Raw genomic sequence first — 57671 nt, 5'->3', positions numbered from 1 at the left:
ATCCCCCGTGGCTTCGCGCAGTTCTGCCCGATCGCTCAACGCAAGCTCCGAAAACGGATCGACCGCGATCGCCCGATTTAAATCTTGCATTGCCGCTGCCATTTGTTTTGTTTGTTGATAGGCTTGGGCACGATCGATTAACGCCAGGGAAAAATTCGGATCAACGTCCAAAACTTGGTTGAAATCCGCGATCGCGCTATCAAACTTTTGCTGCTTTAAATAAGCAGATCCCCTCGCTTGATAGGCCAAAGAAAACTTGGGATTGAGTTGAATAGCTTTGTCAAAATCCGCGATCGCCCCATCCACCCGTCCCGCTTTGAGCCGCTGGCTACCCCGATGATAGTAGGCAGGCGCATAGTTAGGATCCTTAGTAACCGCTGCCTCCAAGAAATCACTCTCTTGATTGCGTACCCATAAATCCAAACCCACCCGAATCAATTCGGGGGCTGTTTCAGCCAGCTTCATCGTAGGAATTTCAACTTGGACGCCCGTTTTGGGTAGAGGAAAGTTCGCAGAAACTTGTGCCAACGGCTTGCCTTGGGTCAGATACCACTCAGCTTGTCGAGCGTCGGCTTTGGCTTGGGACACATCCCCTAACGCAACGTGCAACTTACAGCGCTGCTTATAAATATCAGACTTTTCGAAGCGTGAAGAGGTACTGTTGAGCGCCCGATCGTAGTCCGCTAAAGCCTGCGATCGTTGATTGGCTAAGGCATACAAATTCCCCCGATCCATATAAAGCTTATGGAGATCCGTATTGACCCAACCTAGCAAAAACGCCCAATTTTTGTCATTGCTTTGTTTTTTGCCCACCAATTTAATGGCTTGGGTGTAGTCCTGAATCGCGCTTTGCCAATTTTGGAGTTGCTGGTAAGCATAGGCGCGGTGGAGCCGATATTCAAAACCGTTGGGACGTTTAGCAACGAGGCGATCGTACTCCGCGATCGCGCCTTTCCAGTTTCCTAATCCTTCCAGACTCTGCACCAGACGCACCTGAACTTCCTCATGCTCCGGCTCCAGTTCCAACACCCGGCGGTAGTCCGCGATCGCACTCGCAAAATCTCTAAAATCTCGCTGCCTCAGCCAGCCCCGCTGCTGGTACGCATCGACATAGTTGGGAGCCAGTTCGATCGCGCGACTGATCGCAGCTAGCCGGATATCTGAATCATAGGAGTTCTGGGCTATTTCATAGAAGGCGGCAGGCGTTTTTGGCAAGTCAAATAACTGTACCGACGGGTCGTATTTCGGCCAAGCATCCGCCGCCAAAGGATTCACTTCCAGCAACAAGGGACTCGCTGCACAAATGGCTTTCGCTTGGGATGCATTCGGAAGTTGCGGTCGCCGGGAAGTTGCGATCGCGGCATCTACACCAATGCTGCTGAAGCATCCACCCAGTAGACAAATGAGGCCAACAGTGCGCCCACGCCCCACTTGTCCCACGGCTACCTGACCAACCGTCAACCCATTCCCAAAAAGTCGTCTAACCCATTTGAGTGAGTAAAACGAAACTGTCTGCGATCGTGTTCTGGCCATACCTGGTTCACTGCTTGAATTACGACTTGAATTACGACTTGAATTACGACACGGATGTGCAATCTTTCTGCCACCATTTTAGAAATTTATTTTCTCAAAACGTGATAAATCACTCTACAGGGGGAATTCTAAAACTGACCTTTTAGGAGACCCTTTGCATGCGACGTCCCCCCCATGCCATCCATTCCAAAATCAGCACTATGCCCCGTCCCAAAACCGAGGCGAGTCAATACCTGGATCTGTACAAAATGGCGATCGAAAAAAGCCGCCTAGAAAACGAACTGGCCACGATCGAACAGCGTCGCCTCCAGATCGAGCAGCGGCTGGAACAGTTGGCCCAGAAAGCCGTGGAATTGGAGCAGTCAGCCTTGTCTACCGCCTTGTCTGCCAGTGCGGTGACCAGTCCTGAGTCCACCCGTACAGAGTCCAAGCCCGCTTTACACCTCCCTGTCCTGAATCGATCGGATTACCAGACCTTCGTGCTGGAATATTAATTCGTATTGAAGTATTAATTAGAATCCATTGACGAGGCGATCCAGCCTAAGCAGAGAACAGAGTCCTTTCGCACACCCGCTACACTCAACAATCTATGAAACGTCCTACGAAAAAGGGTTCACGATCGTGAACCCTTTTACCCTATCTAGCGGAAACAAACGTTAAACCGTAAGCGACCACCCAATGTCCTATTGATCAGCCTCCGGATCAAAATCATCCTCTTCATCCTCCGGCTCGGCATGACCCACCGTATTCGCCGATACCTGTGCGCCCATCTCCAGTTTTTCCCGTACCAGCTTTTCAATTTCCTGGGCTAGTTCAGGCTTTTCTTCTAGGTATTTAATCGCATTGTCACGGCCTTGGCTGATGTTGTCGCCGTTGTAGCTGTACCAAGCACCCTTGCGGGAAATGACGTTGGTTTCTTCCGCCAGATCCACCAAGCAACCCAGCGTGGAAATTCCCTTCCCGAAAATCACATCAAACTCGGCAATTCGGAAGGGTGGCGCAACTTTATTCTTGGCAACCTTTACCTTCGCCCGAATCCCAAATTCTTCGTTGCCCTTCTTCAGGGTTTGAATCCGGCGAATGTCTAACCGCACCGAAGCGTAGTATTTCAGCGCTTGGCCGCCCGTCGTGGTTTCTGGGCTACCGTAGGTGACCCCGATTTTTTGGCGCAATTGGTTCAGGAAGACAACCGTACAGCCGGACTTCCCAATGTTCCCCGTAATTTTCCGTAGCGCTTGGCTCATCAACCGCGCTTGCAGACCTACGTGGGAGTCACCCATTTCCCCTTCAATTTCTGCCCGGGGTACCAAGGCCGCCACCGAGTCGATGACGACAATATCCACCGCCGCCGATCGCACCAGTTGATCGACAATTTCCAAGGCGGCTTCCCCGGTATCGGGCTGGGAAACGAGCAGGTTATCAATGTCTACGCCCAGATTGGCGGCATAGGTCGGATCAAGGGCGTGCTCTGCATCCACAAAGGCTGCGATGCCTCCCTGTTTCTGCACTTCCGCAACGGCATGGAGCGCCACCGTTGTCTTACCGGAACTTTCTGGCCCGTAAATTTCAATTACTCGACCCTTGGGCATTCCGCCCCCCAGGGCCAAATCCAGGGTCAGCGCCCCACTGGGGATGGTTTCCACTTTCATGCGGGTGGCATCACCGAGGCGCATGATGCTGCCCTTACCAAAGTTGCGTTCAATTTGCCCCAGGACTAAATTGAGGGCTTTTTGCTTATCAGCATTTGCCTTATCGGCGGCGTTATCCGAGGAGGATGCTTTGGGCGGCATTCGTGAACTATCCTTTGAACGTGTAGGATTTTTGGAGCTTGGCGCGTCTGCCAATGGCATATCCCAGTCTAGCGATTCTTTAGCCAAGGTTCTCACCCACCTCTTATAACACAGAAGTTTACTGATAGAACAAATATATCATAAAAACCGGATTGAGTAGAACAAATTTATTATTTTGCTGGCGGCGATCGCGGATTTCCGTCCCGAAGCGTTTTACAATGCTGTCTACGGGCAAGGTTCTCCTTAGAAACGCTCTACAATCAGCGGTGCGCCTGTCTCAAGTTCTGTAAATTCGTTTGTTGCCTCAGTCTTGTTCTGTAAGGGCTTGTCTATGTTGGATGACCTACGATCGCACCTAGATTCCCTCGACGAGGCGGACTCCGGATTTCCCCAGGGGACGCTGACGGTAGCAGGCGTGGCGACTTATATTAAGGAGTCCCTGGAACTGGATCCGAATTTACGGCAAATTTGGGTGCTGGGGGAAGTCTCTAGCGTTAGTCAAAGTGCGAAGGGCATTCACTTCACCTTGCAGGATCCCGTTGGCAAGCAATCGCTGCTTTGTGTGGCTTGGAACAGCTATGCCCATCGCCTGAAAACCCTGCCTAGTGCGGGGGAACAGGTGATCGCCCTCGGTGAAGTTAAAACCTATATTCAGCAGAGCCGCTATCAACTTCAGGTCTATCAAATTTTGCCAGCAGGGGCGGGACTGCAAGCACTGCGCTTCCGGCAACTCTACGATCGCCTCGCAGCGGAGGGCCTCTTTGATCCCGATCGGAAACGCCCCCTGCCCAGCCATCCCCAAACGATCGCCGTGGTCACCTCTCCCAACGCAGCCGCCTGGGGCGATATCCAAAAAACGTTGCGGCATCGGTATCCTGGTTTGCAGGTGTTGCTCTCTCCGGCGATCGTGCAGGGGGAAACGGCTCCCGCGTCGATCGCCGCCGCGATCGATCGGGTGGAAACCGATGGGCGGGCGGAGGTGGTGATTTTGGCGCGGGGGGGCGGTGCAGCGGAGGATTTGGCTTGCTTTAATGATGAGTGGGTGGTGCGGGCCGTGGCGCTGTGCAAGATCCCGGTAATTTCTGGGATTGGCCATGAACGGGATGAGTCGCTGGCGGATTTGGCAGCGGATTATTTTGCCCACACGCCCACGGCAGCGGCGGAAGTGGCGGTACCCTGTTTAGCGGATTTGGCGATCGCCCATCTCGATCGGGTACAGGCGTTACGGGATGCCATGGAAGCCGCGATCGCCGATCAACAGATTCGTTTAATGCGCTTGCGCGATCGCTTAACCCGCGTCCGACCCGATCGGCAATTGCACCAGGAACAACAGCGCCTCCATTGGCTCAAAAAGCAGTTGATGCAATCTATCCAGCAGCAATTACAACAGGCTCAACAGCACCAGAAATTGTTAAAAGAAAAGTTAATCACCCTAGATCCCAATGCGGTTCTCAAACGTGGTTATGCCGTGGTGCGATCAGAAGGCCAAATTGTCCGATCGAGTCAACAGGTACAGGTGGGCCAATCGATCGCAATCAAATTAGCCCAGGGTTCCATGGTTGCCCAAATTACCGAAATCCCATCGGACGCAGTAACAGAGCATTCAACAGAATGATTCAACCAATCATTAACCAGAAGTGTTAACCAAACATTCAACCTGAGTCAACGTTCAAATCAGTGATTGCGGAGGACAGCATGGTAACCAAGCGGAAGAGCAAAACGGAAACGCTCCCAAACAATTGGAACTACGAAGCAACGGTCAGCCAAGTTGAAGAAATTTTAGCGCTGATCGAATCGGGGGATTTGGACTTGGCAGAGGTCTTCGATCAGTTTACCGTCGCAGTCGAACGTTTGAAGGAATGCGATCGCTTTTTAGCCGATCGGCAAGGTCAAGTAGACTTACTGATCGAAAGTTTATCCGATGAACCAGACTTTTAATCGCACTGTCCCTGCTGTCATAGCATCGCAAAGAAAAACGATCGCGCTTTCCCAAGGAGAAAACTGCGATCGTCACAAACTTCAAGAATCACACTTCCACGGACAAACTTGTCTTCCCAACTTCTAGGGCTATACCAAATTGATTTACTACTGCTACAGATCCGATCCCCCCTAACCCCCCTTAATAAGGGGGGGATTTGACTAAATTTTCTCAAAGTCCCCCTTATTAAGGGGGATTTAGGGGGATCGTTATGTGTGGCAATCACAAATTAATTGGGTATTAAATGGGTAACGCCCCCCTACACCCGAGCTAGGGTCACTTGCTGCAACTGATCCTGGTACTTCCCATTGCGAGTTTGATAACTCACCGCACAGGGCGCACCCTCAAAGAACAACAACTGCACAATTCCCTCACTGGCATAAATCCGGCAATCCGCGCTAGAAGAATTGGAAAATTCCAACGTCAAATGCCCACGCCAACCAGCCTCAGCAGGCGTTAAGTTAGCAATTAAGCCAATGCGAGCATAAGTAGATTTACCAATGCAAATCACAGTTACATTATCAGGAACCGCAATGCGCTCCAAGGCAACGCCTAAACCATAGGAATGGGCAGGTAAGATGAAAAATTCACCCTGCTCATCTTTGTGTAGCTTGGCTGGCTCAAGATTTTCAGGATTAAAATTTTTCGGATCGACAACAGTACCCGGAACATGGCGGAAAATACGAAACTCATTGGGCGAGAGACGCAAATCATAACCGTAACTGCTCAAGCCGTAGGAAATGACAGGATTCCCTTCAACACGGCGCACCAACTGCGGCTCAAACGGCTCAATCATGCCCTCTGCCGCCATTTCCTGAATCCAAGTGTCGTTCTTAATCATGTTCTGTAGACAAGGTCGAATGTAGATAAGGTCGATCGGTTAACACTGGAGTAACCCAGCAAATAGTAAACGATTTAGTAGCGCACTCTGGACGAAATGATTCCCCTCAAGCCCAAACCCTAGGGTTGATGACTGCGACGGAGTTCCGTAATTTGATCCGCCACATCCAAAATCACCTCCGGCATATCTGGCCCCGTTAGAATCACATCCACATGCTTAGGCCGCTTGCGAATGAAATCCAACACTTCCATCGGCGGAATCAGGCCAAACTGCATCGCCACACTCAGCTCGTCCAACACCACCAGGTCATACTGCTCGTCATAGACCATGCGTTTGGTGTATTGCCACAGGTCAATCAATGCGCGGGCTTCCTCTTCGCTGACTTGGGGCGTATCCAGGCAACGGGTAATGCCACACCGCACCCAGTCAAGATGCTGCCCCAGTTGCATCGGTCGATCGTAGCCCTGGCCGATGCCCCCTTTCATAAACTGCACCACTAGCACAGGCGTTCCCTGACCTGCAATGCGCAACGCCTGCGCCATCACACTAGTAAAAAAGCTGCGGTGGGGACAGGTAAAGACTTGAACTAATCCCTCGATCGACAGATTGAGCGATCGGGAGGTACCAACGGCAGGACGCTGTAGTTGAGAAACCATAGGACAAGGGTGAACAGAACGAGGGGGCTGAACTGAAAGAACTGAAAAAGTTGGTAGGACAGATACAAGCTTAAGGATGACTTCAAGTCCATGTTTGGATCCTGAGTAGGTTTAACCTCATACTTTCTGATGTCTAGAAAGCCGCTAGATTAAGACTCACTGTGAGACACATATAGTGCGAGAGTCACCCTATTGGCGATATAAAACACTATATACAGAGGAGTGTCAATAGAACTCTTGTACTTATTATTCTAGCGGCCTTGTCAAGAGCGGGATGGGCCAAATCTTTCGCAGAATCACGGCGGATCATCTGGAAGGGGACTGAATAAAATAGTCATGCAACCCCTAACCTATGTCCAGTAGTCAGAGGAGCGATCGCCATGCGCCTAATTATTCTGGGAGGCCCCGGTTCCGGTCGCAGTACCCAAGCCCAACGCCTTGCCGAACAGCTTGCTGTCACCGTCGTTTCCACCGGCGAAGTCCTCCGGGATGCGATCGCGGCGGAAACTGAAATTGGCAAAAACGTCAGCACCTATGTGGAAAAGGGCGAATTGGTGCCCGATGAGTTGATGATTGAATATATCAAAATGCGGTTGCTTCGTCCCGATGTGGCTCAGGGGTGGATCTTAGAAGGCTATCCCCGCACAGCGTTTCAGGCAGAAGAACTCGACTTTTTACTGGATAGTTTGAATCAATGCCTCACCTTTGCCGTTTCCTTGGAGGTTGCCCCAGATCTCTTGCTGCATCGATCGCTCAGTCGCGCCCGCGAAGACGATAACCACGAAGCGATCGAGCGGCGGATTGCCCTGCACCAAGAAATCACCCTGCCGATGCTGGATTATTACGAATGGCGCGGTAAGCTACTCCGGGTGGATGGGCAGCACTCCATTGAAGCCGTCACCCAAGCGATCGTGGATAAGCTGCCTACCTAACGCCCCCCTTCCAAGACGCAGGATTTTTTATGTCTCCTTTACGGCAGGTCGAGGAGTTCCCCTGCTATCCTATTGCCAGCGTTTTGAGGAATGGGGCATGGTTTGGCAGCGTCCTGACGGTCGGCAACCCGATCAACTTCGTCCGGTGAGTTTTGAGCGAGGCTTTACGAAACATGCAGCGGGATCCGTCCTAGCGAAGTGTGGAGATACCCACGTGCTGTGCACCGTTTGCATTCAGGAGAAAGTTCCTCGGTTTTTAGAAGGCAAAGGTCAAGGGTGGCTGACAGCAGAATATCGGATGCTCCCCGGAGCCACCCACGATCGCTGCGATCGGGAATTTATGAAACTATCGGGCCGCACCCAGGAAATCCAACGCCTGATCGGTCGCAGTTTGCGATCGACCTTGGACATGGAAAAACTGGGGGAACGGACGTTAATTGTCGATGCGGATGTGTTGCAGGCCGATGGAGGCACCCGCACAACGGCCATTACGGGGGCATTCGTGGCGCTCCAGGACGCGATCGACTCCTTGCTAACCCGTGACATCCTAGAGACCTCTCCCTTAATCCATCAAGTGGCAGCTGTTTCTGTGGGATTGATTGATGACGAAGCCTTTCTGGATCTAAATTACTTGGAAGATGTGCGCGCTGATATTGATTCCAACATTGTTATGAACGAAGAAGGCGGGATCATTGAGGTACAAGGCACCGCAGAAGCGGGCAGCTTTAGCCGTCGCCAACTCAATCAAATTTTGGATCTGGCTGATCAAGGCATTCAAGAACTCTTCCTCCTGCAACGGAAAGTGAAACAACCCCTCTACGCCCTCAGTTGCTAGAGGGGTTTATTTAAGGGGCTGCCTCACCCCAATCAAGTTAGGGCTGCCCCACCCCGATGAGAGTTTTGCCCCCGCGATCGGTTACAGAACACTAAGAATCGTTTCGTCTCGTGTCACAACAATTGAGTCGGTCAAACATCGCAAGGTATAAGAGAGGAACAGGCCGTGCAGAGTGACGGGTTTCCGCTTCATTGCGTCTAACGTTACTGCGCTCAACTTCGCTCCGTTCAACTTCGCTATATTCAACTTCACATTCAACTCCACTCCATTCAACTTCACTGCATTGTTCCCATTGCGTTGAATTCTGGGTTGAATCTTGGGTTAAATCTTGGGTTGAATTCCCGTTGCCAAGTTGCGCCGCTGCACCTCCCGTTCGATCCGAAGCATCACTGCGCTTAGTTTGGAGAGACTCTATGAAATTGGCCTACTGGATGTATGCAGGCCCCGCGCACATCGGCACCTTGCGGGTGGCAAGTTCGTTTAACAATGTCCATGCAATTATGCATGCGCCCTTAGGCGATGATTATTTCAACGTGATGCGATCGATGCTGGAACGCGATCGCAATTTCACCCCAGTGACCGCCAGTGTGGTCGATCGTAATGTGTTGGCGCGGGGATCCCAGGAAAAAGTGGTGGACAACATCACCCGTAAGGATCGCGAAGAACATCCCGATCTGATCGTTCTGACCCCAACCTGTACTTCCAGCATCCTACAAGAAGATTTGCAGAACTTTGTGGAGCGGGCGAGCCTCGATGCCAAGAGCGATGTGCTGCTAGCGGATGTGAACCACTATCGGGTCAACGAACTGCAAGCCGCCGATCGTACCTTGCACCAAATTGTTGAGTTCTACACGGAAAAGGCCCGCAAAAAAGGCGAACTCCCAACGGACAAAACCCCAGAACCGTCGGTGAATATTTTGGGAATTTCCACCCTCGCCTTTCACAACAACCACGACTGTACAGAACTCAAACGCTTGATGAAAGACCTTGGGATCACGGTCAATGCGGTGATCCCCGATGGGGCTTCCGTCCATGAATTGAAAAATCTCTCCCGTGCCTGGTTCAATATCGCGCCCTACCGTGAATTGGGGCCGATGACCGCCCAGTATTTAGAGCAAACCTTTGGCATGCCCTGTATCGACATTACGCCGATGGGGGTAGTGGAAACGGCTCGCTTTATCCGGGCTGTGCAAAAGCTACTCAACGATCGCGGTGTGGCTGTGGATTACGAAGAATTCATCGATGAGCAAACCCGCTTTGTTTCCCAAGCTGCTTGGTTTTCTCGATCGATCGACTGCCAAAACCTGACGGGCAAAAAAGCGGTGGTCTACGGTGATGCCACCCACGCAGCAGCGATTACCAAAATTCTGGCGCGGGAAATGGGCATTCACGTCGTCTGGGCGGGCACCTTCTGCAAATACGATGAAGCGTGGTTCCGCAATGAAGTGTCGGAATACTGCGACGAAATTCTCATCACCGATGACCATACCGTCGTGGGCGATGCCGTGGCTCGGGTGGAACCGGCAGCCATTTTTGGTACCCAAATGGAACGCCATGTGGGGAAACGCTTAAATATTCCCTGCGGCGTCATTTCAGCACCGATCCATGTGCAGAACTTCCCGATCGGTTACAAGCCGATGTTGGGCTACGAAGGAACGAACCAATTGGTGGATTTAATCTACAATTCCTTCACCCTAGGCATGGAAGATCACCTGTTGGAGATCTTTGGTGGCCACGACACCAAGGAAGTCATTACCAAAGGCTTATCCAGTGATACCGAGATGAACTGGAGTAAGGATGGCTTGGCAGAACTGAACAAAATTCCCGGCTTTGTGCGGGGCAAGGTCAAACGCAATACGGAGAAATTTGCCCGCGATCGGGGTCTTTCAGAAATCACCGCTGAGGTGCTTTACGCTGCCAAGGAAGCAGTTGGGGCCTAGTCCGCTAGTCCGGTATTACCGCATACCTATTGCCGCATAGCCATCGCTGCATAATCTGAAGCCTCCTGGGGAAATCCCCAGGAGGCTTCATTCACTCGAACTGTTTTTCGTCAGTTAACCCTAAAAAGGAGCCTATACCCACTCAACAAATCGAATGACAAAAAGTCGATGCCATCCGTCATGCTTCTGATATCTCGCATCTGACTCAGAAACGATTCTCAGTAAATCTCATTACGTGACTACTCAACCATTGATTTCAGATATTTGTATAGAGTTTCCCTTGGTATCACCCTCAATGTAAGCTAGTGTTTCTCTATAGGATTACTCTACAGGATTACTCTACAGGATGAATCCATAGCGTAACTCTACGGTTTAACCCTATGGTTTAACTCTACGGTTTAACTCTACAGCTAACCTTGCACTGTCACCCTCTGCCCAGAAGCCATATCCAGACTCCATGCTGAACTCAGTTCGGATTTTTAACTCCATTCTGTCCTAGGTTTGCTCCTGCAACAGGCTGCAACATTGCGACAGGTGGGTAAGATCTCTAACTTAAGATCTCTAACTCAGACCTCTAATTAAGATCTCTAACTGAGATAGCTAGCGAAGATGTCTGGCTAGCGACTCCTTCCTACCTGTATGGCTGGAAGGTTGTTTGTTCAGGACAGTGCACTGTGCAGCGATCGGGTGTGCAGCGATCGGGATTGACTACAGCAATGCCACGAGCAAAAGAAAGAGGATCATAGCGATCGCCGATTGGGCAAAAACGGAGCGTTCGGTATTATCTTGCAGAACAACTGGCTTAAACATAAGGGCACCTCTGGAGCGCGTTAGTGGATGAGGCTGTGAACTAGGAAATCAAGGTTGCAGAGTAAGACGTTGTGATCATTACTTGACTCCTTCTAACCGGGATCTTCCCTTGGGGTCAATCACTTTCCGGACAACTCTATCTTAAAGAAAATAGAGCGAATTATTTGTGATAACTGTCTTAAGTTCTAGTGATTTTTAGGTAAATCTAAGTTGATCACTGGGGGTATCGCCTGGGGTTAGTATGCCCCAAATTCGCGCTGAATCAACCTACTGATGCTTTTCTCAAGCCGAGAGCCTTAAGAAAATATGTAATGAGTGATGCCTAAGATTTTTTTTGTCGTCATCGTTTGATGGCAATTCTGCCCAAGAAATGGCCATTGTCTAAAAGCTACGTCGCTTTCTCAGCAGGAGTTCTAAGCAGATCGTGAATGTCTGAGTAGACCCATGGGTAGAACAGCCTAAAAATTACCAAAGGGACACCAATAACGAATTGGTATCCCCGAGTAAAAATGCCTAGAACAAACAATTAGAACAAGCGCCTAGAACAAGTGCCGAAAAATGCCTTTAGAACCGTTGAGGGATGACATTCGACGTTGGGTTCGGCGTTGGGTTTGGTGTTGGGTTCGGCATGGGTGAAGGCATGATGACTGGCGCAGGGGTGCTGGGTGTAGGGATGACTGTTGTTGATTGGTTAGGGCCTAGAACAGAGTCCAAAGGAACCAGTTGTAAATCCTTAGGCCGATCGCTGGCATTAATGCAGACATCCAGTCCTTCTCGGGTTGCAAGCTTGAGGGGATCCCGACCTAGCCCAGTCACACATTCTCCAAACCGAACGGGCAATAAACTCTTACGGCAATATTCCAGCACATCAGCCATGGGAGCTTGCTTATCCTGAAAATGAATGTCCGTCACACATTCTGCCAAGTCCAAGGGCCGACGGACTCGCCGACAGGCAGAGAGCGCTGCGTCGGCCCCCAACGTCGCTTTGGTGACGCGCTCTACACAGTGGCCTAGGTGCTCGGGATGGAGATCTTGGGCACAGGCCAATCCGGCGACGTTGCCCTCCACCCCCGCTTTCACCACCGTTTTGGCACAGGTTTCATAGGTGTTGGCCATTGCAGGTCGCCCAGTCCCCATGCCAACGCCCAAGCCGGAAATAACCAATAGGCCCAGGCTAAGCCGGGATAGACTAAGCCGGAATAAACGGGGCCGGGATAAACCAGGATTGAAGATTTGAAGCTTCAGCATAGATAAAATGCGATCGCACAATAACAAGACATAGCTAGAAATCACGGTGACCCAACTTAAAACTTCCCCAATTTTTCAGGTTTGACCGCTAAGAATGGCTCTAAACGCACACTGGTAACACCGGGAAAGAATCATCCTTCGTTGGGGGAATTTTTCAGTTCCCTGAACAAAAACTGGGCACGATGGCCGTAACTCTTTCGCCATCTTTGCACATCTTCATCAAATTGACTCAAACCGTTGCGAAATGCATCAGAGAAAGCTGAATGCGACCATTTGATGAACTACAGTGAAAAAAGCTAAAGTTACACCTTTGACTTGTAGCGATCGAGTAGCGATCGATCCCTGCCTTGTACTCTGCGGACAAACCTAACCTGTAGCTGAGACAATGGATCCCGCGATCGCTATAAGCTGAATGCTATACAGACACCTGTGAATGATACAGCTACCTGTTAAATCGCCAATCCACTTAGCGTACAACCGAAGGATACCCCATGCATCTGAGTGAAATAACCCACCCTAACCAGTTGCACGGTCTGTCAATTAAGGAGCTCCAGGACATTGCTCGTCAGATTCGTGAAAAGCACCTCCAGACAGTCGCTGCTAGTGGGGGCCACCTCGGACCCGGCCTTGGTGTTGTTGAATTGACTCTGGCTCTCTACCAAACGCTCGATCTGGATAAGGATAAGGTGGTTTGGGATGTTGGCCACCAAGCCTACCCCCACAAATTGATCACGGGTCGTTACCACGACTTCCATACCCTGCGCCAAAAGGATGGCATTGCGGGTTATCTCAAGCTGGGTGAAAGTAAGTTTGACCATTTTGGAGCAGGTCACGCTTCCACCAGTATTTCCGCTGCCCTGGGGATGGCCCTAGCCCGGGATGCCAAAGGGGAAAATTTCAAATGCGTAGCCGTGATTGGCGACGGATCCTTGACTGGCGGGATGGCACTGGAAGCGATCAACCACGCGGGACACTTGCCCAAGACCAAGTTGCTGGTGGTCTTGAATGACAATGAAATGTCCATCTCCCCCAACGTGGGTGCCATTCCCCGCTACCTCAACAAGATTCGCCTCAGCCCGCCCATGCAGTTCCTCAGTGACAACCTAGAGGAGCAAATTCGCAATCTGCCCTTCTCGCCGGAGTTAAACCGAGTGAAGGAAGGGATGAAGCGGTTGGCGGTGTCCAAGGTGGGCGCTGTATTTGAAGAGTTGGGCTTTACCTACATTGGCCCGGTGGATGGACATAACCTGGAAGAGCTGATTAAGACCTTCCGCGAAGCCCACAAGCATCCTGGCCCGGTACTGGTGCATGTGTCCACCGTCAAGGGCAAGGGGTACGAAATTGCTGAGAAGGATCAGGTGGGTTACCACGCCCAGAATCCCTTTAACCTGGCTACTGGGAAAGCGATTCCTTCTAGCAAACCCAAGCCCCCCAGCTACTCCAAAGTATTCGGCGAGACTCTTTCTACGTTGGCAGAAAATGATCCTCGGATTATCGGGATTACCGCTGCGATGGCCACGGGGACGGGGTTGGATATTTTCCAAAAACGGGTGCCCAAGCAGTACATCGACGTGGGGATTGCAGAACAGCACGCTGTGACCCTGGCAGCAGGCTTGGCTTGTGAGGGGATGCGCCCGATCGCGACGATCTATTCCACCTTCCTCCAGCGGGCCTTCGACCAGATCATCCATGATGTCTGCATTCAGAATCTGCCGGTCTTTTTCTGCATGGATCGGGCGGGGATTGTGGGTTCCGATGGCCCGACGCACCAAGGGATGTACGACATTGCTTACCTGCGTTGCATTCCCAACATGGTCATGATGGCTCCCAAGGATGAAGCGGAGTTACAGCGGATGCTCGTGACGGGGATTAACTACACCGATGGCCCGATCGCCATGCGCTATCCACGGGGCAATGGCTACGGGGTGCCCCTGATGGAAGAGGGTTGGGAACCCTTGGAAATCGGTAAGGGTGAAATTCTGCGCCATGGCGATGATATTTTGCTACTGGCCTATGGGTCTATGGTTTACCCCAGCTTGCAAACGGCGGAAATCCTGCATGAGCACGGCATCGAAGCAACGGTGGTGAATGCTCGGTTTGCCAAGCCGTTGGATACGGAGTTGATTCTGCCGCTGGCGCAGAAGATCGGTCGCGTGGTGACCTTTGAGGAAGGTTGCTTGCCCGGTGGATTTGGCTCTGCGGTGGTGGAAGCGCTGATGGATGCTGAGATTACGGTTCCGGTGACGCGCATTGGGGTTCCCGATCTGTTAGTGGAACATGCGACGCCAGAGCAATCCAAAGCGGAGTTAGGGTTGACGCCGCCGCAGATGGCCGATCGTATTCTCAAGATTGTGCAACCTGCCCTGTCTAAAGTTGGCGTGTAAGCCCAATCCAATTATTTTCAATCCAATCACTTAAGTGGAAGGAGGGCCGATCGCTCTCCTTTTTTCTTTTTGCCTGGATGTCCCCCCTGGCCAGGGTGAGGGGGCCTCTGCCAGTTTATTGGGCCGTGAATGGAAAACTAGTGGAGTAGTCTCGACGCGCTGAAATGAAATTGCCATAATTAGCCTATATCCCATCAGGGATAGTTAATTCACCTGATTTTGCTATGGCAATTCCAAAGATCTCGAAGTTTCTTGTGTTGGTAGCATTACTCACTGGGTCGATCGGAACAGAGGCCATGCTGCTTGCGCTTTCCAGTCCAGTCCAAGCCCAGGAAGCCCCCCCTCAAAAGCCGCCGATCGGGGTAATTGGCCAAGACGATCGCGTGACGCCTTCCTACAGTTGGATGAAGCGTAATAAGCGAAAAGCGGTAGGGCAATTGGAAATTCAAAAAGCGGACGGAAAATTCTATAGCTGCACCTTTACGGTCGTGGGGACTAATCTTGGGTTAACCAATACCCATTGCCTTTTGGATGATGAGGGGAATGGGCCACTGCAAGTAAAAGCCTATGCAATATCCCACGGTAGTCGCTATTACAAAGCTGCCAATGTGGATGTGATTTGGACAGGACTCGATTTTTCTCCCAGAACGGTCGGCGATTATCGTCGCGATTGGGCGATCGTGCGATTTAACCGTAGTCTGGGCAAATCCACGGGATGGTTCGGCCAAACAAATTGGTCTACTGATATCAATCAAGCAGGATTAACGGCTGTTGGCAAAAAAGTAAACCTCATCGGCTACTCAGGGGATTGGCCGACGGCGGAAAAAGCGCAACCTGGTGACATCCGAGGTCAAACTCCTGGCGCTCATTTTAATTGCAATTTTCTGTCTGTAGAAATTGGTCTTATTATCCATGACTGCGATGGAACCCCAGGATCTTCGGGTACTGGAATTCATACCCGCAATCGTAAACTTCAAGGGCTACAAGTCGCGACCGTCTTTGATCCAAAAACTAAAATTACCGCTTTTAGTGTGGCGGTGCCGATCGATCGCTTCATGCCTGCCCTGGTAGCCTTGCGGAAAACTAAAGGTGCAGGGTCAACGATCGTCCCTCGGATCTAACGCAGAAACACTTCAACCGCAAAACTTCAACCGCGCAGTCAGCGAATCAATTGATCCAAACCTAAAGCGCTTCAAGGATAGAAGAATAGTTATGCATCAGAAACAGATTGTCTTAGGTACTGTCGCGATCGTGTTGCTGGGAGCAGCCGTGTCTTGGGGCATTGCCAGCCGCGCTAACCCACAGCCGCAACAGGATTCTCTATGCGAAATGGAAAACTCATCTGGGCAAACGGTGGATCTTTCCCACATTTGCGGCAAGTCTTCCAGTCCAGCACCACGCTATAAGCTGGATCCCAATGCACCAGCCCAAATCATTATGATTGGCAAAGATAAACCCTCCGAACTCTGGAATACGGTACCGGATTTGCCCACTTCGCCCAAAATGGGTAAGACCTATGAGCAAGGCGCAACCAGCCAACCCAAGATGATGCCAGAAACACCGGAAGTGGACGGCGAAGATTTAGCTGAATAGAGGCTCTAAATTAAGCAGTAGCTAGCCCTGAACTTTGCTCCAACCGGTATCCGATTGCCGTCCGGTGTGATCTAGGTTACTGAAATCACTGGTCAGGGCTAGCGTTTATGCCGCACCGCTAATTGCCATGGGATGGACTCAATAGGTGGCAGACTCAATGCTGTCCCCATGATGCCCTCCAGTCTATTCTGCATTAAGGCGGTTGCAGGGTAGGGGCAGTCCTGTATCGGAAACCCGCACTCGACTCCACAACGCCACGCCGATCGTGATTTGGTAAACTTAAGCAGAATTCATCCACGTAGGCTTCGAGATTAGTAATGTCAGCAGAATTTCGCCAACGCACCGATCTCCTGGGCACCCAAGTCATCACCCGCGACACGGGGAAAAAGCTAGGTGTCGTGAGTCAACTTTGGGTCGATATTGATAGCCAGGAAGTGGTTGCGCTGAGTCTGCGACCCAGTTTGTTCTACGGAACCCCCCAACCCATGATGCTGAGTAGCATTCGGCAAATTGGGGATGTCATCCTGGTGGATGACGAAAATGTGATTGAAGACATTGATGTTGAACAGTTCAATAGCCTGATCAACTGTGAAGTCATTACCGAAACCGGAGAAGTCCTAGGCAAGGTGCGGGGCTACAAGTTCGATATTGACAATGGCAAGCTGGAGTCCCTCACGATCGCGTCCCTGGGGTTTCCGCTCATTCCCGATCAAGTCGTTAGTACCTTTGAATTGGGGGTGACGGAAATTGTTAGCAGCGGCCCCGATCGCCTGATTGTCTATGAAGGAGCGGAAGAACGGCTAAATCAGATGACCGTCGGGGTCTTAGAACGCCTCGGTCTGGGTAAAGCGCCCTGGGAGAAGGATGAACTCTACGCCCCCCCCAGTCCTGTACGCATTGAAAATCAATTGCCCTCAGGTCAGCGGGTTCCCTTAGAAGCCCCGCCCCTGCGTCGTCCCCAGGTGGAAAGCGTAGAGGAAACCTGGGATGAAGATAACTGGGAACGCCAGCCAGAACCGCTGGAGCTACGGCAACCCCCCCAAGCCCGCCAGCAAGCGCGGTATTTAGAGAACGAACCTGCGGACAACTGGACGAACGCGACCACCCGCGATCGCTACGATGAACCCTACAACGAAGATGATGATGCCGACGACTACGAAGATGTTGAGTTCGCGGAAGTCGTCGAGGAAGTCGTAGATGTCACTCCTGTGGTGGAGGTTCAACCTACTGATGCAGCCAAGGCTGCGATCGTTGAACCCGAGGCCACGATCGCCGATGCCTCTACACCGGAGGAAGCCTCAGCGGAAGATCCTTGGACGGATCCCGAAGCGACAGAATACAAGCCACAAGCGCTGAATATTCCTGACAAAGTGAAGCAACCTGAATACGAAGAGTAATTGGGAGGAAGTGACTCGGGCGAAGTCTCGGAAATACTGCATCCATTCATTCATCTACGAGAAAGGGGAGATCCGCTAGCGGATCTCCCCTTTTGAATCAATTAACTTTTCTCAAGTCGTTAGGCGGCTAGACAGAAATCATAACTTCTTCAGTTTTCGCCTGATACTCCTCAACCACTTGGCGGAACTCATCTCCCTCTAGCATTTCCTTTTCTAGGAGCAGATCTACTAGCCGATCCATCAGCGATCGATTCTCCAACAGAATCCGTTTTGCTTCCTCTAGACATTGCTGGGCAATTTCTCGAACCTTGTGATCGATTTGGGTGGCCACTTCTTCCGAGTAGTCAGTTCGGGTTAAATTCCCGCCCCGAGTGGCATAGACATCGCCCGCACCTTCCAGTGCCACCAATCCCATTTCCGTCATGCCATAGCGCGTCACCATTTCCCGTGCGGCACTGGCCACGTAACGGATATCGCTGCTGGCTCCCGCAGTGACTTCATCGTGACCGAAGACAATCTCCTCCGCTGCCCGCCCGCCCAGGGTCAGGATAATCTGATCCATCATCCAAGCTTTGGTATACAAGCCGCTGTCTACCATGTCTTCGTTAAAGGCTTGCTGGGCAAACCCACCAATCCCCCCCGATCGGGGAATAATCGTCACCTTGTTTAACGGATCAGAACGCTTTAGCAGAGTCATCAGCAAGGCATGGCCCACTTCATGGTAGGCAATCAGCCGTTTTTTCTTACTGTCAAGTAGCGGGGTCAGCGTTAGCCCAATCGTCAGGCGATCGATCGCATCTTCCACCTCTTCCATGGTCATAGCTTCCTTGCGTCGCCGGGCCGTCAAAATGGCAGCCTCATTCAGCAAGTTGGCCAAATCCGCACCGGAGAAACCGGGTGTCCGACGGGCGATCGCCTCTAGGGAAACCTCTTCTTCAATCTTTTTGTTACGGGCGTGAACTTCCAAAATGCCCAAGCGCCCCTTAAAGGTGGGCAAATCCACCGTCACCTGGCGATCAAATCGGCCTGGACGCAGGAGGGCTTGATCCAAGACATCGGCTCGGTTGGTGGCAGCGATGATAATCACACCGGAATTGCCCTCAAACCCGTCCATTTCTGTCAGTAACTGGTTCAGCGTCTGTTCCCGCTCATCGTTGCCGCCACCATAGCCAATACTGCGCTGACGACCGACCGCATCAATTTCATCGATGAACACGATGCAGGGGGCATTTTCCTTGGCTTTTTTGAACAGATCCCGCACCCGGGAGGCCCCAACCCCGACAAACATTTCCACAAATTCCGACCCCGACATGCTGAAGAAAGGCACGCCCGCTTCTCCCGCGATCGCCTTGGCCAGCAAGGTTTTCCCGGTTCCCGGCGGCCCAACCAGTAACACACCCTTGGGAATACGGGCACCCACAGCGGTAAACTTCTCAGGCTTCCGCAGGAAAGTCACGACTTCTTGAAGTTCTTCCTTGGCTTCTTCAATCCCGGCTACGTCGTCAAACACCACGCCGGTTTTTGCCTCCATTTGGAAGCGGGCACGGGACTTACCAAAACTCATAGCTTGACCAGGGCCACCGGGGCCATTGGCCGATCGCCGGATGACAAACATGACGGCGGAAATCAGCAAGAGAAACGCAAGCAACTGGATCATGATGCTGATCAGGGCGCTGTTATCTGCCGATCGCTCCACACTCCAAGCCACTTTTTGGTCATTCAGCAGATTGATCAGTTCATCATTCCGCTCCAGCAACTGCACTTCAACAGGCTGATCCTTCTTCGGCGCATCCTTTAAATAAACCTTGGCCACTTGCTGAGTGGGATCAATTTTGACCTGCTCCACTTTGTCCTTGCGGATGCGATCGAACAAGTCCCCATAACTCAAGGGGCTTTGACGTTGCTGGGCAAGGACAGGGCTAGCTAGCAGAACGGTCTGGGAAATGGCCAGACCCATTAAAAATTTCACAATACCCGCCGATCGAAAGGGCGATCGAGCGCGGGACTTTGTTTGCTGGTGGGGCTTCCCTAAAGAACGTTTCATGCCTTGTCTCATGCCTAGCCTATCGAAATCAGGTGCTATGGGAATTCAGAACAGTCTTCAGAACAGAATGCTGAGCCGTATATTCTCTCTAGTCTACCCTCCCAAAATTCAGATCGGGGGTGACTTTTGTGCTTTTACCTTTTGGACTTCTACCTTTTGTGTTTTTACACCGGATGTCGCCCCTCGACCGGATGTTCAAATGGTGATCAAGGAAAATTGAGCCAAAAAATAATCGTCTGAATAACCCTAGCGGCTATCCAGACGATTGAATTTAATCAAACTAGATTAGGTTTCCCTTGAAAAAAGGATTTCAGAGATTGATATCACTGAGATACGACTTCTAAGGATAACCAATCCTTACAGACCCGGCAATTACAGACCTAAGGTCAGCGCCTTGTCCACAGGGAAGATTGCGCCAGCACCTAAGTACATCGAAACAGCCGTCCCAAACAGGAAGACAGCCATAGCGACGGGGCGACGGAAGGGATTTTGAAACTTGTTCACATTTTCAATGAAAGGAACCGTAATCATTCCTAGGGGGACAGACGACATCAACACAACGCCTAGGAGCTTGTTAGGAACAAGGCGCAGAATGTTGAAGACAGGGTACAAGTACCACTCGGGCAAAATTTCCAAGGGGGTTGCAAAGGGGTTAGCAGGCTCACCCACCAGTGCAGGATCTAGAACGGCTAACCCGACACACAGGGCGATCGTGCCCAAAATTACAACGGGGAAGATGTAAAGCAGGTCGTTGGGCCATGCGGGTTCACCATAGTAGTTGTGACCCATACCCTTCGCTAGCTTCGCACGCAATACGGGATCGGTTAGATCCGGTTTTTTTAAAGTTGCCATTGCGAAAAGGCTCTCCTCAAAATCTGGAAGTCGGCAAACAGATAATTGTGAATTGTCTTGATCGATCTTTGGGCCGGATTGAAGAATGGTATGCTCCAGCACGCAGAAAGTTTTTTCTTTGGATACGACCATACCAGGTCATTCCAAGCCCTGTAAAGCAGACTAACCAGCGATTTATAGAGGGCCGGAAATGCCTTGCTTCCGAATCATCAAGAAGTGAATCAGCATGAAGACGGCGATCAGCCAAGGCAGCACAAATGTGTGAGCACTGTAGTAGCGAGTCAGGGTTGCTTGACCAACACTAGCACCACCCCGTAGCAGGTCGGCAATCAGCGTCCCAACGACAGGAATCGCTTCGGGCACACCGGATACGATCTTGACCGCCCAGTAGCCAACCTGATCCCAAGGGAGGGAGTAACCGGTCACACCAAAGGAGACGGTGATGACAGAAAGAATCACGCCACTGACCCAAGTCAACTCACGGGGTTTCTTGAAACCACCCGTCAGGTAAACCCGGAAAACGTGCAGAATCATCATCAGCACCATCATGCTGGCAGACCAACGATGGATGGAGCGAATCAACCAGCCAAAGTTGACTTCGTTCATGATGTACTGAACGGAGCTAAACGCTTCAGCTACGGTGGGCTTGTAATAGAAAGTCATTGCAAATCCAGTGGCGAACTGGATTAAAAAGCAAGTCAGCGTGATTCCACCCAGGCAGTAGAAAATATTCACGTGGGGCGGCACGTACTTGCTGGTTACGTCGTCAGCGAGCGCCTGGATCTCTAAGCGCTCCTCGAACCAGTCGTACACGTTTGCCATAGTCGAGAGCGTTCCTAAAAATGATTGCTGTTCATAAAAAATGTAACACACCTTAACCCCTCAAGGATCCCTCATAGCCGGGATCAGCTGCCGCTTGAGCGATCAGGTGCGGACTTGGCAAGGGAAAGCGGATAGGTTAGTTTATGAAGAAGTATGAAGTTTCTCAGAAATTGTCAACCCATCGACGCTTCTTCAAGGGGGCCTTTTGCGGGGTACTGCGGAGCCGTGATGGTGCGATGACTCGACGATCACATGTTCGTTTATTCCGTGAGTGGGTCAATCTAGAGCGTACTGCGATCGGTCTGAAGCCTCTCACCCGTGGAGTCCAATTGCTCAGTTGTTAGATGAGGTTTTTGCCCCAGTTCCTTGCCAGTTCTTCGATCACGGGACAGGGTAGGCAGAACGTTCGGTTACCGTTTACTATCAAAAGCTATGGGAAAATATGTTGCCTGGTCTCGATCGCTGATTGTTTCGCTGCTAGCTGTTGTGATTTCCGTGCTGGCCTTTGCAGGGTCAGCCCAAGCGCTCACGGAGGAACAACGGTTTGTTAATGAAGTGTGGCGCATCATCGATCGGGCCTATGTGGACGCGAGTTTTAACCATCAGAATTGGTGGGCGGTACGGGAAAAGTTCTTGAAGAAAGCACCTGAACATCGCGAACAAACCTATGTCCTCATGCAGGAAATGCTGGGGCTGCTCGGGGATCCCTTCACCCGCATTATGCAGCCAGAGCAATACCGCAGCCTGCAAACCAGTACTTCCGGTGAATTGACTGGGGTGGGGTTGCAGATTTCCCTAGATACCGATACTCAACGACTGAAGGTGATTGCGCCGATCAGTGGGTCTCCTGCCGCGAAGGCTGGCATTCAACCAGCGGACGCGATCCTAGAAATTGATGGGCTATCGACACAGGGGCTGAGCCTCGATGAAGCCGCAGGGCGGATGCGCGGCAATATTGGCAGCATCGTGAGCCTCAAGGTGCAGCATGGCAATGAGCCGATCAAGGAATACAACATTGTCCGCGATCGCATTGAGTTAAATCCGGTCATTGCAGACCTGCGCACCCAGCCCAATGGACAAAAGAGTGGCTACATTCGTCTAACGCAGTTCAATGCCAATGCAGCCACGGAAGTAGCACAGGCCATCAAGCAACTGGAGCGCCAAGGAGCCAGCAGCTACATTCTGGATCTACGCAATAATCCGGGGGGGCTGTTGCAGGCCGGGATTGAGATTGCCAAGCAGTGGATCGACAATGGCACGATCGTCTATACCGTCAACCGCCAAGGAACCCTAGGTAGCTTTGAAGCGGCGGGTAAGGCGCTGACTCAAGCCCCGTTGGTTGTGTTAGTCAATCAAGGCACGGCCAGTGCTAGCGAAATTTTAGCGGGGGCTTTGCAGGACAATGGCCGCGCCATCATTCTGGGCGAGAAAACCTTCGGCAAGGGGTTGATTCAATCTCTGTTCAACCTATCCGATGGATCGGGGCTAGCGGTCACCGTAGCGAAGTACGAAACGCCGAACCATCGCGACATTAACAAGCTGGGGATTACCCCCGATCGCGTTGTGCCCTTGCAGGCGATCGCGCCGGAGCAATTGGGCACCGATGGCGATCCGCAATACCGAGCCGCATTGGATACCTTGCAATCCCAGTCGTTGCTAGCGGGAATTTCCTAGCTCGGTCTGATTCGATTATCCCAACAGATGCCTGGGCAAATGGCCTAACCTGCCTAGGCAAATGCCTAACCAATCACCGGAAGTTGCACCGATCGCCACAGTTCGTCTAGGCGGTGGGCCGGTACTGTCAGGTACAGGATATCGCCTACACTCAGGGATGCATCCAGCAGGGGCCACCCATGGATAGTTTGGTGAGAGGTTTCCAAGTAGAGCGGGACTAAATCACCCTGGATCGCAATCTCTTTGACCGGTTGACCGCAAAAGGGGTGATTCTCAGTTATCAGTGCTGCGAGGGCCACCCACAAATGGTTGCCCGTTAAGCCATTACCCAAAATCCGTCCCCCAAAGGCCACCGCTGCGAAGGAAGGAGCGGCTAGCTCCGTGGGACTGAGCACTGCTTCAAATTCGAAGACCTGCTGAGCCATGTGGGAAAAGCTGGGATCTTGATTGCGGACAATCACAGCCAACCGAGGGGATAATCCCTTTGCCGTTAGGGCAATTTCTAGATTCGCGGTGTCGTCACTGGTGACTGCGAGCAGAGCTTGGGCTGCATCAATGTGGGCTGACTGGAGGACATCAGCGAGATTGGCGTCCCCTTGAATTACAGGTAATTTGAGTTGGTGGGCGGTGCTCAAGAACCGACAATGGGGATCTCGCTCAATAATCACCACCTCATGGCCGCGATCGCGCAATTGTTTGGCAATCTGCATCCCAACGCCCCCCAACCCACAGACGATGTAATGCCCCGCCTGGGGAACTTGGGCCGCATCCCACAATTGATGGAAGCGGGTTCCCAGCACAAAGTCATTGAGTAAGGCGTAACCCACGCCAATGACTCCAGCTCCGACGAGCATCATGATGGCGGTGAACACTTTAATGCTGGGTGGGGCTTGTTCGGCAATGCGTTCGTTGCCCCCTGCGCCCGTAATCATGCCCACGGAGAAATAGAGCGCATCCTCCACCGATGTATTGAAGTTGATGCAAATGTAGGTCAGGGTAGCGATAAAAATGGTGCAAAACAGCAGCAGCAAGACCACGATCGCCGATCGGCCATGGGAGTGCAATCGTTTGAGAGAGGCGAGAAACTTGAGAACGGTTGCCTTGAGCGATCGCTGGGTCAGCCGTACACTGGGCTGGGTTGCCACAATTAAGCGATCTCCCACTTGTAACCGTTCCCCCCGTAGCATTGCTGACACCAGGTCTGTCGTATGATCCGCCGGGAGATAATAAATCAGCATACGAGCGCGATCGTCCCACAGTTCCTGTAAAAGCCGCCCCCGCCAAGGATGATCTGCCTCAATATGCTCTTCATGCATCGGCCAAGTTTGGTTAAACAATTTGAGCTGACCGATCGCCAAGTTGCCCAGCGCGGCGAAGGCAAAGACGGGAGCCGCTAACGCCGAGACACTCATGCTGGTGTGGTGCGCCAAGGTTTGATCGAGGCGATCGCCCAAACTGGTGTTGTAGAGTCGATTGACAATGCGAATGTGGGGATTGAGCACCCTGGCCTGCACCAAAACCGCTAGATTCAAGGCATCATCACTGGTAGCCAGTACCAACGTTTGGGCGTCTCGGATCCCGGCTGCCAGCAATGTGGACGCCGATCGTAAATCACCAACGATAATGTCGGGAATATTAATGTCGGGAATACTGGTGGAAATGGCGTCGGATCGAAGATTAGGTCTAGGGTTGGGGCTAGATTCCACTGCTCCTCCCACGACAGGATGGGTACTAATGCCGACAACGCCCAGCCCCTGTTGTTTCAGGAGCGTGTAAATCTTGTATCCTGTCTGACCCAAACCACAAACAATGATGCGCGGCTTCATGGCGGGGGGCTCCTTATCAGGGTCGCCCTTGGCCAACCCTAAGCTTAGGATTGATTGTCCTGTAGTCAGGGCCGAATCGTTGTAGCTCAAAGCACGGTTAGGTCTAAAACGCCCCCTTCCCGCCCATTCCCCCACCATGAGGTTGATCCAGTTGTGCTGACTGAACGGACTTACCACGATGCCCTCCATGGGGCCATTACCCTAAACGGGGCAGATTCCACGGAAGGGTTGCTGATTCGCTTAATTGATACCCCGGCCTTTCAGCGCCTGAGGCGTATCCGACAGTTAGGCCCAGCCAGCTTAACGTTCCATGGGGCAGAAGGATCGCGCTTTACCCATTCCCTGGGGGTGTTGGCCGTGGCTCGCCGTGCCTTCGATCGCCTCGCAGGGATGCATCCTCAATTGGAGCCGTTTCGATCGGTGGTTCTCTGTGCTGCGCTGTTACATGATATTGGGCATAGTGCCTTGAGTCATACCGGGGAAGAAATTTTTGGTACGCACCATGAACTGTGGACTGGCCGCATTTTGCAAGAGTCCCTCCCGATTCGCCAATTGCTCGATCGGTTCAACCCAGAACTGCTGCCCCAACTGGAAGCGGTCTATCACAAAAAACATCCCATTCCGCTAGTTTGGCAACTGGTCAGCAGTCAACTGGATTGCGATCGCTTGGACTACCTGATGCGAGATAGTTACTTCACAGGTGCCTCCTACGGTCATATTGACTTGGATCGGATTTTGCTAGCCCTGCGCTATGACCCCGTGACCCAACAACTCACGGTGGCGCAAAAGGGGATGGCCGCGATCGAACACTATTTGGTCGTGCGATCGTTCATGTATGCCCAGGTCTATAACCATCCGAAAAATTTAGCTGCAACTTGGACATTGGAGCGTCTATTTGTCCGGGCTCGGGATTGTTGGAGGCGGGGCGAACTCTGGGCTGATGAGGTGATGGCAGCTTGGTTAGAGGCGCGCGGGGATCAACTTTCGCTGGATAACTACCTGGCCTTGGATGACTATCGACTGCTCTATCACATTCAACGCTGGCAAGGGGAAGCGGATTCGGTATTAGCTGAGCTGTGCCGCCAGGTCTACGATCGGGACTTGCCCAAGGCGATCGAAGTGACGTCCATGGCCCCCGAACAGCAGCAGTCACTGCTGGCCCAAGCCCATCGTCTTGCCCTGCAACAGGGCCACCCTCCAGACGATGCGATCGGCATGCGGGTGGCCTGTAGTCGAGGCTATACCCTCTATCAGCGCGGCATTAACCTACAAACCACGCAGGGCTTGCAGGAAATCAGTGAACGATCGGCCCTCGTTCGCACGCTCATTCAACCGATTGAGCGAACCTACTTGATTTGCCCTCGGACGATCGTGCCACTTCTACAATTTGACCCTCCCTATTGACCCTCCATAAAAGAGACCCTCCATCGTTTCCCTCGAATCCCTGACCCCCATGACTGAGCAAAACTGCACCGCTCTGCTTCGGGTGAAGGCTTGAGAAAAACCTGGAAGGTCAAAATGTAGTTGAAGAGGGCTGGCTCTATTGAGCTAATAACCCACGGGTTGCAGGCCCTTGACCGAGATTTTGGTTGCTACTCTTGCTATTGGCAATTTGATCTAAGGCCGCGATCGCTCGAATGTACTGCGGATCCTCTAAAGTACCCAGTAACTTAGGATTGGTGTAGAGCTTGCGTTGTTGATCCGTGGACAAATCCAGAACAACATTCGGCTCGATGCCCTTATGGCTAATATCAGTCCCATTGGGTGTGTAGTAATGGGCGATCGTGACCGCTAGCCCTGCACCGCCAGAAAGGGGATGCACCGATTGCACAAGGGCTTTGCCAAAGGTCTGACTGCCCACCACTGTGGCTCGTTTGTTATCCTTCAGCGCGCCGGTCAAGATTTCGCTGGAGCTGGCGGAATTCTTATCGACTAAGACGGCAAGGGGCAAATTCGTTAAGGCTGTACGATTGGCAGCAATTTCTTCGCTGCCGCCTTTGCGATCGACGGTTTTGACAATGCTGCCTTGATCCATCCACATGCGGCTAATTTCAATGCTAGCTTGCAGCAGGCCACCGGGATTGCCCCGCAGATCCAGGACAAAGCTATCAACTTTTTCGGCCAGCAGCGATCGAATCGCTTGCCGCATCTGATCCGCTGCGTGGCTACTGAATTCACTTAAGCGAATATAGCCAATCCGGCGTTTCCCTTCCTGCTTGACGTTGTAGCGAACGGTTTGTAGCTCAATCCGAGCCCGAGTCAATGGCACATCAAACTCACTGGCTCCCGATCGGCCAATGCGCAGAACCACCTTAGTCCCTTCTTGCCCACGGATCAGACTAGAAGCATCATCCACTGTCATGCCCTTCGTGGATTTGCCATTCACCGCCAGAACCCGATCGCCGGTCTTCAAGCCTTCCTTCGCCGCCGGTGAGTTCGGTAAGGGTTCAACAATAGTCAAAGTCTTCGTTTGGCTATCCAGTTCCAATCGAATCCCAACGCCGGATAACTCGCCGGAGGTTTGACTGTTCAGCACCTCAAATTGCTTAGGATCCATAAAGCGAGTGTAGGGATCATCCAATTGCTTGAGGGCCAAGCGCAGGGCATCATAGGCCTGCTCTTTGGATGAATAGTCTCGACTTAATAAATCCTGACGAATGGCTTGCCAATCCTTCTGGTTAAAGGTCGGATCAACATACTCACGATTGACGAGCTGCCATGCCTCATCAATCACCACCTTAGGACTGTCTTGGAAGGATGCTTGGGCGGGGCGATTGAGGAGACCGGGCGTAAGAGTGGCACCAGCGAAGAGAGTTGTGCTGAGAAGCAACTGTGACAAGAAGGAACGTGGGATAAGGTGGTTCATTGGCTGCGATCGCAATAGTTAGGAACGGAATGGAAAACCGGACAATCCGTAGCAGCGCTGATAGCCCTCAGGTTTCAAGGTTAAGATTCATTAAGTTTGATACTTCTGCTCGATATCCAAAGCTTGATATCCAACTCCAGAACCCTGCATTGATGCTTGGGGACTTACACGAAAAGGAGACCAGTCAGCAATTTGTTTTCACCGACTTTTTACCATCACTCAAAAAGGTGAGAGCAATCCGGAGAAAATAACCTGTCCAAGAGTATTAGACATTCTGACGTCAGCAAGAAAAGCTGTGTGACGGTTTGACAAGTGTCTTGAATCAGTGTCTTGAATGAGTGACGATGTATCACGAAGAACATCTACCACCAATCCTACTTCAGTCAAAACCGGGCTGGGAAAATAAAAATAAGCTGCCTAGGATAAAAAATAAAATTACGGAAGTATGGCTAGTGTAGCAGTAACTTTTGGCAAAATGGAGGGCGCAGAAGCCGAAAGCTAATCAAAAGCCCTAAAGGGATTTCCTGTCTTTCATTTTCCTGCAAAGTTGCCTTGCATGATGTTGCCTGCATTACCACTGGAGTTCTATGGTTGGCAGTTACCGGGTTGGAAATCGCTGGAAAAATTTATGCTTCAGTCTAGCTAAGCTGGCGATCTCGGCAGGGGCACTGACGGGGCTAGTTGCCATGCAGCGCAGTCAGTTGCAACAGGGGGCCATGTTTACATTTTCGCCCGAGCAACTGAATCAGCAAGAGCGCTGGAAGTTAGAGGTTTTACAGCGATCGCCCACCTTTGGCTTTGACAACCTAATGGCGGACTGGGTTTTTCTGAACTTCCTTCAGTACGACGGGGATGAGGAAGCCCGCACCAAATTAGGCTATGAGTTAGCCCCCCAGTTTTTTGACTTAGTGACCCGCTGGGATCCGCGTTTTGTCGAGAGCTACCTCTTTTTATCGGGAACCCTGTCCTACCGGTTGGGAAAACCTGAGTTGGCCGTGGACTATATGACCCGAGGGACAGATGCCCTACAGCCCGATCAACACCCTCAAGCCTTCCTCCCCTGGCGGTTTAAGGCGTTAGATCAACTCCTGCTCCTAGGGGATGTTCCGGGGTCGATCGTGTCCCATGACAGGGCTGGTGATTGGGCTCTGCAATCCACCGATCCGGAAATCCGTAAAGTCGGGCCGTTGATGAAGCAGACCGCCGCGTTTCTCCAAACAGATCCCGATAGCCGGATGGTCAGACTTTGGGGTTGGAGTTCCGTCTTTGAACAAGCGGAAGCCACCCGCGATCGATCGACCCAGGAACGAGCCCGCCAGGATCTGTTGAAAATTGGTGCAGAAGAACGGAAGGATCCCGAAGGCAGAACCTATTTTGTTCTACCTTCAGCGAATAAACCCGCCGCGACAACCCAACCAGAAACCCCCGCCAGCCCGGATTCCCCACCGCCGTCAGAACCGGATTCTAGCAATCCCACAGAATCGCCTACGCCAGACGGGGCACAGCCATCCCCCCAGCCATCCCCAGCAGATTCCCCAGCGACGCCATCTACGCCCTAAACTCCTGAGCGCAACTCCAAGCTAATGGTTCTGTGGGCCAGGGTTTGCAGCAAGCTGAGCGGAACAGTCGCAAAATACTGGCGGCGAAAGGACTCTTCCTGCAAGGCTTGGAGAAAGGGCTGGCCTGCGATTTGCCAATCTCGATCGCGGGCGATCGTCCCTCCTGGGGGCTGCTCAGATGGCCAGGCCAGGGTTAAGCCTCGATCGCCGCTGATAATGTCTAACCCAAGCGTTTGTAAGGCTTGCAGCCCGATCCGCAGGGTGGAGGGCGTAATTTGTAGGTGATCGAGGAGCCGCTGCGGGGTAACCCAGGCTTGGGTTCGGCTGAGATATTTGGCGATGCCTAACAATTTCAGCCAGGGTTCGGTGCTGCTGGAGAGCGGCGAAGTTGAGTAAGCGATCGCGAGTTTTTTCTGCTCCTGGTAGGCTCTCCGGAACCAAGGTTTAAACGCGTCCCAATCGGTGGGACAGGTCGTCATGACTAAAATATCAGCATTAATGTCAGCATTCTGGTTTGGGGGGACAGGCTGATTTGACTGAGCCAGGGATCGCCAATCCAAGAGCCAATCGCAGGGGGCTCGATCGGACTCTAGGGCAGCAAGACTGCTTGGGTTGGGTAGCACATTGGGCCATGCTGTCGATTCAGCGATCGTTGCCCGCGATCGCACCTCAATCAACCGCACCTCATAGCACCGCTGGTAAACGTTGTTTTCCAGTTCCACCAACACCTCACAGCGGCCTGTGGGCAGTTCTTCTTTGTAATGGCCCCACCAACTGCCGGAAATGCCTTCTGGACAAGTTTCATCACAGAGGCGAAAGGTGGTGCGGATGTAGGTGACTTTTTTGTTTTGGCGATCGGTGAGGTTGCGGTGGGTGGCTTGGGTAAACCACACGTCCTTGAGCAGGAGCTGTGGGGGAGGATTGCCCATGCCGCAGGGTTCGATGCATCGCAGTTCGCGATAGAGATCCAACCCTAATTCTGCCACGGTGACTTGAAGATCGGCTTGGAGGGGGCGGGGGCCTACTCGATCGGCCAAGCTCTGTAAAGCCCGTTGATTAATGGCCTCGGCAAACAGGGGTAAATTTTCCACAACGAGACTCAAGCCGGCTGCGTAGGGATGCCCGCCAAAGCGATGGAGCAGGTGGGCTTGATCCTGCACCAATTCGTAGAGGTCGATTTGGTTGGCCGATCGGGCAGAGCCTCGGGCGATCGGCAGATCTCCAGCGGTCCTTTCAGCCGTGCTTTCCGTACTCAGAAGAATGGTCGGACGGCCAAATTCCTGGGCTACCTGGCTGGCGACCAACCCCAGCACGCCGGGGGGCCACTGCTCATCCCACAGCACAATCACTTGGGTGGTGGATAAATCAAGCTGGCGGACACGAGCGAGCACCTGCTCAGCCACTTCCCGTTGCAAGGCTCGCCGTCGTGTGTTGGCCAGTTCCGTTTGTTCCGCCAGTTGACGACATTGGGCTGCATCGCTACTGGTCAGCAGTTCGACACAGAAATGGGCATCCCCCTGAATGCGGCTGACGGCATTGATGCGGGGGCCAATGCCAAAGGAAATATCCGTTGCCCGATCGCCCGCCCGTTTGCAAAATTCCAGCAGATGAAAGAGACCAGGGCGCGTTGCTGTCGTGCGATCGGCCTGCTGCTTTAACTGGGCAATTCCCTGCTGGGCCAGATACCGACAATCGCCTTTCAGGTCTACCAGGTCCGCAATTAAGCCGATCACCACCAGGTCTAGCAGATGCTCCAACGGTTTTTCAGGCACTTGGGACAGGCGATCGTACAGAGCTTCCACCAACTTGTAGGCCACGGCAACCCCGGAGAGGGAGGCGAGGGGATGTTCTGGCGCTAAATACCGGGGATTGACGATCGCGCAGACGGGAGGGCGTTCCGGTGGCAGTGTATGGTGATCGGTCACAATCACATCGATGCCCAGTGCTTTGCAGTAGTTGATTTCCGTTAAATTCGTACTGCCGGTGTCGCAGGTGACGATGAGTTGAACGCCCTCGCGGTGGAGTCGATCGAGTCCTTGCGGGGAAAGCCCATGGGATTCCGTCAGGCGGTTAGGAATGTAGTAGGTCAGGCGATCGTGCTTGGCAAAAAACTGCCCTAACCCATCCCACAGGACCGCTGTGGCCGTCACACCATCCGCATCAAAGTCTCCCCAAATGGCGATTTTTTCCTGCTGCGATCGCGCTCGGACAAGGCGATCGATCGCCTCGGTCATTTCCGGCCCAAAGTCCAGCGCAGAGCAAGGTTGATACTGTTTGGGGTCTAACCATCCCGGCAGTTGATCCCGATCGCGCAAGCCCCGATTCCACAGCAATTGGGCGAGGTACTGACTCGGTAAGCCCGTCAACCTTTGGAGCGATCGCTGAAAATCCGCCGGTGGGACATCGGTGGCCAAAGTCCAAGGGGGTGACAGGGGCAGATTCATGGCAACGGGACTCCGGAAAAGGGCGAGCGCACAGGACAATCAGGACGACGGGGATCAGATGGGAATCTCGGCGATCGTCTCCCAGGATAAGCTGTCCCATTCCAGGGGCGATCGCTCCTCCGGTGATGCGTCCAGAGACAGGGCGTCCAACGGAAGCGTGCTATGGCGTTGGCAACTGACGGCAAAGGCACAGGTTTTGCAGAGGGGGGACGCAGGATCGACTTGGGGAAAACTCTGGCCTGCGCCTTCGTACTGGTTGAGCCATTGGCTGAGGTTGTCAGTGACTGTCTGTAACTCCTGCCGAGTGCGATCGTGGTGGGCCTGATCCCAAGGAATGGTGACCGATTGGGGGGCAGCCTGTCCATCGCGGCCTTGGAAAAACCAATAGGTCATGGCGAGGGCATCCGGGGGATAGGGGCTGGTTTCCGCCAATAGGTAGAGATAGAGGCGGGTTTGCCACTGGTTCGCCAGCAGGGTGGCATTGCGGGGTTTGGGATAGGTTTTCCAATCGAGGATCTGTGCCTGGTGGTTGCCCAAGAGAAGCAAGTCATAGACCGCAACTAGGACGTGATCAGCCAAGGCGATCGTGCGGCTTTGTTCACTCTGCCGAATGGGGGCTGACTCTCCAGCCAGGGTCAAAATCTGAGGCGATGCGGCCACAAAGGCATCAAACCAGGTTTGTAGGGTGGGATGGGTTTGAACCAGCGGGTCGATCGGCAAACCCAAGTCCCACTGTTGCAGCAGGGCATGAAATTGGTTCCCTTCCGCTAAGCGTCGGGAATCCTCTGGCACTGTCGGTACAGCGAGCTGTTCCAAAATCCCATACTGAAACTTCCGGGGACAGCTAGAAAGCAGAGCAAGTTGGCCTTGGGCGAGACGCATGGTTGATCCAAGTGGTTCTCTGAGGGAGTCTAATTCTCAATTCTCTAACATCTAGCTAGCACAAAAATACTACCTTCATTACCCCGACCAATCCGTAAATCTGCATCCAAGTAAGTCACATCGATCCAACCGTTACGATCGCGGGGGGGAATCTGAAAATCCACCGCCAAAAACCGCTTGCCTGACTCAATATCGCGGATAAAGGCCGTGGGTGACTGGTAGCCAATGGGTCGCTGCAATCCCGCGATCGCCCGTTCAAACCGGACTTCCAAACGGCGCTCTGAAATCGGCTCAAACTGCGCAACCACACTAAACAAGCCCTCTAAAAACGAGATGCCCGACACTTCTGCCACGTTATAGACCCGGCTGCCCTGGGGCCGAATGCACTGATAGATTTCCCCTAAATGATTGAGCGGAATCCGATCTAACCCTAGTAACTCTTGGCTGGTGGTGTAGAGCAGTCGCCAATCGCCCGCCAGGAGGTCGATCGCTTCTGTGGGTCGAGGTGTGGGGTTCCGATCTTCTAGCATGGCAACGGCGGCGGCAATGGCGAGCTTATCCGTTTCAGTGGCCAGAAGTCCCCGATTTTTTCCCGCGATCGCTGTCAACAGTTCGGCCTTTCCCAGCATGATGATCGGTGCCTGATAATGAACGTTTTCTCAAGTGAACTGCTCCGGTTTGCTCAGCTAACTGGCTTCCAGGGAGTCCAGCGCAGGCGTCAGCCTTAGTTAGGCGTCAACTAGTTAGGCGTCAACGTTGATCGCCGACGTTAGCGTTAGATGCCGCCGTCAGGCATGAATGTAGCTTAGGCATACAGTCAGCTTGATGATTTCTTTACACTCTAACAAGGCTTTTCTCGGATTGAACTCGGATTGAACCATGTCTTGTCTCTGCAAAATTACAGAAAATTTCAGACGAATTAACGTTGATCACTAGGAAAATCAGGCGATCGGCCTGAGTAACCGCCCCAAAGGATTAAAGTTCCTATATTTTGTGAAATCTTCCCCTGATTGCTTGAAGTCAGGGGTGAACATGTCTCGTAGACGGCTTTTCCAGACCTTATTAACTGCGCTATAGTCCATCAGGGATGATTTTTGTGGTCAATCTATAAAATCCGGAGATTGATGTTGCAAAATTCACGCTCGATGATACACTCTGGGTACCTTAAGCCCATCCTAAGGTCTGACTCTGCAAACGCAGAAAATACGTATTTATTCTAGAACCCACAACATGGTCTACAATCCTTCTCTCCGTCAAGAACCTCGCGACAAGCCAGCCAGTGTGATTCCACTCCAGCAAGAGTCTTCCATCTTGGATTGGCTGGAAAATACTGGTCGTCTTCGCGCTCGGCAAAAAGGCGACTACGATTACGTAGATGATGAGGAAGAAATCAACGATCTGATGGGGAGTGATGATGAATCCTTTGATGATCTAGATGACGATGACGATTTGGGGGATTTGGAAGAGTAGTTTGAATTAAGTTCAGACTTGAAGGTTGCAATGGTGTAACCTTCGCCCAAATCAAATCGCTTCGAACTCTAGTCCATCAATGGGTGCTCTGTTGATCCGCGAGTTAAGATTGCCGCCAAAACTCTCCACTGCTCCTGACTGATACCGTTTTGGTCTGATTGGTCTGACAGTGGTGGAAGTTTTTCCATAACGCTTTGTTGAGTGGGACATAACCTGTAGTCAATATATGGTTGTGGTAGGCTGAGTCCGCTGGCTCAAGGATGAAATTGCTTAGCAATGAGTGAATTGTTCAGTGTGGTGTAGTGCGTGAAGTGAGAGTGTCGTTGTGGACGCCAAGTTATTTACTAGCCAATCTTTTAGCTTTTCAGGAACGCGCCTATTTTTATTCCTCGCAGGTGGATTAACCGGGTCTGCCATGCTGTTGGATCTATGGTCAGGCCGATCGATGTTTCAGGGAATGTCTCTGACCATGCCTTTGGTGGTCTGTGCTGTGGTAACGGCCCTCGTGGGTTACTTAGCAGTTCCGCTCCTGCGATCGCTGAAAGCCGGTCAAATTATCCGGGAAGACGGCCCGAAGGCCCACCTCAAGAAGGCGGGAACTCCGACGATGGGGGGAGCCTTTTTTATTCCAGTGGCCGTGATTGCAGCGGTTTTGGGGTCTGGCTTTGCGCCCAAGGTTTTAGCGGTCTCCGCTCTCACCCTCGCCTACTTTGCCATTGGCTTTTTAGATGATTGGAAAATCATCCGCAAGAAGTCCAACAAGGGCATTTCTCCCCGCATGAAAATGGCGCTGCAAATCGGTGGGGCGGTGCTTTTCTGTCTCTGGATGATGGTGACTCAGTCACCTGACTTGACTCGTATTGCCTTACCAATCGGATCGGGGCTGTCCCTCGGGGCTCTGTTCTGGGTGCTGGCGGGGTTTGTTATGGTGGCGGAAAGTAACGCAACCAATCTGACCGATGGTGTGGACGGTCTCGCGGGAGGAACAGTCGCCATTTCTCTGCTCGGGCTCGGCGCGATCGCTGGACTGGAAGGCACCCACTATGCCCCTGAACTCATGCTGTTTTGTGCCTGCATGAGCGGCAGTTGTCTAGGTTTCTTGGTGCACAATCGTAACCCTGCCAAGGTTTTTATGGGTGACACCGGATCCCTGGCCCTGGGGGGAGCCTTAGCTGCCGTTGCCTTGCTTACCAATTCTCTCTTTGCTTTGCTGATTGTCAGCGGGTTGTTCCTGTGGGAAACCATCTCGGTCATCATCCAAGTCAGCTACTACAAAGCCACGAAGAATGCTGATGGTGTCGGTCAACGTTTCTTTAAAATGTCTCCTTACCACAATCACCTAGAGCTGAGCGGTTGGACAGAAACCCAGATTGTTGGCTGGTTCTATGCTGTCAATGCTTTTTTGGTCATGCTGTCCATGGCGCTTCTCTAAGATTTTCCCAAAAAATTTCTAAACAAGTTTTCACTGCTTTACTTTTTCAAAAGTTATCTGTTAGAATTAGTAAAGCAGTGGCCTGGAGAGGTGGCTGAGTGGTCGAAAGCGGCAGATTGCTAATCTGTTGTACGGCAGGTAACTCCGTACCGAGGGTTCGAATCCCTCTCTCTCCGTTCTAAAGCTTAAATAATCTGCATTGAAAGGCGTTCAAATGAACGCCTTTCGGTTTTTAGTGCAAATATCTGCTGCTGCGAACGTGTTGAGTGGCAGTGTTACGCAGAAGCTGTTGTGCAGACGTATTACGCAGACGTGTTACGCAGAGGCGTTTCATGGCTAGCCCTTGCTCCAATTCCGCAGACCCGATACCCTTAACCTAAACAACACCTAAACTGTGTTGAGTAAACCGTGTTGAGTAAACCGTGTTGAGGGGTAGAACATTCGATGAGTAACTTGGGATCTCCTGACAGAATCAGCCTGCTGAAGGCAGTAGCAGTGGCAAGTTTGGCGCTTGGGCTAGGCTTCGTAACCGCAGCTTGCCAAGAAACGGAAACACCTCAGACAACCTCCAGTGGTGCATCGCCCAGCCCAGCGATCGGGGATGGGAAAGGGCTGAAACTGGGATCCCTCTTACCCTCGACGGGGGATTTGGCCTCGTTGGGGCAGCCAATGATTGCCTCTGTACCGTTGCTGGTGGAGACTGTCAACCAGTGTGGGGGGGTGAACGGTGCGCCCGTCACACTGATTCCTGCCAATGACCAAACCGATCCCGCAGCGGGAACTGAGGCCATGACCAAATTGGCGACCGTGGAGAAGGTTGCTGGGGTAGTCGGATCCTTCGCGAGCAGTGTTTCCATGGCAGCGGGCACGATCGCCGCTCGCAATAAAGTCATGCTTATTTCCCCCGGTAGCACTAGCCCCGAATTCACCAAAAAAGCCAAGGATTTCCAAGGGTTTTGGGCCAGAACGGCACCCTCTGATACCTATCAAGCTCCGGCACTGGCAAAACTAGCCTATGAGAAGGGCTATCGTAAAATGTCCACGATCGTGATCAACAATGACTACGGCGTTGGATTTGAAAAAGAATTCGTCAAAGCATTTAAGGGCTTGGGCGGGACTGTGGTTAATGAAGCGAAGCCCACTCGTTATGATCCCAAAGCCCAGACGTTGAAAACGGAAGCAGCAGAAGCCTTTAGCGGAAAGCCCGATGCCGTGGTGGCTGCTATGTATGGGGAAACGGGCAGTCTGTTGTTGAAATCAGCCTACGAGCAAGGTGTCAGCAAAGGCATCCCGATTTTAGTTCCCGATGGCATGTATGCCGATGATCTAGCGGTCAAAGTGGGCAAAGGAACGGATGGCAAGTTTATTGCCACTGGATTGTTGGGAACGATTCCAGGAGCCAGTGGCAACGCCCTGGCAACCTTTACCAAGATTTGGGAAGACAAGCTGAAACGTCCCGTGGGAGCCTATGCAGCCCACTCTTGGGATGCGGCGGCGCTGCTGGTACTGGCAGCTCAATCGTCCCAATCCAATACGGGAGAAGGCATCCAAAGCAAACTTCGGGAAGTGGCGAATGGCCCTGGGGAAGACGTCACCGATGTGTGCAAAGGATTAGAGTTACTGCGGGCTGGCAAGAAGATTAACTACCAGGGGGCAAGCGGTAATGTAGACATCGATGAGAACGGCGACGTGCTGGGAACCTACGATGTCTGGACAATCCAGGAAGATGGCAAAATTGCCAAAATTGGTAGTGTGAAGTAAGGCTGGCTAGATGATCCCGGTTGACAGAAGTTTTCTGAAGCCTGGAATCAATTCCCTGGGGGGCTGTCTGGGCCACTATCCCGTGACACCATCCCCTTGATGGGCTTGTAAGATCTCGTTCAACCACCCCTCTACTTGCCACCACAGGGGTGGATAAGCGGTTGGCTGGGATTCATGGCTGAGATAGTCTAAGGCTAGGTAGTAATCGGAGAGGGCGCAGTTCCAATCGCCGAAGAGGTGGTGGGTTCGCCCTCTTTCTGCGTGAACGTGGGCCGAGAGCAAGACCTGCTCGGTGCTGTCGCATTCTTGCTGTACCAGCCACAGGGACTGATTAAAGTTATCGATCGCGGCGGAAAACATTTCTAACTCGCGAAATGTAATCCCTTGGTTGACCCAAGCGCGAATATTATTAGCGTCCAGTTCCAAGGCCGTTTGGTAATCGGAGAGTGCTGCAAACAAGTCGCCTTGGGCTGCGTAGTAGTTGGCCCGATTATTGAAGACGTGGGCCAGGTCTGGATTGAGGTGAATGGCCTCGTTATAGTCTTGCAAAGCCGCATCCCAGTTTCCCTGTTGGGCATAGACCAGTCCACGGTTGTTGTAATCCGTTGCGCTGTCAGGGTTGCGGTTAATTAGTAAATTAAATCCTGCAATGGCTTGGGCAAATTGCCCCCGTTGGGCTGCAAATAAGGATTGTTGTCGCAGTAGCCGATCCCGATCGGTGTTATCCCAAGGGCTTGGGGTGGCGGGTGAGTTGCCTTGAACCGTGTTGCCTTGAACCGTGTTGCCTTGAACCGTACTGCCTTGAACCGTACGATGCAGCGAGCGGCCCTGGCCAAGGGATCGCGGAAGAAACCGCCAAGTACCCGATCGTTGGAAGCGCCACCGGGAACGAGGACGGCGGTTAACTAGCAGGCGATGGGAAGAAACGGAGGTAACCATAGCAATCAATAAAGACCCTGATGCAACGTCAAAAACGGGTGAACTTTCTGAGTGGCAAAATTTATCTTGAAAAATAAATTTTAAGAAAGTACGACATCATTTGGAATCAACCCATCTAGATTGAGATTGGCTTCCCCATGGAGCGTGCTCCCAATGAGTCTATGTCCCCTATGCAGTCAACCCACCGTTGCTCAGTACAACTTGAAGTTCCTTTACCCAATTCTCAATGAAGTTTAGTTAATTCCTCATAGAGAGGAACGGTATCTACCGCTGGCGACTGAGTTGCTAACAACTAGTCTGGCAGGGTAAGGATCTGGACTGCACACCAAGAAGCGGCGGAACTGCATGGCTCTAATGTGCCCATTCCCCCTCGAAACTCAACAGGGTCAGCGGAGTGGCCGATCGCGTTGTGTTGATCAGTTGTCCGCAGCCAATCAACAAAAGTCCAAGTTAAATCCAAAGTCCAAGTTAAATCCAACGGTTGTGTCTCCAACGGTGCATAAACTGTTCATAGGTCGGTTGGCTGAAGTGCAAAGTTGATAGAATGCGAAAAGTCATCCCAACGCTTCACCCTGGATGGAATAGATCAATCCCCCGTGACTAGGCCCCTGTGAAAAGTGCCTTGTTCACCAGGTCTATCTCCAAATCTGCAACTGTTCTGAGTCGAAATTTCAGATTAATAACTTTTCTGGTGACATCATTCCTATGACAATGGACCAAAATACTTACCCTAACGCCACAGATTTAGGTGCAGAAAGTTACCTTGTAGTTGGCTTAGCCACTTGCTTCCTGCGAGAAGATGGGGAAGTGCATCCTGTGCAAGTTATTGAGCCGATTCCAGCGGCTGCTATGGAAGCACTGATCAAAGGAATTCCCACTTCCTACGAACAAGCGATCGGGATCACCCTTGGTTCTGTGCTGACCCCCGAAGGCCCGCAGTTGCCAGCGGAATTTCCTGCGATCGCTCAATTTTGTGACGACTTTGCTTACCGAGCAACAGCAACGGCTCGTACCTACCAAGCGCGACCCCAAGCCCAAGAATTGGTTCCCTTAGGAACAACCCGGAAAGACTTCAACTATTCCACCGAGCGGAAACGCATTCTCAATTCCACCAACATTGTTCGAACTGAGGACAATGTTAAGCAACATGCCTATACCCATCAAGTTCTTTAGATTCGTTCTAATTAGATTCGTTCTCAGGTGGGGTCGGTATAATGGGCCTGCTGATACCTAACGCTTTGACCACAACGCTTGGCTAGGGTATTTTGAGGTCGTGAAGCATTGAGAGAGCTGTTATGCTGAAACTCTATGGTGGTGCTCGCAGTCGCGCCACAATTATTCATTGGTATTTAGAAGAACTGGGGATTCCCTACGAGTTTGTTCTTCTAGATATGGCGGCGGGAGCTCACCAGGAGCCAGCTTTTCTAGCCATCAACCCCTTTGGCAAAGTTCCAGCCATTGAGGATGGAGCGTTTAAGCTGTGGGAATCCGGAGCAATTTTGCTCTACCTTGCAGAAAAATATGGCGGCGGCTTCGCTTCTGTGGAAGAAAAGTCAATCGCGAATCAATGGATTTTATTTGCCAACTCCACCCTTGGAACGGGAATTTTTATTGAAGCCAATCGGGAAAGAGAGATGCCTCGCTTAATGGGGGGACTCAATTCACTATTAGAGAAACAACCGTATATCCAAGGGGAACAGTTTACTGTCAGTGATGTGGCAGTGGGATCGCTGTTAAGCTACATCCCCATGATGCTGAAACTCGATCTGAGTGGTTATCCAGCTGTCCTCCAGTACATGCAACGGTTGGCTGAACGATCGGCCTTCCAACGTGCTTTCAGCGCCCGTCCCAGCAATTAACTCATCTAGCACAGATTCATTCACTGCAGATTCAGCCAAAATTGCTTCTGCAATGACCGTTTCGACAACGACCGCAGGGGAGACCAGTGGCTCGAAGCTTGGGATCGCCAAAGTACAGGCATTCCAACTGCCTTGAACCGGAGAACTCAGCTGGTGACAATAACCACCACGCCTTCCTTCGATTTGATAATGCTTGCAGTGACGACAGGTCGAAATCCGGGGATCGCCTAGATTCATAGGGGTTGCGTACTGTGAAAAAAGGTTGATCCCATTCTGAACTAACGCGGGAAGGGCTTTTTTTTTCGCGAACTGGGCGAAGGCCATAGCCATGGTCGTTTGCTCAGGGTTTTGCGTGGAATTACTCATTCATACAATCTTTAGATTCTCGTCACGAAGAGTAATCTCGTAAGAGAGAATTGCTCACTCTTAAGGTTGACATTTTGTCATGCAAATCGAACATGATCCCCAGCGATCGAGTTCTCCAGACGGTGTGGGGCACTGACAAATAGGACAGGTTGGCCAATGTTGGCTGCGGGCCTGAACCTGGGTAGCCCACTGCTGAAAGCTGGTTTCTGGAGTGTTGTAAATCAAGGAAAGTTGGTACTGGCCTGCGATCGTGGGATCAAGAGAGGGATGCTGTTTCCAGGTTTGCGCGGAGCTCAGCATGGGGTCGGGATCCGCTGGGGGATCCGTTTGCGTGAACCATTGAGCCGTGGAAAACCGAATTTTGACGAGCTGTAGTTCTAATGTTTGGTTAAGTTTGGCCAGTAGTGCGGTCTGCTGAAACATTAAGTTTTGTACCCAAACCGAATTGACCGTTGCCACTTGGAGGATTCCTTGGGCCAGGTTGACGGGTCTGGTGTGTTGGGCAATGGTTGCTCCCACCACGGCGGCCCATTGGGTCTGGATTCGATCGAGGTTTTGTTGCTCGATCGAGGGAGAGGGAATATGTAGCTGGGGGAGAACCTTCCCCAAGGATTGCCAAGCCATAGTGCTCCGCTGCCCCAACCGGGCAATTGTTTTGTAGAGAGGTCTGTAGAGGTAGAGAGGTCTGTAGAAATATCTTGCCAAGGTTCGACCCCTTCGAGGCATTTTCGATCCCTTCGAGACATTCAAGATTCGGCTAAATCCTTGACTGGTCTGTCTTCAGATCAGACTGGGGATCAAAATTTTTCGTGCACTTTTCAGTTGCTCGACTACACTGGTACCCCATGAGGTTCTAGGAAGTTCTATACCTTGTAAAACCTTGGGTGGGTGCTTAATCCGGCATTTTTCCGATTTCAAATTGGATTTAGTCAAGACTCATAGATAACCCTATGCAGCAAGCAACGTTTGCCAATTCCTCCAGCAGCCCTTTCGCTGCCGTCCTGAACCCTCGCATTCAGAAAGCGCTGAGTAACTTAGATAGTCGGCTAGAAGATGAATTGGCTCGCTATCGTCGTTATCGGGCGGGGTTGAAGGTGGCTCCCTCTTCGGCCAGAGCCATGCACCCTAAACCGAAACCCGATCGCGTGGAATTGGCAACCTTTGCACCCATTATTGGTGCGCACTCTGTGCCATCATCGGTGCCAGCGGGCAGTCAGGCAGTCGGTTCTGTAGAGGGACTTGATAGTCCGGGGGATTGGAATTCCACGATCGCCAGTACCTCCACTGCACTGGCCACCGACTCAGCATTAGCAGTTCTGCCCAACCCATCGGATTCTGCGGTTCCGATCGATCCTTTGATGTCCGAGGAGATCGAACATAATCCCTATGACTTGCCGATGGATTTCGTTGCGGGAGATTCAGACAGTCATGCGGCTACCCATCATCTGCCGAATGATTATCTGGAATCCTCGGAGGCTTTATTACGCAGCCTTGCTGAAGAGGAAGCGCAGGCCGATTTAGAGCGAGGGGTGTTGGAGAATTTGCTCACGCCCTTGGGGGTGGGATCGATGCTGCTGATGTTGCTGGCTAGCGGCATGTTTGGCTATTTAGTCATGAATCCGAGTAGCTTGAAAGCGATCGCCGGTTTGGCAGGACGGGCCATGACTGCGCTACGCCCTCAGAGTAATTCTCAACCCGTCGTTCAAGCTCCAGCGGCCTCACCGACCGAAGAGGCGAGTCATGCCTTTGCCCTGGATTCCCAAGAATTTGCCGATCTCAGCTTGGGTAACTTAACGGTTTTGCGGACGGGACGATCGGGTTTAGCGTCGGGCTTAGCAGTAGGAAAGCCTGGGGTGACTGATAAAAATAAGGCAGCTAAATCCGTGCCGAATGGTTTGGTGGTGATGAACCCCAAACTATCTGCGGGTAAGGCCGTGACTCCCGGTAACCCATCGGGTAGCGCTGCACCGGGGGCGGCTGGCCATGCTCAACCTTCTGGGATTGCGCCAGTTTTTGATCGGCGATCGGACAATTCTGGCGGGCAAGTGAGAACCACACCTTTGCCCCAACCCCGTCGGTTTAGTCCCCCTACGGCTGGTTATCGCGACCCTGCACCCCGCTATGCACCGAATCGACCTAGTTCCATCGACAGTGGCACTACGCCCCTGCCTCCAGCTCCTTTACCCCCTGCGCCCTTACCCTCCGTTGCACCTGCTCCTAGCAACAATCCAGAAACCCCTAGGAGTTCTGGTTACAAAGTAGTGGTTCCCTACGACAACGATCGCACTTTAGAAAAAGTGCAGCAGCTTGATCCGAATTCCTATTTCCGGAACAGCGAATCAGGGGCAGTGATTCAAACCGGGGGTTCCTACAACAACGAAGCAGAAGCCCAGCAAAAGGTACAGGAATTGAAGCAACAGGGGATTGAAGCTGAAGTGCAGAAGTAACCTGAACGGTGAACTGTACCCTGGAAAATTGAGATTGAAAATTCAGTGAAAAAGTGATGAGAATAGAGGTGCTGCTGCCGCTATTCTCTTTTTTTGAGGAGTTTCCCATGGGCTTAGTCGATCGGGTCTGGCGTTTAGTCCGGGCAAATGTCAACGATTGGATTGAAAAAAACGAAGACCCTGAGAAAATCCTGGAACAGGCAGTTGCGGATATGCAGGATGACCTGGTGCGGATGCGGCAGGCCGTAGCCCAGGCGATCGCGACCCAAAAGCGGACAGAGCGCCAAGTGACCCACGCGGAACTCCAGAGCAATGAATGGTACCGTCGAGCGCAGCTTGCCTTACAAAAAGGCGATGAAGCCCTCGCCCGCGAAGCTTTGACCCGACGCAAGTCCTACCAGGAAACCGCAGAGGCGATGGCGGGTCAACTGCAACAACAGGGCAGCGTTGTTGTGCAACTCAAGCAGAATTTGCAGCAATTGGAAAGCAAACTAATTGATGCGAAGACCAAGAAGGATATGTATATTGCCCGTGCCCGTGCTGCGAAGACCTCGCAACAGTTGAACGATATGTTGGGCGGTATTGGCACCAGCAATGCGATCCAAGCCTTTGAACGGATGGAAGAAAAGGTGCTGCAACTGGAAGCCCAAGCGGAAGTTTCGGCGGAACTGAGTACCGATCAGCTGGAGAAAAAATTCCAAGCGCTGGGGGAAGCCAGTGAGATTGATCAAGAACTCGTGGCGTTGAAAACTCAGTTACTGGGAACAACCCCAACGGGACAGATCGGCGGTTCTGGCGGTTCCAGTAGTGCAACGGTGGGAAATTCCAGTGCTGCCAGCAGCTCTTCCGATCCCGAGTTGGAAAAACTCCGCCGTGAGATTCGGGGCATTTAGGCGGTGGATTTAGGTGCTGGCTTAGGCGAGGGGGAATTTTGGGATGCACGATCGACCCTATCACCCGATCGACTGCGACATTTACGATCGCTTGGTGGAACTGATTTTGCGTCGCCGGAGCTGTGAGGTGGTCTATCGCAATGAAGCTGGGGAATCCCTTGTGATCCAGACTAAGCTGGTTGATATTTACAGCCAGAATAAGGTTGAGTTTCTTCGCCTCGACTCCGGTAGGGTGATTCGGCTGGATGATTTAATTACGGTCGATCGGGTTGTGATTCATGGATGTGAACTGTAGGTGCGGTGATCGTAGCGGGAGCGATCGCTGGGGTAAGTGCTGTCTCCAGGCTGTGGGATCATTCGATCACAAAAAACTGCTTATGGTTCACAGTTTGACTCAGCAACTTAGTCTCTAATGGAATAGATTTTCAGCTGGGATGACTGACCGCAATCATTGCTGCTTGCAATAGGTCTGCTTGCAATAGGTCTGCTTGCAATAGGTATTGTTGCTTGCAGTAGGTATTGTTGCTTGCAATGGATGGCGTAGTCCTGAATCCAGGGTTGTGAATCTAGGATTGCGAATCCAGTGTTGTGAATTATAGGTTTGTGAATCAGGAGTTCAGGATGTCTAGCGTTGAAATTCCCGCATTGACGCAAACGCTGCTTGCCGCCAAGAAGCAAAAGGGCTTGACGTTTGCTGACCTGGAATCCTTACTCGATCGGGATGAAGTTTGGATTGCTGCTTTGTTCTACGGTCAAGCGGCGGCCTCGGAAGACGAAGCCAGCAAGTTGTTGACGGCGTTGGATTTGCCGCAAACGTTGGTTGCTGAATTAACCGCCTGCCCCACGAAGGGACTGGGGCCGATCGTTCCCACCGATCCGCTGATCTACCGCTTCTACGAAATCATGCAGGTGTATGGCATGCCCATGAAGGATGTCATCCAGGAAAAATTTGGGGATGGCATTATGAGCGCGATCGATTTCACGTTGGATATCGAGAAGGTGGAAGATCCCAAGGGCGATCGGGTGAAGGTGACCATGAATGGGAAATTCCTACCCTACAAAAAATGGTAGTTTGGTTGGCAATTTGGCCTCATCTCTCCCGATCGTAGGGGTTTATGAGTGGGTTTGAATCCAATCCTGCACGATCGGGTTGACCAACTCCGGGGCTTCATCCTGGGGACAATGGCCGACACCGGGTAGGGCAATAAACTGCTCCACGGCGGGATATTGGCTGAAGGCTCGACCCAGTTCGATCGGTTCCCAGGGGTCTTGTTCCCCCCAAACCACGAGGGTGGGACAGGTTAATTGGGGCAGCAAGTCCTCCGGTAAGGGGCCTTGGGAATAGGCGGTAAAGGCCAGGAAAACGTCTACGGCACCGGGATCGCGGGCGGGGGCGAGTAAGTACTCCACCAACTCATCGGTCACAGCCTCTGGGCGGTGGTAGGCTTGGCGCAGAATATTTTTGACCGCTTGAGGTTGGGCAATTTGGTTAAAAAAGAATTGCCCGATCGCTTTGTTCTGCAAAACTGACTGCAAAATCGGCGCACCGAGCTGCTTATACCAGGGTTGTCCCTCCCGTTTGCGATCGTGGAGTAGCCGCAGGGAACAGTTCAGCAAAACCACGCCCCGCACCTGATCCGGCTCATCCACCGCTGCCTGCATCGCTGCCACACACCCGATCGAATTTCCCACCAAAAATACCGGAGTACCAATGACCTCTCGGCAGAAATCGCGAATTTGCTGACTCCAGGTCTCAAACGTGTAGGCAATTTCCTGATTGGGGGTCGGTTTTGCCGATCGGCCAAAGCCAATCAGATCCAAGGCATACACCCGGCAGGTCTGGGCCAAAACGGGAATATTCTTGCGCCAGTGGTAGCAGGAGGCTCCAAACCCGTGGATCAGCACAACGGCGGGGCCGAGATCGGTCTCACTCTGATCGCTAGTACTTTGAACGCTAGTACTTTGAACGCTAGTACTTTGAACGCTAGCACTTTGGAAATCAGCAGTTTGGTAGCCAATTTCAAACCCTTGCCACTCCCAAATTTGATAGGGCGTTGTTTCTGAACATGCAACAGTCATAAATATCTTAGGGAATGGAATTCTGTTTTAGCACCTGAGCCATTGTGCCTGTTTTAACTGGGATTCTCAATCAACACCGATCGTTCGATCGACTTTGATTGTTTCTCGATCGTTTCTCAGGTTCACTGCCGCCAATTTGGTCTATAAATTGTAAGGAAACCTGTTGCCTTGAGGCTCTTGTAAAGTTCGATTATGGAAGGAACAGCGATCGGCGGATACGCGCCTGACTTTGAGTTGCCCGGTGCAGATGGATCTGTGCATCACCTAGCGCGGTATTTGGAACAATACAAGGCGATCGGGGTTGTTTTCATGTGCAATCACTGCCCCTATGTCAAGTTTTACTTGGATCGGTTGAAGCAGATTCAAGCGGACTTCGGAGGCCAGGGATTTACGCTCATCGGCATCAATCCCAACGATGGCAAACAATTTCCTGAAGATGCCTTCGATCAAATGCAGCCGTTCGTCGAAGCCAATGGCCTCAATTTTCCCTACCTGCGGGATGAAACCCAGGATGTAGCCCACACCTTTGGCGCGGAAAAGACACCCCATGTGTTTCTGCTGAACCAGCAAGGCATTCTCTGCTACAGCGGTGCCGTGGACGACAATGCCCAAAATCCAGCCGCCGTGACCCAAAACCACCTGCGGGATGCGATCGCGCGAATTTTGGCGGATGAAGCGATCGTGCCGACCTCAACGGCTCCGATTGGCTGCTCAGTGAAATGGCGATCGACTTAGTTAAGCCGGGAAATGCATCAAATTACGCTTTTTACGCTTTGAGTGTTGACCTTTGGCGAAGGCTTAATCATTTAACGACTTCCTAAATGTTGACTCTCTGGGATAGATCATTTCACCCGGACTGGGGCTTAATTGTGGCAACGGAAAAACTGTCATCTACTGTTACTGAAGTGCATCTGTCCTGGTATCGTAGGTTGGAAATCTTCGCAATCGGATAGGCGGGCATGAGCGTAACATATCGACGAGTGTTGCTGAAACTCAGTGGTGAAGCCTTGATGGGTGATTTGAACTATGGAATCGACCCTGAGGTAGTAGACAGCATTGCTCAAGAAGTTGCAGATGTGGTGAAGTCCGGTGTTCAGGTCGCGATCGTCGTTGGAGGCGGCAATATCTTCCGAGGCGTGAGCGGGGCTGCGGCTGGGATGGAACGGGCAACGGCGGACTACGTTGGGATGATTGCGACGGTTATGAACGCCATTACCTTGCAGGATGCACTGGAGCGGATTAACGTCCCCACCCGTGTCCAGACCGCGATCGCGATGCAGGAAGTGGCGGAACCCTACATTCGGCGGCGGGCAATTCGCCACCTAGAAAAGGGTCGTGTGGTGGTATTTGGCGCGGGTTCAGGCAATCCCTTCTTTACCACGGACACCACCGCAGCCCTCAGAGCCGCTGAGATTGGGGCAGATGTGCTGTTTAAGGCGACGAAGGTGGATGGGGTCTACGATTCGGATCCAAAGAAAAATCCTGAGGCGAAACGCTTTGACACCTTGACCTACTCGCACGTTCTGACCCATGATTTGAAAGTTATGGATGCAGCGGCGATTTCCCTTTGTCGAGAGAACCATATTCCCATCATGGTGTTTAACCTCTCTGTGCAGGGAAATGTACGCCGTGCCGTGATGGGTGAACCGATCGGGACGATTGTTGGAGGAGATTGTGATGTTAGCTGATGTTGAAGAGCGGATGAAAAAGTCGGTGGAGTCTACGGTGCGAGCGTTTAATACGATTCGGACGGGACGTGCCAATTCTTCTCTGCTAGACAAAATTACGGTGGAGTACTACGGTTCGCCGACTCCCCTCAAGCAATTGGCTAATATCAGCACGCCGGATTCGACGACGTTGCAGATTCAACCCTACGATCGCACGTCGCTATCGTCGATCGAGAAGGCGATTTCCCTGTCTGATGTTGGTCTAACGCCAAATAACGATGGAACGGTGATTCGTTTAAACATTCCCCCGCTGACCAGTGAGCGCCGGAAGGAGTTTGTCAAGCTGGCGGCGAAGTATGCTGAGGAGGGCAAGGTTGCCATTCGCAGTATTCGTCGGGATGGCATTGATGCGGTGAAAAAGCAGGAAAAGGATAAGGAAGTCTCGGAAGACGAGTCCCGCGACCTGCAAGATAAGCTGCAAAAGCTGACGGATAAGTACATCTCAGAAGTCGATCGGGTACTCGCTGAGAAGGAAAAAGACATCATGACGGTGTAGAAGACCGATCGTGTACCAGTAAAGTAATCGATCAAAAAGAGCCGTCTAACAGACGGCTCTTTTCAAATTAAGACCAGATAAAGGTGAGTTCGATAAACAAAATTGTCCCTCACGAATCCCCTGTGCTTGGACGCAGAATTCACTTTCGGGGGGTGTCGGGGGAGTAGAGTCCCCTGACATGGCAGGGGGGCGGGGAGAAGTTCCCCGATCTTTGCTGCGCAGCAGCCCCGACGATCGCGCAATTAACCCAGCCCCGGAATTAATCCACCACTCAATCGCTTCAGCGCGCGGGTAGCCACGTCGGCATATTTCATTTCGCCACACATAATTTTGCCTAGCCGATCGGTGGCGGTAGGCCGTTTCACGCCGACTTTGTAGCCAATTTGGGGGACTCGGTAAAAAATTCCGGCTAGCTTTTGCGCCCAAGCCATATCCTTGCCCCATTCCTCTTGAATGAGTTGGGTGTAATCGGCCAAGGCGTTGGCATTGCCGGTCAGCGCTTGATCGATCGCCTCCGCTGCCTTGACCCCGCTGAACATGGAAGGCCGAATCCCTTCGCCGGTAAACGGATCAACCACGCCTGCGGTTTCTCCGGCTAGCAAAGCATTGCGGGTATGCAGTTGCTCATCGCCATCCCAAACAGAAATGGCTCCTTCCGTAATCTTGGCTTGACTCAGATCGTAGCCCTGCAAGCTGGAATATTCCGACAGTGCAGCTTTGAGATCTTCGTTGCCCTTACCTCGGAAGGTGGCGGTGCCGATCGAATAGCCTTCCGCCTTCGGGAAGCTCCAGATAAAGCCGTTCTTGATAATGCCGAAGTCAAACTGGGCTCGGGTGTGGGCGTCCTGAATCGGGAGCTCTAGCAAGGCTCCGGTGCGCACATCCCGAGGTTTGAACCCGAGCCACTGTGCCATCGGCCCCTTGGCTCCGTCGGCGGCGATCAAATAGCGGGCTTGCAGTTCGCCATCACTGGTTTTGACCTGCCAATGGTCACCACGAAATTCAATGCCCGTGACCTCGGTGCGATCGCGCCACTGGGCACCTAATTTTTCCGCCTGTTGCAGCACATAGAAATCAAAGGCCGCCCGATCGACCATCCACATCGGTTCCGGGGTATTCAAACTGGCATCCACAGGATCACTGACCCGCCAGGTATAGCGAATATCCGAGACTTTTTTGGCAATGACGGGGCTGAAGTCAAAGTCAAACCATTGGCCCACGGCAGGAGACACGCCCCCACTGCAAGCCTTTTGCCGAGGGAGGGCCGACCGCTCCAACACCATCACAGAGCGTCCCCGCTTGGCCAAATGGTAGGCCGCAGATCCACCTGCTGGCCCCGCGCCCACCACAATGCAGTCAAACATAGAATTATCCATAGAGCTTATAATGACCCCTCATCGGAACTTTAATACAGCTAACAGTCTTTTCGAATCATGCCTTAGGAAATCAGCAAGAACCTTGTTCAAGATCACGCATTCGATGAAGATCTACTTCAAGATCTACAAAAGTCAAGATCTACAAAATTCGTTGGATCGGCGGGAGTGCTGGTGCTGGCTTGGGCTATGGAATTCACGACAACCAGCGATCGCCAAACTGCTGCTGGTAGGCTAAGTACACTCCTTCCAAGAATAAATCTGGAGTCATATCAAAGGGCAATTTGTCTAAAGTCAGAACTTTTTGGACTTGTTTGGCTAAGTTAAGACTTGTGGTGGCCCGGGCATCTGCTGATAACTGGTTGCGCCGCTGGAGGTATTCCCGCACGATCGCGAAATCATCGGGGAGCAATTGCGTCAGGTCGGCCACGGCCAGTAGGCGATCGGCGACCTCCTGCGCCTGCCCCGACAGCGGAAAGGCCGCCGATCCCACGGGGGGTAACTCTTCCTGCACGACGACCGTTCCCGCAGCCCAGTCGCCTATGCGTTTTTCCTGTTTACCCAGCACAATGAATAAAAAGCCTAGAAACAGCGTATCGTCGATCGGGCGTAGCAACGCTCGTAAGGTGGACTGCCGCAGGCCAACGGGCTGTCCATTGTCCTGAATGACGCGAATTTTGGCCCATTTTTTGCCGGGGGTTTGCCCCTTCCAGAGGGTTTCAAAGAAAATGAAATACCCCACGAAAATGACAAAGACGATCAAAAAGGGAATGGCAATCAGCCAATTGCCTAGGCCGGAATAGTCAATATTGCGTTGGAGAAGGTATTCGGTCAGTTGGAAGGACAACGCCAGCCAGAGGAATATAAAGACAACAATCACCAAGGCGAGAATGTGGTAGTCCACGAGGAGCGCAAAGGCGCGGCTACCAATACCCGCCAAGGTGAATTCCAGGGCCACGCTTTCCGGGGTATAGAGGGTGATGCGGTTGAAGTATTTCATGGGTCGGGTCTATCGCAGCGGCTATTCTATCGATCGCGCAGAGTCAAACCAATCCCTTCTCGCCGACTGCGCAAATCGTAGTAAATCACCGCCTTGATGGCTTGCCAGTAGGGCAGGATAAACGCACTGACCACGAATCCCAAGATCATGCCCACAATGGCAGTAATGACCGCGTAGCTGGGACTATTGCTGGGGAAACTGACAGCAACTATTTTATTGACTACTTCGCTAATAATTTGGAGCAGGATTTGGATCGGTAAAGTCACTAGAAAAGCCACGATCAGAATTCCGACAATCCGCCATGCATTCCTTTGCGTTAGGTTCCAACTGCGCCCGAGGGACGCCACCGCCCCAACGTTGTCTTCAACGGCGATCGCCACTTCTGGCAATAAAAACCGCGCACTCATCCAAGTCAACCAAGTCGCCCACAGCACTAGACCCAGCAGAAAAAGCACTCCAACCAGTAGCGCCATCGCTGGATCATTGGCAATGGGTCTTCCAGCGGCGCTAAATCGAATCGCTCCACTGGATCCCGCGACAACAGCGGTAATAATAAAAAAGGCGATCGCCACCAGGAAAGAAATGCCACCCACCAGTAACCCGATTAAAAAACCACTCCCCAAAAAGGAGCCCCGACGACTTTGGGTGATGCGCTGAACGGCTTTGGGATCCTCGGGTTGCCCCAGTAACTCACTGTGGACTAAACGGGTAATCGCTGCGGAATGGGCCAGATAGGAGCTGAGACAGTAGAGATAGATGACAATCCAAACGATCATGATCAGCCAAAACAGTCCCAAGCTCTGCGCGGCACTGGCTCTGCTGCGGGCTTGACTGAAGATATAAACCGCAGGAACCAGCAGTAGCAGTAAGGGCACGACCACCCAGAGGGTCGCTTGCCACGCAATGCCGAGATACTGTTGAAAATTGGCTCTGTACAGTCGAAAGGCTGCACTGACCACATTGCCCACGCTGAGAGGTCTGATGGGCTCAGGCGCATGGGGGGATGGGCCATTGGGCGGTGAAGAAAATGACATAGGCGATCGATCCGAGATTGATTCGGTAATGGGTTTAACAATCCTGCAATGGCTCCACGATCGTGCGATCGAACAAGTTTTTGCAAGCAGAGATTTGCAGTTATCTTAGTTTTATTCGTGAGTTGCCCAGTCTTGGCAAAATTTCACTAATTATTTCAACCCTTAGCTAGCGTTGATCGGGCCTTCCCTCCTCCGTGACCTTGGTTGAGTCGTCTCAAAAGTTAACAGACTGTTATGAATATTCAGCGATGGATTGCCCGTAAAGAGCCTTCTTGGAAACAGTTGGAAACCTTGCTGCAAAAAGCTGAGAAAAAGGGGATCCGATCGCTGACAGCGGCGGAAATTCAATCCTTGTCGAGTCTGTACCGATCGGTATCTGCCGATCTTGCTCGGGCGAAAACCACCCAAGCCAGCCAAACCTTAATCCATGCGCTTCAGGGGCTCACCAGCCGTGCCTACAATCAGGTGTACCAAGGTTCACGGCGGCAGGAATGGGGGAAGGTGTGGCGTTTCTACCGTTGGGGGTTTCCGGCGGTGGTGCAGGCGACTTGGGCCTATACGGCGTTGGCGACGGCTTTATTTTTGTTGGGAGCGCTCTTGGCTTGGTGGTTGGCTTGGCGGGATCCGGATTTTATTGCCTTGATTGCTCCGGCTAGCTTGATTGAACAGGTGCGCGATCGGGGGGAACTGTGGATGGGCAATATTGTCGGTTCGGAACCCTTGGCTTCTAGTGGCATTATGGTCAATAACCTGGTCGTGTCCTTTCGGGTGATTGCGGGGGGAATTACGGGGGGCTTACTGACGACTTGGGCGCTTTTTTTCAACGGCATTATGATTGGCGCGATCGCGACCTTGGTGGGACAAAACAACCTAGCCTATCCCTTTTGGGCTTTTGTGTTTCCCCATGGGGCGTTGGAATTGCCTGCAATTTTTTTTGCGGGGGGAGCCGGATTTCTGATCGCGCGGGCCTTGCTGTTTCCGGGGCAGTATCGCCGAGTCGATGCGTTTAAGGTCTATGGCACGCAAGCAGCGCAGTTGGTCTATGGCATTGTACCGATGCTCGTGATTGCCGGGACGATCGAAGGCTTTTTTTCGCCCAATCCGATCGTCCCGGCACCGTTGAAGTATTTAGCAGGTTTACTGTTGTTGATTGGCTTGATCACCTACTGTGGGCAAAGGACGACCGATCGACCGTCGGCTCGTCCGTCGGCAATGCCCCAAGCAGAGGACTGAGGCTCAGTTAGGGACTGGGACTGGGATTTGGGGTAGGACTGGGATTTGGATTCGGTTGGGGAGAGGTATCCTTTTCAAGCGCGACTTCCTCTAGACCCATGAAGTTGGGAAAGACACGGCTAGGCAACCCAATGGTGATGTAAGTTTTCCGAGTTTCCCGATCGACGTAGATGATTTCGTCAGTATCGATCTCGACTTCGGGCTTTTCAGCGCTATCATCGCTGGGTTTGTCGCTGGGTTTGTCGCTGGGCTTATCACCGGGCTTATCACCGGGTTTATCACCGGGTTTATCTCCAGGCTGATCATTGGGTTTATCGTCTGGCTTATCACTCGGCTTGTCATTCGGCTTGTCGTTTGGCTTATCAGTATTTCTATTAGGACGAGTAATTTCCCGTCCACGTACAATCACGATCACTTCTCGATCGATCACGGGTACGTAAACCAAACTGGGCGCAACATACCAGATGGTTGTTGTACGGGGGGTTACAAAGATTGGCAGGAAGCTGATCGTATAGTTAACGATCGGGGCATCGGTTCTGGGCGTGGGATTCGGATTGCTAATGACTTCGGCTAAACGTACCGACGTAATGTTGCCATCTCCGAAGACTCCATTCTGGATGTCAAATTTCACATCACCGGAATAGCTCACTCCCTCACGCCGGGTATCGTAACGACTGGCGGGGACATTGGTTCCCAAAACTGTCCGGTTCGTTGGGCCGTTGCCTGCGTTGGTATATTGCAGTAGTCGCACAGGGGTATTGCGCTCAACCACTGAAACGCTGGAAGGCGTTTGTCCGACGCCAACTTCCGTCAAGATAAAATCAAAGGCATTCCACTCTGTGGTCGGAGTAGTACAAACGGGGCAGGGCGTCTGAGTCAACGTGATGTTGAGCTTCGTGGGAATATTGGTGAAAAATGCGGGTCTACCGCTGTTGGTGACGGCCCGAAAGGTGACTAACCCAGAGATTTCCCCCGTGGTGCCTACCGTTGGGGCTTGGCCTGCCTGGGTGTTGAAGGTTGGAATGAGATTACTGCGAAACAGCAAATTTGTGGGTAAATTGCCGAGTTCAGTTTTAATGAAAACTTTGTTGTAGGTTCCGTCGTAGATGCCGCTTTGCACATCTGTTCCAGAACTGCCAGGGCCAATAAATTGTCCAGTGGTGGGCACGAAAATTCGGGCATTGTTGACTTCACCCGATCCGCCGGTAATTTGAACTTGAGCTTGGGCGCTGGTGGCCATCAGACCCAGACCCAGCAGCCCTAATAGTGGAGCAAAAAAATGCCATTTTCCCATGGTGTGATGGTCTCCTAGGTGTAGAACGTGAGATGAGTTAGAACGGGAACCCGCTAGAACGGAAGCAAGTTAGAACGGAAGCGAGCGAGTCAAGCTAACGGGTCAAGCTAACGGGTCAAGCTAACGAGCATGACGCTGCCTAGAACGTGACGCTGCCTAGAACGTGAAGGTAGTCCGAATGGCCCCAACGGTGATGGTTTCGCTGTTGGAATTGGCAGGATTGAAGATCACCATCAAGCCGGGGGTGACGGAAATGTTGTCGGTCAAGCGCATCCGGTAGAAGGCTTCGACATGGGTGGTGGCTTTTTCTTGTCCGCCAGGTTCACCAATGCCGCCACGGGAAATATCAGGCAAGTTAAACCCTGTGGCCAGGTCGCTCTTGGTAATGCGGGGGGGCTGACCAACGTAGAGGCCGGCCAAGTTGCCTCGACCGCCCAAGTCGGGGAAGTTCAAGTAAGCCATCCAGTTAAAGGTGTTGACGCCCCCTGAGCCCCCTTGCAGGTTCGATCGCGTGAAGCCGGTCCACCCGCCTAAGGTTATGGCTGGGCTGATTCTCCAGGCGGCAGAAAAGCCGATCGCATTGGTGTTGATAGGTTGCCCCAGGGTTACCTGCGAGTCGCCCAAGGCGGTTCCCAGATCTCCCGCTGCGTTGTAGGAATTAATGTATTGAATGGCGAGGTCGATGCTGCGGGAGGGAGCCAGGGTTAACTGTGTGCCCAGACTATATCCGCCGTTGAATAAGCCCGCTTTAGAGGCAGGATTGTTGGCATTGCCTGCGGAATAGACGGCTTGTAAACTGACGCGGGGGGCAATTTGCCAATCGAAGCCTAATCCCGCACTGCCAGCCCCAATCCCCACGATCGGGTTCCGTTGTGCCAGGGCGGACAATGGCCCGGAACCGGCGCTTTCTACTCGGTTTGCGCCTCGGAAGACGTTGATTGCATTCAGCCCTTCTGTGCCAACGACGACTGCGAAGTTTCTGCCCAGCATTTGACGGTAGGTCAGGTCGCTAATGCGCAGGCTGTTGCCCGTATTGCTTTCGTAGGCCAGCCGAACATCGTTATTGAGGGAGGGGGCTGTTGTGAGATTCCCGGCCTGTAAGCCCACCAAGAGTAAACTTTTGGGACTAAACGCGGTCACCAGGCTGAGGTTGGCGCTGTAGCCAAAGGTGATGTTAGTGCCGGGATCGGGGGTATCGGCAGGGCCATTGGTGGGGAAGAAGGCGGCTTTATTTTGGCTGCGGCCTTGTAAGCCTAGGATCACTTGTCCAAATAGCTTGGTGGTGGTGGAGAACTGTTGGCGTTCGAGGGTGGCCACTTTGGCTTCCAGGGCATCGACCCGTCCTCGCAGGGTAGCCAATTCTGCGGCAAATTCTTCTTGGAGTTTTCGTAGGGTTTCGAGGTCTTCTTTTTTAGCAATGGTTGCGGTGGATGCGGCGACTAATTCATTAATCCGATCCATACAGGCATTCAAACCGGCTGCAAATTCATAGCGGCTGATGGCTCGGTTGCCCCGATAGGTTTTGTCGGGGTAGCCCGCAATGCAGCCGTAGCGTTCTACTAGAGATTGCAGGGCTTGAAAGGCCCAGTCGGTGGGTTTGACATCACTCAGTTGCGATACGGAAGTGACCTGAGCCATGGCATCGGATTGCGGGTCTTCTGCCTCGATCGCGCTGGAACCTAAGTTTTCTGTCTTCTCTGCATTTAATGTAGCCAGATCTGATGTAGCCAGATCTGATGTGGCCAGTAAGTGACCTGACTCTAAAAGGGATTGTTCAATTCTTTTTTCGGAAGGGGATTCTACGGCGATCGCGCCATTTGCAGTGAGTCCGACGGATACTAGAGTCGTGACTACACTAGAAACTAATAGTAGAAACCGTGAAGATGTCTTGAGATCGGGAAACTTTAACACTGCCCAAAATTGAGTTAACCAAAATTGAGTTAACGATGTCATGTGTGCACTCCCCATAAATACTTTTAAAACAGTCATTGCAAGATGCAAGACCACGACTTGATTGAATTTGATTTAGGCACGATCGAATGACCCCAATGACGAATCAGTTCGAGGGGTAAAGGCCGATCTAGGATTGCTGAGAAAGATCTAGGATTGCCGAAAAAGTAGAGTGAATCGCTAAGACTTGCAGAATTAACTGATATGAGTTATGTCGGGAAAGACACTCAAAATTTGTTAGTGAAAGTTTGATTGAATCCTAGCAATACGGCTAAAGTTTGACAAGAGTTTTTTTGAAAAACTATTTTTTAATCTATTGATAAATGGTGATGACCTCCAGTCAGTCGGGGCAGTTCTATCAAGGGGATCAAGGCTTTTTAGGTGGTTGATTTCACCTGTATGAGTGATTTTTGAATGCTGTTTTTTCAAGGTTATTGATTGCTAATTTAATTCACTTGAATGGGTGATTGTAAATTATTTTCTAAGGGGTTAAGGAAGGGCGATCGCGGGCCGATCGGTTACAGGATGGTTTGATCGAAGTTATGTTTTAAGCGGATGATGTATAAGGTGGTGGACTCAGGAAATAAGGTAGTTAAAAAGACTGGAAAGATGATGGCAAAACAAGGGTTGGGAATGGTGCAAGGGTTTGGGATGGTGATGGCGATCGTGGTTGTGATGGGATCTCCGGGGATGATGGTTCAATCTGCTGGGGCTGCAATTCCGCCGCTGTCAGATCAGAAATTGCGGGAATATTCCACGCATATTGTGATAGGTCAGGTGATGGCGATTCGATCGAAGGAGGTTGCGGTGCCCTATGGAAAAAATTATGACCATGCTGCGAAGGTTAAGATTGCAACGCTGGAGAAGTCGCAATCAATGCAGCTGAAAGCTGGGAAGGTGATTGAGGTCTATTACACGACGATTAAGGAGCGTGAATCAGGCTGGGCGGGGCCACAACGCCAGTCACGCTCTCTTAAGCGAGGGGAAAAGGTTAAATTGTTTCTGAGTCAGGGGCAGGATGGCAAATTCTATTTGCTGGAGCCGAATGGTTGGGAACCGATCGAGTGATCGCGTTCCATCATGCTGATGTATTGCCAGTCGGAGCCGGAGACGGGCATGGGGCGACTCCAGCGCACGCGATCGCTAAATCGGAGGGCGTGGAGTTGGTTGATGGTGGCTTGGACTTCTTCGCGGGTGCCGAGGAGGTAGAACTGGAGGTTTTTTTGGGCATCGTCGATCGGGCGGTGGGTGCCGCCGAAGTTGATGGTCATGGGATTTCTCCTGATCTGGAGTTTGGACTAAAGGATTAGAAGCAGAGGAAAATTGCCCAACCTGCTAAAGTGGCTGAGTTCTGTGAGAGACGGTGCCAAAATCAGGACATTATGCCGCAGGCTCCGTCCTCGATTTCGGTA

At 52.1% G+C, this 57671-nt stretch carries 49 protein-coding genes and 1 tRNA gene (1 of these 50 running past the window's edge); 28 read left to right on the top strand and 22 right to left on the bottom strand.

Annotated features, from left to right (window positions below; genetic code table 11):
• A protein-coding gene (locus H6G21_RS21735; RefSeq protein ID WP_190575892.1) for a tetratricopeptide repeat protein crosses the window boundary here: on the bottom strand, window positions 1-1461 show its 5' portion. The gene continues 114 nt to the left of window position 1, outside the view; 1461 of the gene's 1575 nt are visible here — the first part of the coding sequence; it begins with the start codon at window positions 1459-1461; the stop codon falls past the left edge of the window.
• Between the two features lie 230 nt (window positions 1462-1691).
• Here H6G21_RS21735 and H6G21_RS21730 point away from each other — a divergent pair, with 230 nt between their 5' ends.
• Window positions 1692-2027, top strand: a complete 336-nt coding sequence (locus tag H6G21_RS21730; RefSeq protein WP_190575890.1) for a gas vesicle protein — start codon at window positions 1692-1694, stop codon at window positions 2025-2027.
• 189 nt (window positions 2028-2216) lie between these two features.
• Here H6G21_RS21730 and recA read toward each other — a convergent pair whose 3' ends face one another.
• Window positions 2217-3323 (bottom strand): recombinase RecA, encoded by a 1107-nt coding sequence (recA, locus tag H6G21_RS21725; RefSeq protein ID WP_190575888.1) that lies wholly within the window; start codon window positions 3321-3323, stop codon window positions 2217-2219.
• A gap of 331 nt (window positions 3324-3654) precedes the next feature.
• Here recA and xseA point away from each other — a divergent pair, with 331 nt between their 5' ends.
• Together xseA and xseB are read left to right on the top strand one after the other, a co-directional pair.
• The gene (xseA, locus tag H6G21_RS21720) at window positions 3655-4938 is read left to right on the top strand and encodes an exodeoxyribonuclease VII large subunit (protein WP_190575886.1); all 1284 of its coding nucleotides are present in this window, start codon (window positions 3655-3657) and stop codon (window positions 4936-4938) included.
• Window positions 4939-5018: 80 nt separating this feature from the next.
• A complete protein-coding gene (xseB, locus tag H6G21_RS21715) occupies window positions 5019-5261 on the top strand; it encodes an exodeoxyribonuclease VII small subunit (RefSeq protein WP_190575883.1) in 243 nt (80 codons plus the stop codon).
• 299 nt (window positions 5262-5560) lie between these two features.
• Here xseB and dcd read toward each other — a convergent pair whose 3' ends face one another.
• Together dcd and H6G21_RS21705 are read right to left on the bottom strand one after the other, a co-directional pair.
• The gene (gene dcd / locus H6G21_RS21710; RefSeq protein ID WP_190575881.1) at window positions 5561-6142 is read right to left on the bottom strand and encodes a dCTP deaminase; all 582 of its coding nucleotides are present in this window, start codon (window positions 6140-6142) and stop codon (window positions 5561-5563) included.
• A gap of 119 nt (window positions 6143-6261) precedes the next feature.
• Window positions 6262-6798 carry a P-loop NTPase family protein gene (locus H6G21_RS21705; protein WP_190575879.1) on the bottom strand — a complete coding sequence of 179 codons (537 nt, stop codon included), beginning with the start codon at window positions 6796-6798 and terminating at the stop codon, window positions 6262-6264.
• Window positions 6799-7178: 380 nt separating this feature from the next.
• On the opposite strand from H6G21_RS21705, the gene H6G21_RS21700 reads away from it, so the two are divergent.
• From H6G21_RS21700 to bchB, 3 genes are all read left to right on the top strand, one after another.
• Window positions 7179-7730, top strand: coding sequence for an adenylate kinase (locus H6G21_RS21700; RefSeq protein ID WP_190575877.1), 552 nt, complete (start codon window positions 7179-7181; stop codon window positions 7728-7730).
• A 97-nt stretch (window positions 7731-7827) separates the two neighbouring features.
• Complete coding sequence (rph, locus tag H6G21_RS21695; RefSeq protein ID WP_190575876.1) at window positions 7828-8565, top strand: ribonuclease PH; 738 nt, start codon at window positions 7828-7830, stop codon at window positions 8563-8565.
• Between the two features lie 413 nt (window positions 8566-8978).
• Complete coding sequence (gene bchB, locus H6G21_RS21690; protein WP_190575874.1) at window positions 8979-10505, top strand: ferredoxin:protochlorophyllide reductase (ATP-dependent) subunit B; 1527 nt, start codon at window positions 8979-8981, stop codon at window positions 10503-10505.
• A 1374-nt stretch (window positions 10506-11879) separates the two neighbouring features.
• On the opposite strand, the gene H6G21_RS21685 is transcribed toward bchB, so the two are convergent.
• Window positions 11880-12563 carry a hypothetical protein gene (locus tag H6G21_RS21685; protein WP_190575872.1) on the bottom strand — a complete coding sequence of 228 codons (684 nt, stop codon included), beginning with the start codon at window positions 12561-12563 and terminating at the stop codon, window positions 11880-11882.
• A gap of 491 nt (window positions 12564-13054) precedes the next feature.
• On the opposite strand from H6G21_RS21685, the gene dxs reads away from it, so the two are divergent.
• The 4 genes from dxs to H6G21_RS21665 all read left to right on the top strand — a co-directional run bounded on the left by dxs (window position 13055) and on the right by H6G21_RS21665 (window position 17937).
• Entirely contained in the window at window positions 13055-14947 is a 1893-nt protein-coding gene (dxs, locus tag H6G21_RS21680; RefSeq protein ID WP_190575870.1) for a 1-deoxy-D-xylulose-5-phosphate synthase, read from the top strand.
• Between the two features lie 224 nt (window positions 14948-15171).
• Window positions 15172-16068 (top strand): trypsin-like peptidase domain-containing protein, encoded by an 897-nt coding sequence (locus tag H6G21_RS21675; RefSeq protein WP_190575868.1) that lies wholly within the window; start codon window positions 15172-15174, stop codon window positions 16066-16068.
• Window positions 16069-16159: 91 nt separating this feature from the next.
• Entirely contained in the window at window positions 16160-16540 is a 381-nt protein-coding gene (locus H6G21_RS21670) for a hypothetical protein (RefSeq protein WP_190575866.1), read from the top strand.
• 317 nt (window positions 16541-16857) lie between these two features.
• Complete coding sequence (locus tag H6G21_RS21665) at window positions 16858-17937, top strand: PRC-barrel domain-containing protein (protein WP_190575864.1); 1080 nt, start codon at window positions 16858-16860, stop codon at window positions 17935-17937.
• Between the two features lie 127 nt (window positions 17938-18064).
• Here H6G21_RS21665 and ftsH read toward each other — a convergent pair whose 3' ends face one another.
• The 3 genes from ftsH to petB all read right to left on the bottom strand — a co-directional run bounded on the left by ftsH (window position 18065) and on the right by petB (window position 21655).
• Window positions 18065-19894, bottom strand: a complete 1830-nt coding sequence (gene ftsH / locus H6G21_RS21660; RefSeq protein WP_199307373.1) for an ATP-dependent zinc metalloprotease FtsH — start codon at window positions 19892-19894, stop codon at window positions 18065-18067.
• A 459-nt stretch (window positions 19895-20353) separates the two neighbouring features.
• Window positions 20354-20833, bottom strand: a complete 480-nt coding sequence (petD, locus tag H6G21_RS21655; RefSeq protein WP_190575860.1) for a cytochrome b6-f complex subunit IV — start codon at window positions 20831-20833, stop codon at window positions 20354-20356.
• Window positions 20834-21007: 174 nt separating this feature from the next.
• Window positions 21008-21655, bottom strand: a complete 648-nt coding sequence (gene petB / locus H6G21_RS21650; RefSeq protein WP_190575858.1) for a cytochrome b6 — start codon at window positions 21653-21655, stop codon at window positions 21008-21010.
• A gap of 432 nt (window positions 21656-22087) precedes the next feature.
• Here petB and ctpA point away from each other — a divergent pair, with 432 nt between their 5' ends.
• On the top strand, window positions 22088-23329 hold the full coding sequence (gene ctpA, locus H6G21_RS21645) for a carboxyl-terminal processing protease CtpA (RefSeq protein ID WP_190575856.1): 1242 nt from the start codon (window positions 22088-22090) through the stop codon (window positions 23327-23329).
• A 65-nt stretch (window positions 23330-23394) separates the two neighbouring features.
• On the opposite strand, the gene H6G21_RS21640 is transcribed toward ctpA, so the two are convergent.
• Complete coding sequence (locus H6G21_RS21640) at window positions 23395-25155, bottom strand: NAD-binding protein (protein ID WP_190575907.1); 1761 nt, start codon at window positions 25153-25155, stop codon at window positions 23395-23397.
• Window positions 25156-25311: 156 nt separating this feature from the next.
• Between H6G21_RS21640 and H6G21_RS21635 the strand changes: the two genes are divergently transcribed.
• On the top strand, window positions 25312-26559 hold the full coding sequence (locus H6G21_RS21635; RefSeq protein WP_190575905.1) for an HD domain-containing protein: 1248 nt from the start codon (window positions 25312-25314) through the stop codon (window positions 26557-26559).
• A 136-nt stretch (window positions 26560-26695) separates the two neighbouring features.
• Here H6G21_RS21635 and ctpB read toward each other — a convergent pair whose 3' ends face one another.
• Window positions 26696-28021 (bottom strand): carboxyl-terminal processing protease CtpB, encoded by a 1326-nt coding sequence (ctpB, locus tag H6G21_RS21630; protein ID WP_190575854.1) that lies wholly within the window; start codon window positions 28019-28021, stop codon window positions 26696-26698.
• 587 nt (window positions 28022-28608) lie between these two features.
• Between ctpB and H6G21_RS21625 the strand changes: the two genes are divergently transcribed.
• A complete protein-coding gene (locus H6G21_RS21625) occupies window positions 28609-29580 on the top strand; it encodes a hypothetical protein (protein WP_190575853.1) in 972 nt (323 codons plus the stop codon).
• Here the strand turns inward: H6G21_RS21625 and recJ are convergent.
• From recJ to H6G21_RS21610, 3 genes are read right to left on the bottom strand one after another with little or no spacing between them, the layout of a single operon-like run.
• Window positions 29577-32024, bottom strand: a complete 2448-nt coding sequence (gene recJ / locus H6G21_RS21620) for a single-stranded-DNA-specific exonuclease RecJ (RefSeq protein ID WP_190575850.1) — start codon at window positions 32022-32024, stop codon at window positions 29577-29579. The two genes, H6G21_RS21625 and recJ, sit on opposite strands and share 4 nt — an antisense overlap.
• A 54-nt stretch (window positions 32025-32078) precedes the next feature.
• Window positions 32079-32906: a PD-(D/E)XK nuclease family protein gene (locus H6G21_RS21615; protein ID WP_190575848.1), complete on the bottom strand. Its 828-nt coding sequence runs from the start codon at window positions 32904-32906 to the stop codon at window positions 32079-32081.
• Window positions 32907-32950: 44 nt separating this feature from the next.
• Window positions 32951-33535 (bottom strand): PAP/fibrillin family protein, encoded by a 585-nt coding sequence (locus H6G21_RS21610; RefSeq protein ID WP_190575846.1) that lies wholly within the window; start codon window positions 33533-33535, stop codon window positions 32951-32953.
• A gap of 601 nt (window positions 33536-34136) precedes the next feature.
• Between H6G21_RS21610 and H6G21_RS21605 the strand changes: the two genes are divergently transcribed.
• The 4 genes from H6G21_RS21605 (at window position 34137) to H6G21_RS21590 (ending at window position 37569) form a co-directional block, all read left to right on the top strand.
• Window positions 34137-34376, top strand: coding sequence for a DUF3134 domain-containing protein (locus H6G21_RS21605; RefSeq protein ID WP_190575844.1), 240 nt, complete (start codon window positions 34137-34139; stop codon window positions 34374-34376).
• Window positions 34377-34701: 325 nt separating this feature from the next.
• Window positions 34702-35808, top strand: coding sequence for a phospho-N-acetylmuramoyl-pentapeptide-transferase (mraY, locus tag H6G21_RS21600; protein ID WP_190575842.1), 1107 nt, complete (start codon window positions 34702-34704; stop codon window positions 35806-35808).
• An 84-nt stretch (window positions 35809-35892) separates the two neighbouring features.
• Window positions 35893-35984: transfer RNA gene (locus tag H6G21_RS21595), tRNA-Ser, on the top strand.
• Between the two features lie 268 nt (window positions 35985-36252).
• A complete protein-coding gene (locus H6G21_RS21590; protein WP_190575841.1) occupies window positions 36253-37569 on the top strand; it encodes an ABC transporter substrate-binding protein in 1317 nt (438 codons plus the stop codon).
• Between the two features lie 75 nt (window positions 37570-37644).
• On the opposite strand, the gene H6G21_RS21585 is transcribed toward H6G21_RS21590, so the two are convergent.
• Window positions 37645-38508 carry a tetratricopeptide repeat protein gene (locus H6G21_RS21585; protein ID WP_190575839.1) on the bottom strand — a complete coding sequence of 288 codons (864 nt, stop codon included), beginning with the start codon at window positions 38506-38508 and terminating at the stop codon, window positions 37645-37647.
• 705 nt (window positions 38509-39213) lie between these two features.
• On the opposite strand from H6G21_RS21585, the gene H6G21_RS21580 reads away from it, so the two are divergent.
• Both H6G21_RS21580 and H6G21_RS21575 read left to right on the top strand, forming a co-directional pair.
• Window positions 39214-39681, top strand: coding sequence for a hypothetical protein (locus H6G21_RS21580; RefSeq protein WP_199307372.1), 468 nt, complete (start codon window positions 39214-39216; stop codon window positions 39679-39681).
• 122 nt (window positions 39682-39803) lie between these two features.
• Window positions 39804-40367, top strand: a complete 564-nt coding sequence (locus H6G21_RS21575; protein ID WP_190575836.1) for a glutathione S-transferase family protein — start codon at window positions 39804-39806, stop codon at window positions 40365-40367.
• A 426-nt stretch (window positions 40368-40793) separates the two neighbouring features.
• On the opposite strand, the gene H6G21_RS21570 is transcribed toward H6G21_RS21575, so the two are convergent.
• Window positions 40794-41357, bottom strand: coding sequence for a DUF721 domain-containing protein (locus H6G21_RS21570; RefSeq protein ID WP_190575834.1), 564 nt, complete (start codon window positions 41355-41357; stop codon window positions 40794-40796).
• Between the two features lie 326 nt (window positions 41358-41683).
• Between H6G21_RS21570 and H6G21_RS21565 the strand changes: the two genes are divergently transcribed.
• From H6G21_RS21565 to cynS, 4 genes are all read left to right on the top strand, one after another.
• Entirely contained in the window at window positions 41684-43180 is a 1497-nt protein-coding gene (locus H6G21_RS21565) for a hypothetical protein (RefSeq protein ID WP_190575832.1), read from the top strand.
• Between the two features lie 107 nt (window positions 43181-43287).
• Window positions 43288-44073, top strand: coding sequence for a PspA/IM30 family protein (locus tag H6G21_RS21560; protein ID WP_190575900.1), 786 nt, complete (start codon window positions 43288-43290; stop codon window positions 44071-44073).
• A gap of 43 nt (window positions 44074-44116) precedes the next feature.
• Window positions 44117-44368 carry a hypothetical protein gene (locus H6G21_RS21555; RefSeq protein WP_190575830.1) on the top strand — a complete coding sequence of 84 codons (252 nt, stop codon included), beginning with the start codon at window positions 44117-44119 and terminating at the stop codon, window positions 44366-44368.
• A 326-nt stretch (window positions 44369-44694) separates the two neighbouring features.
• Window positions 44695-45144 (top strand): cyanase, encoded by a 450-nt coding sequence (cynS, locus tag H6G21_RS21550; protein ID WP_190575828.1) that lies wholly within the window; start codon window positions 44695-44697, stop codon window positions 45142-45144.
• A gap of 42 nt (window positions 45145-45186) precedes the next feature.
• Here cynS and H6G21_RS21545 read toward each other — a convergent pair whose 3' ends face one another.
• The gene (locus tag H6G21_RS21545; RefSeq protein WP_190575826.1) at window positions 45187-46152 is read right to left on the bottom strand and encodes an alpha/beta fold hydrolase; all 966 of its coding nucleotides are present in this window, start codon (window positions 46150-46152) and stop codon (window positions 45187-45189) included.
• Between the two features lie 192 nt (window positions 46153-46344).
• Here H6G21_RS21545 and H6G21_RS21540 point away from each other — a divergent pair, with 192 nt between their 5' ends.
• From H6G21_RS21540 to frr, 3 genes are all read left to right on the top strand, one after another.
• Window positions 46345-46887, top strand: coding sequence for a thioredoxin family protein (locus H6G21_RS21540; protein WP_190575824.1), 543 nt, complete (start codon window positions 46345-46347; stop codon window positions 46885-46887).
• Between the two features lie 224 nt (window positions 46888-47111).
• Window positions 47112-47840 carry a UMP kinase gene (gene pyrH, locus H6G21_RS21535; RefSeq protein WP_190575822.1) on the top strand — a complete coding sequence of 243 codons (729 nt, stop codon included), beginning with the start codon at window positions 47112-47114 and terminating at the stop codon, window positions 47838-47840.
• On the top strand, window positions 47827-48375 hold the full coding sequence (frr, locus tag H6G21_RS21530; RefSeq protein ID WP_190575820.1) for a ribosome recycling factor: 549 nt from the start codon (window positions 47827-47829) through the stop codon (window positions 48373-48375). The genes pyrH and frr overlap by 14 nt, the downstream gene beginning before the upstream one ends.
• A 242-nt stretch (window positions 48376-48617) precedes the next feature.
• Here the strand turns inward: frr and H6G21_RS21525 are convergent, their stop codons facing one another.
• From H6G21_RS21525 to H6G21_RS21515, 3 genes are all read right to left on the bottom strand, one after another.
• Window positions 48618-49739 (bottom strand): geranylgeranyl reductase family protein, encoded by a 1122-nt coding sequence (locus H6G21_RS21525; RefSeq protein WP_190575818.1) that lies wholly within the window; start codon window positions 49737-49739, stop codon window positions 48618-48620.
• Between the two features lie 205 nt (window positions 49740-49944).
• A complete protein-coding gene (locus H6G21_RS21520) occupies window positions 49945-50748 on the bottom strand; it encodes an RDD family protein (protein WP_190575816.1) in 804 nt (267 codons plus the stop codon).
• A 26-nt stretch (window positions 50749-50774) separates the two neighbouring features.
• Window positions 50775-51782, bottom strand: coding sequence for a hypothetical protein (locus H6G21_RS21515; RefSeq protein ID WP_190575814.1), 1008 nt, complete (start codon window positions 51780-51782; stop codon window positions 50775-50777).
• Between the two features lie 234 nt (window positions 51783-52016).
• Between H6G21_RS21515 and H6G21_RS21510 the strand changes: the two genes are divergently transcribed.
• The gene (locus tag H6G21_RS21510; protein WP_190575812.1) at window positions 52017-53015 is read left to right on the top strand and encodes a stage II sporulation protein M; all 999 of its coding nucleotides are present in this window, start codon (window positions 52017-52019) and stop codon (window positions 53013-53015) included.
• A gap of 7 nt (window positions 53016-53022) precedes the next feature.
• Here H6G21_RS21510 and H6G21_RS21505 read toward each other — a convergent pair whose 3' ends face one another.
• Both H6G21_RS21505 and H6G21_RS21500 read right to left on the bottom strand, forming a co-directional pair.
• Window positions 53023-54309: a hypothetical protein gene (locus H6G21_RS21505; RefSeq protein ID WP_190575810.1), complete on the bottom strand. Its 1287-nt coding sequence runs from the start codon at window positions 54307-54309 to the stop codon at window positions 53023-53025.
• A 156-nt stretch (window positions 54310-54465) separates the two neighbouring features.
• Window positions 54466-56262: an iron uptake porin gene (locus H6G21_RS21500; protein ID WP_190575808.1), complete on the bottom strand. Its 1797-nt coding sequence runs from the start codon at window positions 56260-56262 to the stop codon at window positions 54466-54468.
• 606 nt (window positions 56263-56868) lie between these two features.
• Between H6G21_RS21500 and H6G21_RS21495 the strand changes: the two genes are divergently transcribed.
• Complete coding sequence (locus H6G21_RS21495) at window positions 56869-57327, top strand: hypothetical protein (RefSeq protein ID WP_190575806.1); 459 nt, start codon at window positions 56869-56871, stop codon at window positions 57325-57327.
• On the opposite strand, the gene H6G21_RS21490 is transcribed toward H6G21_RS21495, so the two are convergent.
• A complete protein-coding gene (locus H6G21_RS21490; RefSeq protein ID WP_190575804.1) occupies window positions 57288-57530 on the bottom strand; it encodes a hypothetical protein in 243 nt (80 codons plus the stop codon). The genes H6G21_RS21495 and H6G21_RS21490 overlap by 40 nt on opposite strands.
• Between the last annotated feature and the right edge of the window lie 141 nt (window positions 57531-57671).

Origin of the sequence: Alkalinema sp. FACHB-956, from assembly GCF_014697025.1 — a bacterium.
Classification (GTDB): domain Bacteria; phylum Cyanobacteriota; class Cyanobacteriia; order Leptolyngbyales; family Leptolyngbyaceae; genus Alkalinema.
The sequence above is the reverse complement of the archived record's forward strand: the minus strand, read 5'-3'. Positions and strand labels throughout refer to the sequence as shown.

Excerpts from the sequence above, each read along its gene's own strand:
- H6G21_RS21730 (WP_190575890.1), top strand. The coding sequence starts at position 1,692 with ATGCGACGTCCCCCCCATGCCATCCATTCCAAAATCAGCACTATGCCC.
- recA (WP_190575888.1), bottom strand. The coding sequence starts at position 3,323 with ATGCCGCCCAAAGCATCCTCCTCGGATAACGCCGCCGATAAGGCAAAT.
- xseA (WP_190575886.1), top strand. The coding sequence starts at position 3,655 with ATGTTGGATGACCTACGATCGCACCTAGATTCCCTCGACGAGGCGGAC.
- xseB (WP_190575883.1), top strand. The coding sequence starts at position 5,019 with ATGGTAACCAAGCGGAAGAGCAAAACGGAAACGCTCCCAAACAATTGG.
- dcd (WP_190575881.1), bottom strand. The coding sequence starts at position 6,142 with ATGATTAAGAACGACACTTGGATTCAGGAAATGGCGGCAGAGGGCATG.
- H6G21_RS21705 (WP_190575879.1), bottom strand. The coding sequence starts at position 6,798 with ATGGTTTCTCAACTACAGCGTCCTGCCGTTGGTACCTCCCGATCGCTC.
- H6G21_RS21700 (WP_190575877.1), top strand. The coding sequence starts at position 7,179 with ATGCGCCTAATTATTCTGGGAGGCCCCGGTTCCGGTCGCAGTACCCAA.
- rph (WP_190575876.1), top strand. The coding sequence starts at position 7,828 with ATGGTTTGGCAGCGTCCTGACGGTCGGCAACCCGATCAACTTCGTCCG.
- bchB (WP_190575874.1), top strand. The coding sequence starts at position 8,979 with ATGAAATTGGCCTACTGGATGTATGCAGGCCCCGCGCACATCGGCACC.
- H6G21_RS21685 (WP_190575872.1), bottom strand. The coding sequence starts at position 12,563 with ATGCTGAAGCTTCAAATCTTCAATCCTGGTTTATCCCGGCCCCGTTTA.
- dxs (WP_190575870.1), top strand. The coding sequence starts at position 13,055 with ATGCATCTGAGTGAAATAACCCACCCTAACCAGTTGCACGGTCTGTCA.
- H6G21_RS21675 (WP_190575868.1), top strand. The coding sequence starts at position 15,172 with ATGGCAATTCCAAAGATCTCGAAGTTTCTTGTGTTGGTAGCATTACTC.
- H6G21_RS21670 (WP_190575866.1), top strand. The coding sequence starts at position 16,160 with ATGCATCAGAAACAGATTGTCTTAGGTACTGTCGCGATCGTGTTGCTG.
- H6G21_RS21665 (WP_190575864.1), top strand. The coding sequence starts at position 16,858 with ATGTCAGCAGAATTTCGCCAACGCACCGATCTCCTGGGCACCCAAGTC.
- ftsH (WP_199307373.1), bottom strand. The coding sequence starts at position 19,894 with ATGGGTCTGGCCATTTCCCAGACCGTTCTGCTAGCTAGCCCTGTCCTT.
- petD (WP_190575860.1), bottom strand. The coding sequence starts at position 20,833 with ATGGCAACTTTAAAAAAACCGGATCTAACCGATCCCGTATTGCGTGCG.
- petB (WP_190575858.1), bottom strand. The coding sequence starts at position 21,655 with ATGGCAAACGTGTACGACTGGTTCGAGGAGCGCTTAGAGATCCAGGCG.
- ctpA (WP_190575856.1), top strand. The coding sequence starts at position 22,088 with ATGGGAAAATATGTTGCCTGGTCTCGATCGCTGATTGTTTCGCTGCTA.
- H6G21_RS21640 (WP_190575907.1), bottom strand. The coding sequence starts at position 25,155 with ATGAAGCCGCGCATCATTGTTTGTGGTTTGGGTCAGACAGGATACAAG.
- ctpB (WP_190575854.1), bottom strand. The coding sequence starts at position 28,021 with ATGAACCACCTTATCCCACGTTCCTTCTTGTCACAGTTGCTTCTCAGC.
- H6G21_RS21625 (WP_190575853.1), top strand. The coding sequence starts at position 28,609 with ATGGTTGGCAGTTACCGGGTTGGAAATCGCTGGAAAAATTTATGCTTC.
- recJ (WP_190575850.1), bottom strand. The coding sequence starts at position 32,024 with ATGAATCTGCCCCTGTCACCCCCTTGGACTTTGGCCACCGATGTCCCA.
- H6G21_RS21615 (WP_190575848.1), bottom strand. The coding sequence starts at position 32,906 with ATGCGTCTCGCCCAAGGCCAACTTGCTCTGCTTTCTAGCTGTCCCCGG.
- H6G21_RS21610 (WP_190575846.1), bottom strand. The coding sequence starts at position 33,535 with ATGCTGGGAAAGGCCGAACTGTTGACAGCGATCGCGGGAAAAAATCGG.
- H6G21_RS21605 (WP_190575844.1), top strand. The coding sequence starts at position 34,137 with ATGGTCTACAATCCTTCTCTCCGTCAAGAACCTCGCGACAAGCCAGCC.
- H6G21_RS21590 (WP_190575841.1), top strand. The coding sequence starts at position 36,253 with ATGAGTAACTTGGGATCTCCTGACAGAATCAGCCTGCTGAAGGCAGTA.
- H6G21_RS21585 (WP_190575839.1), bottom strand. The coding sequence starts at position 38,508 with ATGGTTACCTCCGTTTCTTCCCATCGCCTGCTAGTTAACCGCCGTCCT.
- H6G21_RS21580 (WP_199307372.1), top strand. The coding sequence starts at position 39,214 with ATGACAATGGACCAAAATACTTACCCTAACGCCACAGATTTAGGTGCA.
- H6G21_RS21575 (WP_190575836.1), top strand. The coding sequence starts at position 39,804 with ATGCTGAAACTCTATGGTGGTGCTCGCAGTCGCGCCACAATTATTCAT.
- H6G21_RS21570 (WP_190575834.1), bottom strand. The coding sequence starts at position 41,357 with ATGGCTTGGCAATCCTTGGGGAAGGTTCTCCCCCAGCTACATATTCCC.
- H6G21_RS21565 (WP_190575832.1), top strand. The coding sequence starts at position 41,684 with ATGCAGCAAGCAACGTTTGCCAATTCCTCCAGCAGCCCTTTCGCTGCC.
- H6G21_RS21560 (WP_190575900.1), top strand. The coding sequence starts at position 43,288 with ATGGGCTTAGTCGATCGGGTCTGGCGTTTAGTCCGGGCAAATGTCAAC.
- H6G21_RS21555 (WP_190575830.1), top strand. The coding sequence starts at position 44,117 with ATGCACGATCGACCCTATCACCCGATCGACTGCGACATTTACGATCGC.
- cynS (WP_190575828.1), top strand. The coding sequence starts at position 44,695 with ATGTCTAGCGTTGAAATTCCCGCATTGACGCAAACGCTGCTTGCCGCC.
- H6G21_RS21545 (WP_190575826.1), bottom strand. The coding sequence starts at position 46,152 with ATGACTGTTGCATGTTCAGAAACAACGCCCTATCAAATTTGGGAGTGG.
- H6G21_RS21540 (WP_190575824.1), top strand. The coding sequence starts at position 46,345 with ATGGAAGGAACAGCGATCGGCGGATACGCGCCTGACTTTGAGTTGCCC.
- pyrH (WP_190575822.1), top strand. The coding sequence starts at position 47,112 with ATGAGCGTAACATATCGACGAGTGTTGCTGAAACTCAGTGGTGAAGCC.
- H6G21_RS21525 (WP_190575818.1), bottom strand. The coding sequence starts at position 49,739 with ATGTTTGACTGCATTGTGGTGGGCGCGGGGCCAGCAGGTGGATCTGCG.
- H6G21_RS21520 (WP_190575816.1), bottom strand. The coding sequence starts at position 50,748 with ATGAAATACTTCAACCGCATCACCCTCTATACCCCGGAAAGCGTGGCC.
- H6G21_RS21515 (WP_190575814.1), bottom strand. The coding sequence starts at position 51,782 with ATGTCATTTTCTTCACCGCCCAATGGCCCATCCCCCCATGCGCCTGAG.
- H6G21_RS21510 (WP_190575812.1), top strand. The coding sequence starts at position 52,017 with ATGAATATTCAGCGATGGATTGCCCGTAAAGAGCCTTCTTGGAAACAG.
- H6G21_RS21505 (WP_190575810.1), bottom strand. The coding sequence starts at position 54,309 with ATGGGAAAATGGCATTTTTTTGCTCCACTATTAGGGCTGCTGGGTCTG.
- H6G21_RS21500 (WP_190575808.1), bottom strand. The coding sequence starts at position 56,262 with ATGACATCGTTAACTCAATTTTGGTTAACTCAATTTTGGGCAGTGTTA.
- H6G21_RS21495 (WP_190575806.1), top strand. The coding sequence starts at position 56,869 with ATGATGGCAAAACAAGGGTTGGGAATGGTGCAAGGGTTTGGGATGGTG.
- H6G21_RS21490 (WP_190575804.1), bottom strand. The coding sequence starts at position 57,530 with ATGACCATCAACTTCGGCGGCACCCACCGCCCGATCGACGATGCCCAA.